The following is a 57671-nucleotide window of genomic DNA, read 5'->3' as shown; positions in this document are numbered from 1 at the left end:
AATGTTTCAATCCCTTTTGTTACCTCACTAACGACAACTCCACCGATAATAACGGAAAGTAATAATACGATGCTAATAACAATTAAATTGATTTTTGTGCCTAATTTGAATTTTAACTTAGTGATTTTCCTCATTTGTATACTCCCTTTGAAGTTTTCTTTGTCTCTTACATAACAGACTGTATTTCCTCACTATAAAGCAACTCTTTTTGTATATGCTTAATATCTCTAATTGTTGATATCATTTCACTGCTATCTATAATCGAAATAATTCGATCTCCTTTTAGCGCAACTCCTTCAATCCAGTAGTTCGCATTCATCATCTCCACTGGTTTTATCAAACTGTCTTCTATTTCTAGAATTTCATTTGTACTTTCAACCATCAAAGCTATTGTTGACCCTTGAGCCTCTAATAAAATATAACGTGGTTCTTCTTCTCCCTGGAGATGCTTCTGAAAGAGGAGAAAGTTACTATCAATGACAGGTATAACTTTTCCTCTTATACTAACGATACCCACCATGTAATCAGGAACTTGAGGTAGAGTCGTTACTTTACTGTTTCTCTCAATGGAAACCACTTTTTGAAGATCAATCCCATACTCAGCTCCCCGTGCCTTGAATATTATAAACGTCCTTTTCATATTTCTTCTCCTTTATAGCTGTAAAATAAGTAGTTCAGATTATTAGAGTAACTCAAAACTTAATCACTTATAAACGCTGGGGTCTCGAGATGTAATAGCCTTGTACTGCAGGGATTCCTAAGCGAGAAGCCGTTATTAAATCCTCCTCATTTTCGATCCCCTCAAGGACAATAACAACATTGTCCTCTGACTTTGTTAACAAAGAATGAATTGCTTTCTGCTTGTTTATGGAATGAGCAAGATCTCTTGAGCAAGAGCGATCTAATTTAACGAAATCAGGACTATATTTAAGAATTTTTTTTACAGAAACTGAAGAAAGTCTTAAATCATCCAGAGCGACCAGGAATTCCATTTTTCTTAATAGATTTATTCTCTCTACAAAAGTATCTGCATCCCAAATCATTGACTCTAATGGTTCTTCGTTAATTTCAAAAACAACCTTCCCACTTATCATGGGATAGTCTTGAACTAATCCCCTAATTAATGTAGGGAAATCAGGATGCACGAGCGTGGAAGGAAATATGTTGATAAAAAGATGGTATTTCTGATAATAGGATTCAGGATACTCCTTAATTGCATTGGTAATAGACGCTATGTCAAATTCATAAAGGACTCCTCGTTCTCTCCCAAAATGAAAGATTAAAACTGGATTTATTATAGGGCTAGTTCTAATCAAAGCCTCATAAGCAAATATTTCTTCCGTTTCAGTGTTCCATAAAGGTTGATACTCGTGGAAGAATAACCTCTGTCTCATAATACTAGATATATTCAATAAAGCTTCACCCATCTATTGACTCCTTTCAAATTATCTTCCTCCTTTGTAAGACCATATAAAAAACACTTACTTATCTAGAGTAAAATTCTAGAAAAGGAAGTGTTCTAGGTTCATGGCAGGAGCGCTACCAAAATCTAAAAGTTCCAAATTTCATAAGGTAGTAAAGTAAATTAGTAACAGGGCCTCTATCCTATATCCACTATATTACCTATAAAATTAACTATTTATGGTTAACAACTTCTAAATTATAGCAGTGAAAGCAAAAATTTCAATGGTTTTTCTCTTAAAAAAATAAAAAAAATTCATTAAGAGAGCTGATTTTTTTAAAAAATCACTATGTATAGTACAATATACCTAACAAAACTATATATACCGGGAGTTAACACTTGATATGAAAATTCAGATTCCGAGACACGACAATCTTGGTGAAAAGATTCGTAATAAGAGAAAAGAAAAAGGAATTACTTTAGGGGAGTTATCACAAGGCATCTGTTCAGTGGGAAAAATGAGCAATATTGAAAATGGACATATTCCTGTATCTGAAGATGATCTAAAATTAATCTGTGCTAAACTTCAGACCTCATTCAGCTATTTTTCCGACCCAAATATTGAAGATAAAATTCAAGAATTAGATTATCACAAGAAAAAAATAAATGATTTGATCACCCTTAAAGAATGGGAAGTCGCTTTAACCGAATTACAGAACTTCAAGAATAAAATAATCGATTACAACATTCCAAGCAGAGAGGTAGATTATCTATTTCTTAGGGGAGTTATTTATTTAGATCAAAAACTTTTATTACAGTCAGAAGAATGGTTCCATCAGGTAATTGAAGTAAAAGAAAATAATAATTACATCCTAAGGTTAAAATTACGCTCGCATAATGCTTTAGCAAAAATCCTGTTTTCAAATAAGAAAGTATCAGAAAGTAAATTTCATTTAGAAAGAGCTTTGGAGATATCAAAAGAAAGCCCTACTGTAACTAAAGAAGAACGAGATAATATCTTTTATAATCTTTCCATTTTATATCTTTATATAGGATCTTACACAAATGCAATGAAAAGTATTAACAGTATAAACCATTATATAATTTCACCAGTTGAAACTGAATATCTAAAGATTCTCATTGGATTCCTTGAGAATTCATCAAGCAGCGAGGTAAGAAAAGACCTCCATTTGCTTCGTGACAAATTACAAAGAATGAATGATAAGGAAGGTATGATTAGAAGCTGGGCTCTAACCATTTTCACTTTGATGACTGCTTATCCAAATCAAGAATTAGTTGTTAAAATCCAAGACCTTTTTTGGGCCGATATGGAATTATTAAGTGAGACCCGAGATCTTAAAGAAACAGGTATAGCTTTGTTGCAGCAAGCTATGTATGTGTCTATAAAAAAGAAGGTTGAACTTCCCTTTATTAAAAAAATTCTCCAAAAAACAAAACAATTACTTCCCGATACACATAATCAATTATTACATTCTAGAAATTATTATCTTGAGGGAAAATTAAATAAAGAGTTATTGGGTGATATTTCTACAGCTTTAATGTTATTCAAGATGTCCCTTCAAATGTTGGATGATAACTATAACGGATTATTTAAGGCCGATATTCTTTATGAAATATGTAAGGTAACACCGATTCAAAAAGAAGCAATAAATGCCTTAGAATTGTACCACGGCCATTTAGAAAGCCAATTTTTGTTTAGTCATTTTCATGATTTATCATTACCTCCTTTTAAACATTAATAGGTAGGTCGCCAAATTAATCGATTCCTATTAAAAAATTCCTGGCAGTAATAAAAATCAATGGCTTTTATTCTCATATTCTAATTTTTATGCAAATCTAACCTACTGTTAAACGTAATACATAAAGAAACCGATATTATAGTAGTCATAAAAATTAGGGAGATGAAGATTTTGTTTTTGGAAGACCTTACAGCAAAGATTAATAACTACATGGAAGATTTAGAGTATGCAACGGCCAGAATATTTATTGAAGAAAATATTCAATTACTTTCCGAAAATAAAAACATGCTTAATAATAATGCTAGAGAATTACTTAAATTCCTATTGGAAATGCAAAAAGAAGGAAGCAAACCGTTAACTAGAAAAGATATGGCCATTATAAATTCCATAAACTCCTTTGCTAATAAGTTTGATTTGAGAGGTTTAAAGTTGATGGTGAAGGAGAATGCTAGCTTGTTAATCAGGAAAGAAATCCCCTTATACCTTAGTGCCGATGCAAAGATTTTACTAGATGGCATGGGACCTATTCATAAAGAAGGGTAACCGTTCTTAAGACTTACTTTGCTCAATAAATTTCGACATTTATTGAGCAAATCACTATATTTATTAGTGAAATACAAACCGATAAAACCTCATTAAAACATAAAATACAGTCACTAATAATCTATTCATTATAAAAGAAACCAACTTATTCTTTGGCTAAGTCTAGTCTCTTCTCTAATTTAAAAGGCCACTTCAAATCACGATCATACGCAGTCTGAGTATTGTCTCCCTCTTTAAGATGGATTCTTTTCAACAGATAATACGTTCGAAAATCCTTCAAAAAGGATTTCTGTTTCATTTGGATTTTCTCCAGAAGTTCCTGACCAATATCTAAATGCTTTTTGTCGCATAAAATCTAAAGAAAACGTCTGATTTAGTGCAAGATGTTGTTGGTTAGCTTTAAAAATTTTTCCCGTTAAACTAAGTTTTAGCAAAACTTTTTCACACCCTTCAATATTTAATTCTTTCCACCAATATTCAAGGTGTCATTATTATCAGGAACAACCCATAAACCTCTGGTTCTTGATGGAAAGGAGGGGAAAAAATCATTTCTCACTTCTTCAAAAATTAACTCTCTAACTAATTTCATATAGTGACCTGATACAGCATCAGGGTGAGGGAAAGCATAATCAAAAAGTTTAAAAAAAGGATTTTTTTCTTTGCCTATAAAGTGTGTCTCACCAACTTTCCAAAATGGCGCATCATTCCATTGCACTCTCCTTTGTATATGATAAAAAACTTGATTTTCAACTAATTCCATTAACATCACACCTTGTTCTTTTTTATCCTAATTTTACCACATAACCCTAAAAAAGATTGAGCTTAAGTTTTTTGATGTATCTCTCTTACACAGACCCTAAAAAAGCCAGTTAAGTTAAAAACTTAACTGGCTTTCCACTGACCACATGCTTACTCCGCGCAACTTAATTAGGTGCACAAAAGAGTGCACGAATAAGTGCCAGACTTAATTTATTTAACTTAACTAAATTTACTTATATTGTTTACCACAGTCTAGAAACCCCTATAAATCAAAACTTATTTGATTTAAATTTAACTTATTTAACTCAGTTTAACTAATGGGTTTCCTCTGGCAGCGTTGAGGTCAGGGGTTCGAGCCCCCTATTCTCCACTTACTTAAAAAGCCGTCAAACCAATTGGTTTGACGGCTTTTTTCATTATTGATTATTCTTTTATAATAAACTAAAGTTTCATATGCTCTTAATTTACCTAGTTCCTCTTCTATAATTGAGTACAATCAACTCTGCACCAGCAAGCTTCGTTAATAAAGCTTCTTCTTCAATCACAAATTCATAGATACTAAAGTTACACAACACAACAAGCTTTTCATTCTCACTTCTTCGCAGCTGAGATGCAAAAATTTGGTCCTTAAATCTTAGATTGAAGTCACCTGTTGTGAGGACTTCTTATAACTGCCCGCCCATCTCCATAGAAATCCATGATAACTCGATATAAACTTACCCTTTTCAAGATATCCTTGTACTTTTGAATCCTTAATTTGGCCATTTTCTATTTTCAACTCTGTCTTAAAATAAACTCTTATAAAAATCCTTTCAGTCAGCTTTTGATTTTTAAAATAAGGACTAAAAAAATAGAACCTGTTCAATTTTAGATACAATCATATTTACCTAGTTCCATTTTGTTTATTAACAAAGGTGTTATACTTTAAAATTTTGTGCCTTTACACCAATGACTTCTAAATTCGCTAAATTAGAATGATCTCCTTCTTTCACTCCCCATTTGTTTAACAAAAACGGTTAATTCTTACTGGATCCATGTACTTAGTCGTAAGGCATAAGTATTAAAATTATAAACTTCCTACTAAATACACAAAACATCCTCTATTCGACCAATTAAGCCCACCGTTCATATTACCAGTTGAGTTGCTTTCCAATTTTTATTGTCTTTTAATCTCTCTTTTTTTCAGGAGTTTCTTTGGTATTTTGTATTTAAGCACACCTAGAAAAAAGGTAAAGCACTTTTGGGTCCTTTTTCCTTATTCACATTATATCGTTGACATTGATAATCATTATCAACTATTATTCATTGTAGTTGAAAAAGATTCTCAATTAAAATTGTAAGGAGGACCTTTTATGTCTTTCTCGTTTCCTGAAATTCGAACAGAAAAGAAGTACCAGAAATTTTTACCCCTCTCTCAAAAGAGAATCCTGCAAAAATTGATTCAAGCGGTGATTCGCGAAAAAGTATGTGAGTATGAGTGGAAGCCAAACGGGTTTACAGGAGGTACCTATATTCTCAAAGCTCCCCTCAATCGCACTATACAATTCGACGTAAAAAAGATCTACTATTTGGGACACATTGATATAGATGGACCAATTCTTCTTGCCGATAATCAAACTCATAGTGAATTGACTCATCCGGTACAGTTTCTTCAAGTGCTTTTCGAAACAGACATTACATCAAATTCAGTACAAACATTAATAAACGAACTGGATAACAGCGTGACCAATGATGCGATTGCCTTAACTGCAAAGGAATACAGGAGAGTGTCCGAAACCAGTACCTCTGAAACAAGGGCCTTTGATACCTTGATTAAAATGAAGAACAAGGATCCCCACTTTAGTCCATTGACTTATCTTGAACAATGGGCTACGGAAGGGCACACCATACATCCTTGTTCCAAAACAAGAATAGGCTTATCCCCGGAGGAGAATCAAAAATATTCTCCAGAGTGGGCTGCAGAAGTCCAGTTGGTACTGCTCGCAGTACATGAGAGCCATAGTACCTCCTCAAGTATGAGTGATGAGGAAATTAAGGATCTTTTACTTTCCGACTATCCATTTCTTTCAAAGGAAATGGACGAACTGGCCTCCTATGTCCTTATCCCGGTTCATCCCTGGCAGTATGAGCATATGATTAAAAAGTATTATCGGGAAGAGCTGGATAAAAAGCTTATCATCCCTTTACACTCCGTTATACCGGTTAAGCCTTTATTGTCTTTCCGGTCCCTGGCTCCAAGCCTTGGGAGGAAACTACATCATATTAAGACTGCAGTGAATATCCAGATGACCAGCGCCAAAAGGCTCGTCTCACCGGCATCTGTCAATAATGGGCCTGTCATTTCAAAGCTGCTGAAAGAGATTGAGAAAACGGATCCCCTTCTAAAAGAAAGGGTTGTTTTCCTTCCAGAGGTAGCCGGATGCCATTTTAGTTCCAGCCGGAAATTCCCCGGCATTGACCTCGAGAAGAATTTATCATGTATTATCCGCGAAAATCCTGAGGCTTACCTCGCTAAAGACGAGCTCGCTGTCCCGGCCGCTTCCTTAATCAACACATTACCGTTCTCATCGGGTACATTAATGAAAGACCTTATTTTAGGATATAGGGATAAAAATATGGTCTCCATTGAAAAGAGTGCAACCGAGTATTTGGAACTTTATGCAAAAACCGTTATACCATGTCTTGTGCAATTGGTAGTTCAATATGGAATCAGCCTAGAAGCACACCTTCAAAATGCCATTGTCGTTTTTAAAGAAGGGAAACCTTCTAAATTGATGATTCGAGATAACGGAGGTATTCGGATTCATAGAGGGAAATTTAGCCAATGGGTTGATTCAGTGAAACTTGATAATTCCACTAACCTTTTGACTGACAGACCAGAGGATCTCTATCAAATGTTCTCTCACGCTGTCCTTCATAATCACTTTGGGGAAATAATTCTCAATCTGACAAAGGAGTTTGGAATTAATGAGTCTATTTTATGGACCCAGGTAAAAGACGTATTAAGCAAGGCCATAAGTATTATCAGTAATCAAAATAATTGTACTGAACAAGCATCTGAGTTTGAAACATGGGTTCTTGGACCGCACACTTACCTTAAAGCTCTCTTGAAAATGAGGCTAAATCATTCGGTTACCGATAACATTTATGTTCCTGCACCAAATCCACTATTACCAGGGAAGAAGGGAGAAATAGAATGAGACGAAATCCATCATACAGCCAAAAGGCAGAATCATTTATAACCCAATGGTCAAAGGATGAATTAACTTGTATAACTGAGCTGCGAAGGAACAATTCTCCCCTGGCAGAGAGCTATCCATATTTTGCTAATCTTGGACGTCGTCATATATTGAATAAACTGGCTTCCGCACTGCTGCGGGAAGATGTGAAGAATCTTTATTCCCAGTCTGTAGAATTGAAGAGAATCGGCTCAGTCTACGTGACAAGTTTACTGAAGGTTTATAAAAAGTGGGAACCCTTCCTTCTTCAGCTGCAGACTTTATCTTTAAAAGAAGATTTAGTCTATCGAATGACAGCCTTTGATGATTATATACTTCTGTTCCCTATTAAAAAAGAGTACGCCTTTAACCGGCTGATTTTAGAGGGAGATATCCTCCTGATCGGCAAAGACTGGAACCGGACAGTCGAAACTGCTAGTGAATTGCTGAGGCTAATTGGCTTGAAGCAGAACAACAATGACCTAGGAAGGGAGCTGGACAACGGTACAGCCAATATTACAATGGCTTACGTACGCCATGACAGTTGGTCAAAAAAATTGAAAGACGAAGGGGAAGCACTTAAGGTTTCGACAATTCTTCAATATGCTTTAGCTAAAAAGGCAATGCAACCCGAGTGGAGCTCTTTGTTACTTTTTGAACAGCTTGCCTTAGAGGGGCATCATCTTCATCCGGGCACAAAAACTAAGACAGGCATGTCACCTTTGGATGTCGCTCGATATTCGCCAGAGTTTCATGAGGAGTTTCCAATTTGCTTTGCTGCAGTCCACAAGGATTATCTTCTCTCAACAGAAATAACACAAAATACAATCGAGAGACTATTTCCAATACAAAATAGGAAATGCAGAGAGATCCTAAGCGGAAAAGGTCTGAATCCTTCAAACTATCAGCTTCTTCCTGTTCATGAATGGCAATTCAAACATACACTGACCTCCATGTACGGGGCGGAAATCGAAAGAAAAATCATTGTTCCCCTTCCTTCTATAAAGGACATGGGAGCAGCTACCTCGTCATTTCGTACCCTGCTGCCTTCGACAAAAAATTGTTTTATAAAGCTTGCAGTAAACAGCCAAATGACATCAACTGTCCGTTCAATTTCTACAAATACAGCCATGAATTCCACCGCTTTCAGCTGTATGCTAAATGAAATCCTAAGAAGAGAACAACATCTGGACAACTTTTTACCGCTAAACGAGACGGCGGGCTTTGCTTTTACATCAAATGACAATGACCTGGCAAGAAATTTAACGGTAGTGATAAGAGAAAATAAAGAAAATGAACTTGCCCAAGATGAGATCCCTATTGTAGGCAGCTGTTTGTATAATAGCTCTCCGTTTACAAATAAGACCGTCCTTGAAGAAATTATCGAAGAGTATAATCAGCATCACCAGTTATCCAAAAAAGCCGGGGTCATCAGCTTTCTAAATGACTATTTGTCAATTACAGTTCCAGGATTTCTAACTTTAATGACTAAGTATGGTGTTGCTTTGGAGGGGCATCTCCAAAACAGCATTCCCGTTTTCAAACACGGAAAGCCGGTACGATTTTTTTTCCGCGACTGGGGTGGAGCGCGGATTTATATAAAACGGTTGGAATCCTGTGGCCTTGACCTGAAATTTCATCCGGGAAGCATGACGCTCACAGATGATCGTAACGAGATGTATGCGAAGGCACATTATACAATTTTCCAAAGTCATTTTGGGGAAATTATCCGCTTGCTGACAGAAATATCTGGCGTAAATGAAAGGGTATTCTGGCGCGAGGTAAAAAGAGCATGTGATGAGGTATTTTCTTCATTATCTTTTGAAGTTGAGGAATCCGTCAAAGAAGATCAAGCATATTTTTTTCAAGACAAAGTGAAGCATAAAGCACTGGCAAGCATGAGAATAACTAAAGCGGACAACTACATGTACAGTACGGTAGCAAATCCATTAGGGAAGAATAATCAATCATGATGCTTTTCGAAACGTTGCGAAGTGATTTCGCTTTAAAATCAAGTTCATATCGTCGGTTTTTATACGGAAGCTTCTTTGTCAGGACAGCCGATTGGATGGAACTTACCATTTTAAACTGGGTGGTTTATCAATGGACCTCTTCGGCTGTTGCTCTGGGAGCAGTAAATGCCTGCAGGTTGCTGCCTGTCTTTCTCTTTTCTGCGGCTGCTGGTTCTGCAGCTGACCGGTTCCAGCGCAGGAACTCACTATTTATTCTTTACGGCGCTTTATTCCTGATGACAGTATGGATGTCCTTTAACATCAAAGACCCATCTTCATTCGGTATGCTCACTTTTATTATCGTCTTAAAATCTATCCTGATGAGTTTTGAAGTTCCTATTAGAAATGCATACCTGTCAGATATTGTACCAGCATCTATGCTCGGAAGTGCCATTACACTTCAAACCACCTGCATAAATGTTGCTAGAATGATTGGACCAGCCTTAGCGGGAGTATTGCTTGCATCCTTTCCTCCCGCCTTGTTGCTTTTTTATGTATCGCTTGGTACATTGTTTGTTTTGCTTTCTCTATGGACCATTCCTCAGGACGAACAAAATGTTTATAAAGGTAACCAAACTCATAAATCAATAAGCGAAACCTGGCAATATTTAAAAAAGGAACCAGCCATCCCCTCTATCCTTTTGCTGGCAATTGCACCTATGATCTTTGGGTTCCCATATACAACTATGCTTCCCCTGCTATCAGAGGAACTTATGGACACAGGATCAGAGGGTTTTGGCTTACTACTCTCCGTTTCGTCTGCCGGTGCAATCATTTCGACAGTAGTCTTATCGTGGAGGCAGCCATATACCGGAGGCAAGTGGCTGATTCTCTCATCGCTTGGTTTCGGTGCTAGTTTAATTCTGTTTACAGCCTTCAGCCAAATCAAGGTCCTTGCTTTTATATTAATCTTCCTAGTGGGATTTTCCAGCCAATATTACCGTACTCTTAGCAGGATTATAGTTCAATTAAAAGTAGCCGAAGAACACCGTGGCAGGATCCTCAGCTTCGCTTTAATGGACAGAGGGTATATTCCTTTGGGCGCTATACTGATTGGATTCGTTGCCAATATTTTTGGCGCTTACAGTGCAGGACTTTTTATGGGAATAGGAACCATAGTAATAACACTAATTATTTCACAAAGCAACCGAAGAATGTGGAAGGAGTAAACTATGAATCTTGAAAGACTCAAAGAACATTTGGGCTGTATGGTTAAAAAAATTGATAACAAGCCAATCTGTTCCTACATATATGATTTACACAGTTTAAAAAAACATGCCCAAAGGATTGTGGACTCTCTTCCAGACTTTTGTTCCGTTTTTTACGCCGTCAAGGCGAATCCCGATGAAAGACTGATATCGGTATTGACGAACATAGTCGATGGTTTTGAAACTGCATCGGAGGGGGAGGTTAATAAAATCAAGAGACTATCAACCCTCCCAATCATTTTCGGAGGACCAGTTAAAAAAGACCAGGAAATTTCCTATTTAGCCGATGGAACTCTTCGAATGATGAATATCGAAAGTGAACATGATATGCACCGGATCAACCAGTTTGGCAGAGAAGCAGATAAAATACTGCCTGTTTTACTGCGTGTTAATTTGAAATATAACGTTAGCAGCAGTTCTCATAAAATGACAGGTGTCCCGACACAGTTTGGGATTGAAGAGAAAAGGATTCCTAAGATTCTGGGCCAGCTAGATCTTTTTCCATATTTAGATGTGAAAGGCTTCCATTTCCATGCAATGAGTAACAATCTTCTTGCTGATGAGCACCTTACTTTTGTTAAGATGTGCCTGGAAAATACTTTGAAATGGAAAAGATCATTTTCATTAGAATTGGAAACGGTAAATATTGGAGGCGGGATTGGTATCAATTATGATACGCCTTCAGAACCATTCGATTGGGATGTATTTAGTGAGGGAATTCATCAAATGAGAGAATCATTTCATGAAAATAAACTAAGGTTAATAATCGAACTCGGCCGTTATATGACTGCACATTGCGGGTTTTATGTGACAGAAGTAATGGATATAAAAAAGAATTACGGGGAATGGTTTGCTCTCGTTAGAGGCGGTACCCATCATTTGAGACTTCCCGCAGCATGGAAAATGAGCCATCCATTTTCAGTGTACCCAGTAGAGCATTGGAGGTATAAACAACTCCCAAGACCTAAAGTTAAAAACGAATTGATCACCATTGCCGGTGAGCTTTGTACCCCAAACGATCTTCTCGTCAGGAAAGAATTCCTTAAAGACCTTAAAGCAGGAGACCTTGTCATTTTCCATTTAGTCGGAGCTTATGGTTGGACCATCTCTCACCATGATTTTCTGTCGCATCCACGCCCGGAGTTTCATTATCTTTAATAAACGGACTTGCAGCATGATTAAAAGGATTACTCTTCGCTTTCTCAGTCCAAAAGATGCAATGCCAGTAGGACTTTTTCTACTGGTTTTTTTACTCTCCTAGTAAAAAAGTTGATTCTAGCTGTACTTCTCTCCATCGGCATTTGGATTCCTTGTTTGTTAATGATGCATTTTTCTTAATAAAGTAAGGAAAAATACTCATTGAGTCCTTCAGTCTTTTTAAGGCGAATTAAATCATTGCAAGTTTTGTCTAATTAGTCAAAGAACTTTAGGTTACAAGGATATAAGTATTTGCTTATATAGGAATTGAGGTGACAATTAAATGCCATTGCTAAATATGAGTAGTGCCAGCCTGTACTATACAGTAAAAGGAAGCGGAACTCCGATTGTTTTTATCCATCCTCCAGTATTGACTTCAGTCAACTTTCAATATCAATTAGAAGAACTCTCGAAAAATTTTCAGATAATTACCTTTGACATTAGAGGACACGGAAAAAGCCCTTACTCCCCAGAACCCATAACCTATCAACTGATTATCAAGGATATCATTTCACTATTGGACCACCTTAATATAAACAAAGCGTTTATATGCGGATATTCGACGGGCGGTTCTATTGTTTTAGAATTCATGCTGACGTTTCCTGAGAGAGCTTTGGGGGGAATTTCGATTGGGGCAATGCCCGATGTAAATGATGATTACTTGAGAAGGAAGATATCCTTAGCAATCAAGCTTTCAAGCAAAGGGGCTATAAACTTGTTAGCCTGGTCTATTTCATGGAGTAATTCAAATAATATAAAGCTGTTTAAATATATGTTTTCGGAAGCTAAAAAAGGGGATTACCGCAATATTGAGCAATATTATCGGTTTAGTCTAAAATACAATTGTGTCAATCAACTACATAAGATAACTTTGCCTATCTTATTGGTTTATGGCAAGAAGGATAAGCCTTTTCACTCTTATGCAAGGCAATTGCATGAAAAATTGCCTCAAAATGAATTGCATTTTATCGAGAATATTGACCACCGGATCCCGACTAAGGCTGCAAAAGAACTTAACCAGCTAATTTCTCAATTTGTAAACACAAAATGACAGGTATCCAAGGGTATCTGTCACCCTTCTTTAGTGTTCGCTTTCTTTATGGGCACTTTGAGTATAACAGGAACATTTCATAGTATCCCTACTCGAGTTGATTCGGAGGTTAAAGTCCCATACTCTCCACTATCTAAAAAAAGCTAAAATCAAATTTTAAGTCATTCATCAACTCTGAAGTTCGTTTACCGTAATGAATCTACACCCTTCTGTACTCAATGTCTCCAAGATTCCATCTAGTGTCTTAAACTCTTCGCCTGTCTGATCGTACATCGGATGCAGTAAAATAATGGAGCCCGGTTCTATATTGTTCTTGATGTAATTTATTTTGTCAGATGAATTGGCGTAATAGGAATCGGGTTCCAAATTCCAGGTGATCGTGTCGATATTTTGCTGGTCCAGGTAATAAGGGAGGGCGAGCAGTTTTTTACCATTAGGCGGCCGGAAGTCAATTTCACCGTTAAAGCCGGCTTTTACTATCAGTTTATTGGTTTTCTCGATTTCCTCTTCGATAAAGGAAGGGGATTTGAACACCATCCGGTTGTGGGAGTATGTGTGATTCCCGATTTGATGTCCTGCCCTGGCAATCATTTCTGCCGCTTCTGGATTTTTTTCGATTTCATTGCCAATCAGGAAGAATGTTGCCTTAGCATCGTACTTCTCTAGTATTGGCAAAATGTCTGCCACTTGTTGTGTCGGGCCATCATCAAAGGTTAAAGCGACTACTTTTTCGTCGGTAGTAACATGGGCTGTCAGTCCGCCGAACAATTGAAAAGTCCTCGAATTCATCAATGTATAAGCCCCTAGCAAAAGAATAGTTATAGTTCCAAAATAGATGATTCTTTTTTTCATAAGTTACCTCTTAATCAACTGATTTTTTCGCCATTCTGTTGTGTATTTCCCTGCTTTATATTCAAAGCTTCCCCTTAAACAATCCGATCCGCTTTATTTCTTCAAGATGAATCGCAGACAGGCCCTCAAGGATTTCCATTCCTTTATCGGTAACATCAACAAAGACACTCCGCCCGTCTTCCGGGTTTTTCCTGCGTGAGACCAGTCCTGACTTTTCACAGCGGTCAATCAGGCCAACGCATGAATGATGGGTGATTTGCATTCGTTCTGCCAGCTCGCTCGGTGTAGCATAATCTCTTTCCGGGTACCCTTTTATGGCTAGCATCAATTGATGCTGCTGGGCTGTGATCCCCATATTTTCTGCTGCTGTTTCACTGAATTTCTGAAACTTTCTCAATTGGTATCGAAACTCAGCAAGGTACTCATATACGTCTTTACTAAGCAAAAATTCCACCTTACTTTCTTATTGATAAATATATCTTAACACGATATAATTAAAATACAAAATATCGTAATACGATATTTATATTTAAATAAAGGGGTGCTTTTTATGGATTTTTTTTCATTATCTATCTCCACACTCTATTTCCGGAGTCATTATTTTTCTAGCCGGCAGTTTATTAACCATTTATTTGAACATTAAAGTTTATAAGCTTTAATACGGGATTAAATCTATATACAGGAATCGATCTTTTTTAGTAAAATAATCCTTTGTCACTTTTTCCTCGCCTAATCTATAGTTGATAGGGAATGCAAAGTTAGGTCCATCGAACACAAATGAATGGAATTCTCCATTCTCTCCGCAAATATCATGGTCTTTCGGATAATCCTTGATAAACTCCCTGTCATATACTTTGCCTGCATAGGATGGGGCCAGCGCTTCTAAATCAACACATGTAAGGACCGTTTTGAATCCAAAATCGATAAACTCCCGGCTTACTTCCTCCACTGGTAAACCCCAGAGCGGAAAAACAGGGGATAATCCCGATGCTGCAAACAATTTCTCCCGATATTCCCGAACATCCTGAAGATGTATGTCGCCAAAAGAGATATGGGTAACTCCGTCTTCTGTCATGCCAGCTATAGCTTTTCCCATTATTTGCTGATACTTTTCATCCGGACAGTCCTGCGGAAGCCAAACCTCTCGTAATTGAATTCCCAATGACTCAGATTGGAGCTTCAACAGCTCATAGCGAACTCCATGAATCGATACCCGGTCGAATCCTTCTGTCAGCGTCACGAGCAATGAATCAACCTCAAAATCAGGGTTGTTTTGTATTTTGTAGAGTGCCAGCGTAGAGTCCTTCCCGCCACTGAATGAGATTGCAATTTTCATTTTGGTCCTCCTATACTCTGATTCGCCTTTTTACGCTGATTGTATATGCAACAATTACCGCTTTTAATTAAAATACCTTCAACTTATTATACCTGATTACGCAGCTTGTGACATGTTGACCAAATGGTCACAAGAGTTCAAATTCCTACTCATATAATGAAGGATCCACTACTGCCGTATAGACTAAGTAAACCACCATACAGATGGCCATTGTGATGAATCCCCATCCGAGAATGATTTGATCAACTACTAAATAATTATTGCATAGCTGATCGTTTGCTTGAATATATAACCAGCCCATACCCAGAAAAGCCAATGTAAAAAATCCAATGGTATAATTTTTCCGGTTCTTGCTGAGTTTTTTCCAGGAATCTCTTAGAGGCACTCCCGCGAGGAATGGCAAACTGATAAACTTGAAAAATTCTATACTATTTACAGTCAAGGCTTCATCCATGGTGCGCGGCAGCATCCAATAACCCATTATGATGATAAAAAGAAAGATTCCAGGGATGCCATCTTGATTATATTTTGAAAAGAAATGAGGAAAGCGCTGCTGGAAAAAAAGCCCCATGAAAAAGCCGGCGATTACCAGCATCGGCATTTGCATATGCATGTGAATGATCATGACGGATTCCATTAAGTTTGCAACTGGAGGAAGCATTAAACCGATTAAAAGGACAAGCCCGATTAGAAACTGATTCATTGTTATTTCCCCCTGTCTGCTTTTAGAGTCTCTAACAACTTATCTGCTGCCTCATTTACCTTTGTAAAATCCATTACATCCACTAGTGCGCCTTGCCGGTCAACTAAATAAAACGCTGAATTATGAGCGAAGTTCCCATATCCATCTGGAATCACAATGACGCCAAACTTCTCCAGCAAGGTATCTAACTGATCCTGATCCGGTATCCTGGCCATTCTCCATGTCTCCCCATTACTTCCGAATAAATCCTTATACTTGTTTAAGGTAGCTGGATCATCTTTGCCCGGGTCAAAGCTTATGCTTAAAAAAACAATATCCTTGCCTATATATTCACTCGGAAGCAGATCATACACCTGCGACATATTTTCTTCTAATTTAATGCATATCGTAGTGCAGCCTGTATAAATAAAAGTGATAAAAACATACTTACCTTCAAATTCAGATATAGAATAGGTCCGACCCTCACTATCCTCAAAGGTTACTTGTGGAAACTGGGGCTGTTCCTCAACCAGCTTTGACACTCTTGCTGTCTCAGCTGTATAAGCAGTGAATCCGTCTGTTCCTGTATAAAATAAAAGCAGTCCAAACACCAGAACAACTATACAAGATACGGTCGTTTGCCGATTTTTGATCAAATTGATCACTTCCCATTTTTTCTTTGGTAAAAATCTCGATTTCACATATCGTGCTGATTTGAAAGAGATAGCCCTGAAACAGGAGCTATCTCTTCGATTACTTTAAAAAAGGTTTTTGCATGGAGATTGGTGTCCAGTTCCAGCGCCTAGCCAGTTTTCATCCTCGAATTTGCTCCTCGAGTATCTTGCGAGAAGCGGCAGCTTTAGCAGCTCGAGTCGTTTCGGTCCTGCCAATGAAGTCAAAGAACGACTTCAATGGCAGGCCCTCCAACGCTTGTCGGGGCTGACCAAGGCGCTTGCGCTTTTCTTTTTACCAAGTTTTAAAGGGCGGTGATCCTGGAGGAGCATTCATGATCATGTCTGCGATTGGCAAGACGTAAGCCATTGAAACAACCACCAGCATAAGTACAACCCAGATTCCCCAGCGCTCTGTCCAGTATGGAGTTTTCGCCGCTCCTGCTTCCTCTTCCGCAATTGGGAATTCGGTTACTCCCTTTGGTGCAAAGAACATGAGGTTGAACACCGCATAAACCTGGAGGATCACGCCAATCAGCAATAAGCTTGCTCCAATGCCTACAGCTGCCATATAAGGATTCCATCCAAGCGTTTCTGCAAAATTTCCATAGGTTGTGAATGAAGTTCTTCTTGGTGAACCGAAGAGACCTGCAGCATGCATGGAAATCGACATGATCACTATACCGATAGTCCAAATGACGGTTTGAATGACACCCAGTTTATTCATGGCAGGAGTCAATACACGTTTTGACAGGTACGGAACCAGCCAGTAACTGATGCCGAAGAAGGTCATGATGACAGACATACCAAGCGTTAAATGGAAGTGGCCTACCACCCACATCGTATTGTGTACAACCTGATCCAATTGGTTCGTGCTTTGCGCAATTCCGCCAGCTCCAGCGGGAATGAAAGCTACCATGGCGATAAACGGCGACAGGAATCGTACATCTCCCCATGGCATCTTTTTATACCAGCCAACTAAACCTTTTCCGCCTTTCGCTCTTGCTGTACGTTCAAAAACCCTGAACATCGCGTATGCGGTCATTAGAGAAGGAAACCCGATTGCAAGGCTCATGAATACGTGCATATATTTGATGGACTCTGAAATGCCCGGATCAATGATCTGATGGTGAAAACCGCCGGTTATGTTCATGATTACTAACGGGATGACAACCATACGTGTTAAAAGATCATTCCAGCGGTTTCCCCCGATTATTTTTGGTACGATTACATACCATGCTGATACAGCCGTCAGATACCAAATGTTAACGGCAGTATGGCCAAATGCCCAGAAAAGAGTACGCGCCAGCAATACATTTATGCCGTCAGTCCATCCAAGTGTCCAAGGAATGATCATGAAAAGGACTTCTACGGCAACAAAAGCTGTTGCGCCGACTAACAGGACAAAGACACCAGTTGCAAAGAAGGCGAGGATCGGGAGATGTTGTCCCTTGTGATTCCTTCTCCAGTTTGCGACCTGAGTAAACGCTCCCAGCGAAAGCATCCAGATGCCCAGAACAATGAATACCAAGCCAAAGTAAAACATTGGCGATGCAGCCATTGGCGGGTAGAAGGTGTACATGACGGAGGCTTCATTCTTTAAAATCGGAATGACGACCAAAACAAATCCGAAAATCTTCATCCAAAAACCGATCCATGCCATTTTTCTTACTTTAGGAAGCAATCCTCCAAGTGTGTGGGAGAGGCCGGCATAAAAATATCCTATTGTGAAAAATGCGGATAATACAACAACTAACAGAATTCCATGGGCCGTCAGCACCTGGTAATAGTTAAGCCATGGCGGCAGTTGCAGGACACCGGCACGATTGAGCCCTTGCAGCAAGCCCAAGAAACCGCCTAGCAGCAATGCGATAAATGCGATAGATAAGTATGATTTCGAGATTCTTGCATCTTCCTGGCTGATTCCTAATATCTGATTTGTTTTGTGATTAAATGAAGTTGTTTTTAATGCAGGTTGCACATTCTTTCCCCCCTTTTATTTTACGATGATTTTCGTGCTCATTGCCTGGTGCCCAGCACCGCAATATTCGTTGCATAACACCAAATATTCACCTGGTTCATCAAACTTTTGAGATATTTTTTGGATATGCCCCGGCATAACCATTGCGTTCAAATTCGTATTTGCCACCTGAAAACCATGGACAACATCTTTTGACGTTAAAGTGAAATGGACAGTTGATCCAGCAGGAACTTCGATTTCCATCGGTGTAAAACTAAATACCTGAAGGGTCATGACGACTTCAAACGCATTTTCACCAATTTGTTTGATTCCCGGCTCGTCAAACGGAGCTGTTTCATCAACCTTTTGGGGATCGATCGTTTCTTTATGGCTTGGGGGCCCCATTCCCAATGCCACTGCCTGGTACCCAGTAAAAATCATGAACCCCATGATCATGCCAAAACTTAAAAACAGCCAGATTTTTTCATCCAAATGCATCTTGTTCGCTCCCCCTTCTATACTCTTGCCATATAGAGTCCAAATAGAATAAAGTACGTAGCAAGAATCACTGCTCCTACTACTCCAACTGATATCCAGGTTCCTATCTTCGATTTGTCACCACTGGCAACCTCTCCGATTTCATCCTGAACTTCTGCCTGGGCCTTTCCGTCTGTTGCTTTCAACCAAATCCCCTCCTTTGATTTCTTACCTTCATCTTAATTGCGAATGATTATCAATGTAGTGAGTCAAATCACATATAAAACCCCTGGGAGTACTAGAATTTTATCTTTTTTTAGGAATGAATTCCGAATCTTAAGCAAACAAAAACCCTCGCTGCTTGTGACGAGGGTTTTTAAAAGTAAGTTGAAATTTCCCGAAAAAATTTTAGCTCGATTACTCCCCTTCATACGCTTCGAACTCCCTATGTAGTTCGAAATGAGTTTATTAGTTTTCAAAAGAGGGTAAACAATCATCTATCAAGAAAGCTAACTTCGGTTTTTCCATCATGGGATTTTTAAATTTCTCAGCACGTAAATAGTACAACAGGAGGATTTCATATGTTTAAGGATATTTTGACTTCAGAAGAACATAATTTAGTGAAAGAATTAAAATATAGGGTTATAGATGTGGCTAATAAAAACGAAAGAGAATCCATTCATGGCGAAATCAATGCCATTTTTGAACAGGCAAAAGCTCGTTTTCTATCCAATTTAAATAATTAGTCTTTATTAATTCTCCACTGACAAAGAGGCAGAAAAACCAATTGGTTTTTCTGCCTCTTGTCTTTATCAATCCTTTTCTTAACTGATGTTCCTGAATTTTCATTTCAATAATCCAGCTTCTCTTAAATACTCCCGTGCTGTCTCCTCAGCCGACTCCCCTTCTACATTCACCTGGTAATTCATTTTCCGCATTTCGTCATCAGTGATTTTACCGGCCAGTTTGTTGAGTGCCTTGACGATTTCGGGATATTTTTCTGCTGTTTCAGCTCGCATGAGAGGGGCTCCCTGATATGGAGGGAACAAGTTTTTATCATCTTCAAGTACAACTAGGTTGTATCGTTGGAGCTCACTGTCGGTTGAGTAGGCATCAACCAGATTTATCTCACCATTTTTGATCGCCCTGTACCTGAGTTTCGGTTCCATTGTGATCAGGCTTGGCAGGTTGAGTCCATAGAGTTTTTGGAGTCCTTTATATCCATCTTCCCTATCTGAAAATTCAAGTGTGAAGCCTGCTCTTAGCGAGGGTTCAATCACTTTTAAGTCAGAAATGGTTTTCAGGCCATTTTCTTCAGCCAGCTGTTCAGGAACCGCTAGAGCATAGGTATTGTTATAGTCCATTGGCTGAAGCATTTCCATACCAAACTCTTTTTTCATCCCTTCCCTTGCCTGCTGGTATACTTCTTCCCTGTTTGTGCTGCTGGCTGTTTCTTTTAAAAATTCCGAAATAGCCGTGCCGGTGAATTCAGGATAGATGTCAATATTGCCGTTTTCCAATGCTGCAAAAACAAATGAAGTCTTCCCCAGTCCAGGTTTCAACTGGACAGAATGGTCCGTTTCTTCTTCAATAAGAAGTTTATACATATTGATCAAGATCTCTGGTTCGGAACCCAGTTTTCCTCCAATGACAATCTCTTCTTCATTTTTTCCGCCTAAAAATGGAATGACCATTATGAAAAGGACTGCTAAGGATAAGGCACCAATGGTGATAAGGGATTTTTTAAAGGAAACCGTTTCAAACCTTCTAAGCACAAGGTCGAACAGGATGGCAAGCAAGGCAGCGGGTATTGCGCCAAGAACGATTAATGCCGTGTTATTCCTGTCGATTCCGAGAAGGATCAGGTCACCTAATCCGCCCGCTCCAATCAGCGCGGCAATCGTCGCAGTTCCTACAATCAAGACCATCGCTGTTCGAATTCCAGCCATAATGACCGGCATCGCCAATGGGAGTTCAACTTTAAGCAAACGGCGCTTGCTGTTCATTCCCATGCCCCGAGCGGCTTCAATTAATGATGGATCCACCTCATTTATTCCTGTATATGTATTCCTTAAAATCGGCAGCAGCGCGTATGCCACAAGGGCAATGATTGCAGGGACTTTGCCAATCCCGAATAAAGGAATCAACAACCCGAGCAGCGCAAGGGATGGGATTGTCTGGAGGATCGCAGTAATCCCAATGATTCCTTCTGAAATCCGCTTCCTTCTTGTCAGGAAAATTCCAAGAGGAATGGCGATTAAGACTGCAAAGAACAGCGCAATGAAAGAAATCTGGATATGCTCCAGCAGAGCACTTAAAAGCTCGTCTTTTCTATCTGTAAAAGTGGAAATCCAGCTATTCATTTAATCCCCTCCATCTGCCGGGATAAGATCCGGATCATTCCCTGTCTATCTATGGTGCCGATAATTTCTTCCATTTCTTTAACAGCTACCTGTTCATGTTCACTCAATAAGGCGAGGATTTCATTTATCGGCATACGGGAGGATATGACAGGTAGCTGGTCCATTTCTCCTTGATTTGCAGGCTTGACACCTTCACGAATATCCACGATTTCTGCCTGGGCCTGGTCAATCCCGACAAACTCTCGGACAAAGTCATTCGCAGGCTGTTGGAGCAGCTCTTCCGGAGTTCCGGTCTGGATAACTTCTCCATTCTTCATCAGGCAAATCCGTTCTCCGAGTTTAAGTGCTTCACTCATATCATGCGTCACAAATACGATGGTTTTCTTTATGTTCTTTTGCAGTTCGATAAGATCATCCTGAAGCTTCTCTCTGCTTAGGGGATCCAAGGCGCTGAATGGCTCGTCCATTAATATAATGGGCGGGTTTGCCGCAAGCGCCCGGGCGACGCCAATTCTTTGCTGCTGCCCTCCTGATAATTCATGAGGCAGTCTTTTCCGGTACGTTTTTGGATCGAGTCCAACCATATCCAGTAATTCATTTATTCGGTGATCGATTTTTTCATGCTCCCATCTTTTCATTTCCGGAACAACCGCAATATTTTCTTCAATCGTCATATGTGGAAATAAAGCAATCTGCTGAAGGACATATCCAATGTCCCAGCGAAGCTCGTGAATATCATAGTCACTGATTTTCTTATCCTTGATTTTAATGTATCCTTTTGTAAGAGGAATCAACCGATTGATCATTTTTAGAGTTGTCGTTTTTCCGGAGCCGCTCGGACCAATCAGGACAAGCAGTTCCCCTTCTTTGATATGTAAATTAAAATTCTTTACCGCAAAGGTTCCATCGTCATATTTTTTCGATACATCTTCAAAACTGATCACTTTTTCACCCCTATATCTCTCTTGATTTTCTTTGATATTGTTAGCACTTTGAGGATTTCTTATTTTTGGTTATGTATTAGAAAGGCTTTCACAGGAATACAAACTACATACTATCAAAAGTTCAGCCTTTTTGAAAAAAGAAGGGCTGCTGAGCAGGTACTTTGATAGGTGAAACATTAAATCCGTTATCCTAACCGGCTATATCACTTCTTTATGTGACCCGTTTCCTCATTGCTTCCCTTAACCGGGCACATATCTCTGCTTTATGTGACCCGTTTTCTCCTTGCTTCCCTTAACCGGGCACATATCTTTGCTTTATGTGACCCGTTTCCTCATTGCTTCCCTCAACCGGGCACATATCTCTGCTTTATGCGACCCGTTTTCTCATTGCTTCCCTTAACCGGGCACATATCTCTGCTTTATGTGACCCGTTTTCTCCTTACTTCCCTTAACCAGGAACATCCTTAATATGATTGATTTCCCCCCTTCCTTTACCCTGACCTAAGAAAAATATTCCAATAAAAAAACTGTAAAACCATTTGGCTTTACAGTTTTTTTGTAGTCCTTATTTTAAAATTTCATCAATCATGTTCAGTTCTGCTTCACTGAAATTAAGACGATTCAGCGCAGCGACGTTTTCTTCAATCTGGCTGACCTTGCTTGCACCGATGAGTGCTGAGGTGATTTTCTGTTCCCTGAGCACCCATGCAAGTGCCATCTGGGCAAGTGACTGGCCGCGTTCCTGCGCCACTTCATTTAGCTTTCTTACCTTTATCAGAACCTCTTCAGATACATCTCCTTCGTTCAGGAAGCTGTTTGGCTTCAAGGCCCTGGAATCTGCCGGAATTCCATTGATATACCTGTTGGTCAGCAATCCTTGTGCCAGCGGAACAAATGCGATTGATCCGACTCCTTCTTCTTGAAGCAAATCAGTGAGTCCATCTTCTACCCAGCGGTTGAGCATCGAATAGGCAGGCTGGTGGATCAGCAATGGAGTGCCCAGCTCTCTTAAAATTCCGATTGCCTGCTTCGTTTCTTCTACACCATAATTGGACAGCCCTACATACAACGCTTTTCCTTGCCTTACGACATGGTCAAGCGCCATCATTGTTTCCTCCAAAGGCGTTTCCGGATCTGGTCTGTGATGGTAAAAGATATCGACGTAATCAAGGCCCATCCTTTTCAGACTCTGGTCGAGACTGGACACGAGATATTTTCTTGAACCCCAGTCGCCGTAAGGCCCCTGCCACATTCCATAGCCAGCTTTTGTCGAAATCACCATCTCATCACGGTATCCTGAAAAATCCTTCCTGAGAATTGCACCAAAGTTTTCCTCTGCTGAACCAGGTGGCGGACCATAGTTATTCGCAAGATCAAAATGAGTAATGCCTAGATCAAAAGCTTTCCTAATTAACGAACGGCCATTCTCAAAGGAATCCTGTCCTCCGAAATTGTGCCATAAGCCCAGGGAAATGGCCGGTAATTTAAGGCCTGATTTGCCTAACCTGTTATATGTCATTGAATTATAGCGATTGCTGTCTGGTTGATAAGCCATTAATTGAAACCTCCATTAAGTAGTCTGTTTTTTTACCAACCCAACGGGTCAGCTTGCAGCTTTTGTTCCCAAATCTCCTTTATTTTTTCTGCTTTTTCAATAGAGATGCTTGTATCTGAAGCAGATAGATTTTCAATCAGCTGCTCGAGATTCTTGTTTCCAGGAATGACGGCAGAGACCTCCTGATAATAAAGAATATACCTTAAAGCCAACTGGACCAACGATTCTCCCGGCTCCAGCAATTCCCTAAGAACAGGCAGGAGCTCTGCTCTTTTCATAAGCTGTTCCCGGCCCCAACGACTCCGGATGTCAGTAAAAATACTGTTCTCATCATATTTGCCTGAAAGCCACCCAGAATCAAGCGGAACTTTTACAATCAGTCCCACTTTTTTTTCTGCTGCCTTTTTGAAGGCTTTTCTTGGCTCCTGGTGAAAAATGTTGAACATCACCTCAATAACCTGGCTTCCGGTATTTCGAATCAGCTCGTCCATTTCTCTCGCAGTGTCCACTGAAGCTCCATAAGCACGGATCTTGCCTTCCTGTTTGAGTGACTCCAATACTTCAAAATGATTTGTGCTTCCAGTCAGGATTTCAAACGGCGGATTATGAAGCAAAATGGAATCAAGATAATCCGTTTTAAGCCGGCGCAAGCTATTTTCAACCGAACTGCGGATTTTCTGCGAATCAAAATTCAGGGTGTTATCTGGATGATGACCGAACTTGCTATTAATCACGGCCTCACTCCTTCTTCCAATAAGAGCTTCCCCAAGCAATGACTCACTATTGCCTCCGCCATAATTAGGGGCGGTATCAAAGAAATTGCAGCCCTGATCAAGCGCTTCATGCACCAGCTTGATTGCATGATTGTCCTCCATACCTTCCCAGTCCCTGGCGTTCCCGAGCTGCCATGCACCAAAACCAACTTCCGGCACCTTTATCCCTGTGCTTCCAAGCTGCCTGTAATTCACCTTCTTGCCCTCCTCTCAAAAATCAACGATCACGCTGTTTGCACCCTGTCATCAACCAGGACCTTCTTCTCCCAGACTCGGCTCTTCCATCTAATATACATGATGATTCCTCTGAACCATTCATCAATGATAAAGGCAATCCAAATGCCAGAAAGGCCTAAACCCATTGTGATTCCTAAAAGGTAGGCGAGCGGAACACTGATCCCCCACATCGAGACAAGAGCCATCTTCACCGGGAATACCGCATCTCCGGCTGCCCGGAGAGAACTGATCACAACTATATTAAAGGTTCTCCCAGGTTCAAGGATCAGACACAAGAGCAGAACCTTGCTTCCCTCCCTGATGATTTCCTTGTTATCGGTAAAGACCCCAAGTATAGGTTCTCTGATTGCAACGATTACCACGGTAATCGCCATTGTGATGATGATACTTAGTTTCAAGCTTTTTAATAGTTGATGGTAGGCCTTATCAAACTCTCTTGCCCCTACTTTGTATCCAATCAGTATTTGCGTGCCCTGGCCTATCGCGATGCCGAATAGCATCATAAATGACATGATGTTAAAGGTGTATACCCTTGTTGTCAGTGCCACAGCCCCAAGCAATCCTATAATGACGGTAATTGCCATCTGGCTGGTGTTATAAACAACATTTTCGCCAGCGGAAGGAACACCTATCTTCAAAATCTTTTTGATAAAAGATTTATTGAAGTTCAGATAGTCTTCTAAAGCAATTCTCATAGGGAGCCTGCGGTATAGAAATCGGAATATTAGAATCACTGCGATTGCACGAGATATGGCTGTCGAAATAGCCACACCCTGAACCCCCAATTCCGGGACGCCGAATAGTCCGTAAATAAATAAACTGTTACCTGCTAGGTGGATGATATTCATGACGACCGAAATCAACATTGCCTCTTTTGTTAATCCATTTGCCCGCAGTATAGCTGATGCCGTAACAAGGAGCGCCTGGGTAAAAAGTGTTCCGCCAACAATCGTTAAATACTGTTGAGCAAGACGGTGTATTTCGGGCGTCAGATTGAACAATTGTAAAAATAAATCGTTGAAAGCAACAACAATGATACTGACCAGCACTCCAAATATGAGATTCAGAGAGAGTGAGAGACCTGAAATCTTTCTTGCATCAACCTGGAGTCCAGCTCCAAGGTTTTGTGATACCAAAACTGCAGTTCCTGTGGCAACAAAACCAAATACGAGGATCATGAAAAATACGAGCTGATTGGCCACCCCTACAGCCGCAACAGCTTCGTCCGAAATATGGGACAGCATGAAAGTATCTGTGCTGCCCATTAACATATGCAAAAATAATTCTATAAATATAGGCCAGGTTAGAGCTAATAAGCCAATCTGTTTAGGCAGACTGTTGATTTTCTGTATAGTCATATTGCATTTCCACCTTTTAAAGTTCACTATGATGGTCAGTATTACGCTGGCCTTGTCATATTCAAAAGCAAGTTCAAACTTATTTTCTAAAATGGAAGAAAAAGAGGCAGAATGTAATTGCTGTTCTGCCCCCTTGAGAACTTAGTTTTTTGTGATGCTTACATTGTCCAGATAGACATTCGTTGCGGCATTACCGTCTAAAATATTGCCAAGCTCGAAAACGATCTTTCCATCAGCATAGGTTTCTTCAGTCATAACAAAAGTGACGCTGTGATGGGCCATTTCTGTCGTTAAATCAACTGTGTGTGTTGGCATATAGGCTATGAACCAAGGGTCGTATGACAGCTCTTTCCCTATATTGACATTCATTTTTCTTGGTACTTCCGCTCTTGCATCAAACGTTACTGTATATCTGCTGCCATTTTCAAATAGCAGCCCCTTTTGAAAGACCTGCGGGGCATATGATTGAGCGCCGACCTGTGAAATCGCAACCTTCAGTTGTTCATTTTCAATGGTCATCTCTCCACCTGCATATCCGCTCCATTGATCGCCCCACCATGCTGACCAGCTTTCAGTTCCATCCGAAAATGTTCCGTTGTCAATGCCAGGTGTGGAAACAGGCTCTTGCTCGGACGGAGCGTCTTTGACCTTTAACACCACGTTATCGATAAATACGTCATGTGCGCCGATTGGAGACGAAGCGTTTTTGCCAAGAAGCAGCTTCAAGGATACGATTTCATCGGCAGGCATAGTGAATTCATACGTGAATTGCTGCATTTCGGTATTAAGTGGTAACACTTGACTGAAAAATCTAGTGTAAGCAGCGTTTTCAACCGTAACCTCAGCCTTTCTCTCCTTTGTAGAACGAGCGGCAAAGCTAAGCTCATAGACTACTCCCTTAGCAAGGCTTAAATTCGGCTGTTCAAAAAGGACGCTCCATGGTTCATTGCCTTCATGGCCGATTGCCACTTTTGCTTCGCTGTTTTCCACAGAAATACTTGCTCCAGCATCAAAATGAATGTAACTCGTCCATGGAGAGATGCCGTCCGAGAAATCACCATTCTTCAATGGGTACAAGTCAATGTTCCCGTAATCCGGAATGTTTGAGGTCTTAAGCAAAACTACATCATCCAAGTAGACATCTCCAGTTCCCGATCCAAGATTAAAGACAATTTGTGCCTCCGAATCAGAAATTTCTTCTCCCATTGTAAAATCGAGAGTCTTCTCTTCCATACTGGAGGTAAGCTCGAATGTTTGCATTCCTGAATAATCCACAGAACCATCCTTATTCAAAATGCCCACCTGAATCGTTCTCGCTTCGTCAGCTCTTGCCTTAAATGTCGCTTTATAGTCATTTCCATTAATAAGATAAAGTCCTTGTTGGTTCAACTGGACAGCTGCAGGTTCAGTACCTCCATCTTCAATCGCTACATGGAGCTCTCTAGAGTTTTCAGAAACAGATGCCTTTGCAGCTGCCTCTCCGACAGAAAAATACCAGAACATTAAGCGGTCCATTCCACCCTGGTCAAACGTTCCGTTATATACATGATTTCCATCAGGTAGCGGCTGTTTTGGTTCATTTTCGTCTACTGGTGTCCCCGTGATATCCTCGACTCTCACATTGCCGATCCATACTGGGTTTGTTCCGTTCCCGCCAAGATTAAATTCAAGCCTGGCTCCGATATCCGTTCCATTCAGCATATCAAAAGTAAATTCATAGGTTTGCAGATCGCTCGTCAGGTTGAAAGACTCTTCATTTGAATATTTCACCCAACCTCGGTCAGCGCCCGCACCGACCTTTACCATCATGCTTCTGTCTGCTGTCGACTTTGCATCAAAGCTGACTTTGTATTTTCCGCCATTGCCAAGCGAGATGTTCTGAATCATTTGCAGGGAATAAAGCGCCGACCCCGGATTTAAAATTTCCGTTTTGGCAAAATTGGTGCCATCCAGGTTTTCAACTGAAAGGCTGCCAGCTCCGCCAAAATCCGGTAAGTGGACAAAATTCCAATACGTTGAATTCAGCTCATCACCAGGCATACTCACATCAGTAATTGCTTCCTCAAAATTCTGGTCATAAACTAAATTCCCGTCTTCCAACGGCTGTTTCGCATCTGCAGGCAATTCGACAGGCTCAGCAGACGGTTCTACCGGCTCACGGTAATCGCGTTTTTTCAGATCATATACCCTTACATAATCTATTTCCATCTGACTCGGAAATTTCGTCGTCTCGTCAACTTCCCCGTCAAACCAGCCGCCAACTGCGAGGTTCATAATTAAATAGAATTCCTGATCGAAAGGTGCTGGATAGGAAAAATTCGCAGCATTATCCTTTCCCTTTGAATACCATTTATTCTGAGTTTGATAGAGTTCTCCATCGACATACCAGCGCAGCTCGCCAGGCTCCCACTCGAGGGCGTATGTATGCCACTTGTCGATCCCTCTGTTTTCAGGAAGCTCGAATTCCTTGCCGGTATACTTGTTATTCGGCCAGCCTTCGCCATAGTGGATCGTTCCTGCCACTTTATGCGGACTGCTTCCCCATGCCTCCATAATATCGATCTCACCAGAGGCTGCCCAGGACCCATATTTGTCTTCCTCAGGAAGCATCCAAATCGCCGGCCAAAGCCCTTTGCCTGTCGGCAGCTTCGCCTTGATTTCGTATCTGCCGTATTTTTTGCTGAACAGGCCCTTGGTCTTTAACTTTGCAGAAGTATAATCATAGGTGCCGAATTGGTCAGTAACCTGCTCTTTTTTTGCTTTTATCACAAGCTTGCCATCATCGATGAAGGCGTTTTCACTAGAATCCGTATAATACTCTTTTTCATTATTCCCCCATCCATTGGTGATTCCATTGCCATCCTCGTCCACAATCCAGTTCCCAATATCATAGGTCCATTTGCTGCGGTCGATTTCCGGGCCGCTGAACTCATCTGACCAGACAAGCGACCACTCTGATTTGTTCTGTTTGTTTTTCGTTTCATCATTTCCAAGTTTATCTTTTGGAGCCGCAATACTTGCTGCAGGCAAAATCATCATGGCACTCAGCAAAAGAGCCAATGTCTTCTTCATACCAATTCCTCCTTCATTATTTTACAAGCGTTAAGATCGGTTCCTAAAATAAATCCACCTCCTTATCATGTAGATCACTTAGCGTAAAGCACATTTTGTCATGACAAGGAGGTGGGCAGGCCTTAACTTTCTATAATGAATGTTGTAATCGAATGACCAGGCAGCTCGGCTTTGGCAGTCTTGCCTTCGACCAATAGTGAGAATGGCTCTGTGGTGTCTGTATCATTCATGACGACCGCGACAATTGAGCCATCTTCATTTTTAAATGATACTGCTTTTAATGTTTCATGATTTAATTCATGCCCGATTCTAACTGCATCCGGCTTAATGAACTTGCTGAAGTGTCCAATATAATAAAAGGAACTGTTATAGTGAACCTCTCCGGTTTTAGTATCGACGATGACCGGTGCATCGCAATAATTGCCTACATGGTTCGGCCCGCCCTGTTCGTTCAGGACGATATTCCAGTCAATCCAGCCTTCAAGCCAGTTGTTGATATCTCCCATAATGTTCCTTGCGTAACGTTCTCCAGTATGCCATGCACCCAGCTGTACTCCGCCTTCAATGCATCCTTCTGTGAAAATAAGGTGCTTATCAGGAAAGTCTTCATGAATCTTGCTCAAATTCTCGAATTCCTCTGATACATACCAATGGAGACCTGTGCCCCAAATATATTTTGCAGCCTCGGAATCTGATAAAATCGTTTTTGCCCGCTCATAGGCGATATCCCTGTTATGATCCCATATGATGATTTCTTTATCTTCCAGGCCTTCCTGTTCCATTACAGGCCCTAAATGATTTTTAACGAAATCGCGTTCTTCTTCTGCACTATATCTGCAGGAGTCCCACACTTGAGTTGCCTCCGGTTCATTTTGAACGGTGATGCCCCAGATTGGGATTCCTTCTGACTCCATTGCCTTGATGTATTTCGTATAGTACAAAGCCCAAGTATCATAAAATTCAGGCCTCAGCTTCCCGCCGTTGTTCATTTCATTATTCGTCTTCATCCAGGCTGGAGGGCTCCAGGGAGAAGAAAGGATCGTTAATCCTTCCCCCCTGGCCTCTACAGCATCCTTAATGAGCGGCAGTACGTATTTCTGTTCGCGCTCTATCGAAAACGTTTTGAGTTCGACGTCATTTTCCTCGACATAGGTATAATTCTCAAGGGCGAAATCACAGCTGTGGATATGGGTCCTGCCAAGGCTGTAACCGAGACCTGTCTCCTTGTTAAAATAGCTGTCGATTATTTTTGCGCGTTCTTCCCCGGGGATTTGCGCCAATGTGTACGCAGCTGCTTCTGTAAAAGCTCCCCCAAATCCCATGAAGCTTTGATATTTCTTTTCTGGATCAAGCTTCATCACGAGATCTTGGCCAGGCTCATCTGTAAAAGAAATATTACCCTTGTCCGCAAAGCGTTCCCCTGTATTCTTAGCTGTCTGAATCATTTTTAATTCCATGCGTCAGCACCTCAGTTCTATTAATCTAGATAAACATCTATCTTTGTTACTTTTCCTTCCCTAACAGCTTTTGCATATGATTCCTGCAGCTGCTCGCTATGAATCTCAACCTCCTCACCATTCATATGGAGGACATATTTTACTGTCTTGGCACCATCGTCTCCGAAAGTATCTCTCTTTGATGGATTATGATAGGTTACCTGAATTTTGCCCAGCATTGTAAATTGCACCTTGCCCTCTGAATCGAAAAGCCATGAAGGAAGAATCGGCCCAAGCTTCAATGTCAACCCTTCTTCATTTACGTCGAAAAGCTTTTTCCCCATCATCATCAACTGCCAGATGCTTAAGAACTCTGCCGTTGTTCCACTCAGCCTCGCAACAAATCCTTGTCCATGGAGGCTTGAATCAGGGTTCACGCTGCTCGCAATAAAGGATGAATTTTCAAGGACGCTTCTTCCGTACACTTCCGCATCCATGAATGGAGGCATCGCATAGTTGATATCTTCATAGAACTCTTCATACAATCCGGACTTCAGGACACTGAGCAGATACTTGAATTCCATATGCATGAAGATGGATTCGCGCTCAAGCCATCCAGGAGTGAATGCCCTCGCCCGGCCGATATCAAAGGTTTGGTCTTCAAGAGACCCAGAAGTTTTGTACATTTTCAGCTTACTGTCGTAAATTTCCGAGTTCCTTACATGCTGATATGTCAACCTTGCTGTTTGCTGGTCTGCAGTCTTCAGGGCCCTTGCAGGACCTTCAAGGAAATGCGGCAGAACAGACACTTCAAAGCTATTGACCTTAACTAAAGGCAAGCCCTTTTTATTCTGTTTTTCATTTCCGCTATCATCCACAATTTTTTCCCAGTCAACAGCTTCGAAGGAAAAATAGGTTGGGATAAGCCCATTGCCAAGATCTGTCGCTTTTTCGATTCCTGCTTTTGTTTTATGAAGCATTTGCTTTGCATAAGCAGTAAGCTTTTGCAACTCGATATTCTTTTCCATACCTTCAAAACCGTTTTTCACTAACTCGCGATATTTTTCTCGCGCCGCTGCTGTTTGATCCCAGTAGCTGTAATCATTCAGCTTGCCATTTTCAAATTGATTCAGGAATTCTATAACCGTCTCAGTCAAATCGGCTACTTCTGCGGGCAGGCTAATCTCCAGCTCGCCAGCCTCTCCAGAAGTGATGACAAATTCGAGCAGGCGTTTCAGCTCCAATGTCTCACTCATGGCTGAACCGAAAATTCCTGGCAGGCCATTCATGGAATCATTCCAGCCTGGCTTATTGGCTTCCATTTCCACACCCATACCATAAGGATCCAATGTGGAAAATTTCAGCAATGCCAGCGAGAACAGTTTGCTGTAAAGATTGGATGTAAAGAACTCACCGTCAGGCTTCCTCACCCAATTTGACTCTTTCTGATGTCCAAATTCAGTAATGGCATCGTATTGGCGGACCTTGCCATTTGCCAGGACATATTTTTCAGAACGCGGGTTCACAAATACTGGGCTAAGGAAGTATTTGTAGCCATAATCATCAAACAAAAGCTGCGCTTTATTTTCCGGATAAACCTTCAAATAGTTTTCAACCAGGTCAAGATTGTACGTCCAGTGGTCCATCCAGTAGCCTTCTCCAAACTCAGCTTCAATGTTCTGGGCGCTCCTTGAAAGGACTTTTTTCAGGAAATCCGGAAGTGACAAGGCAAGCTGAATGTCGCTATCCGATATCGTTTGAAGTAAATCGCCTGGTGTATAGGTTCCGCTCAGCTTCTTCTTAATGAATTCAGCATCCTTTTGCAGAGGAACCAGCTCATCCAGCCATCCCCAATCAGACTGATCTTTTAGTTCAAAGCTTGCTCCTTTTACAACGAGCGGATTATAGCCATCCGCCTGAATCAGGCTCATGAACAGCTTGATATTGTAGTCTCCCGTCTCAGGATGGAAAAAGACATCATTCCTCCGGTTCTGGTTCACATCCCGGAAGTTTCCGTTCCCCTGCGAGAAAAATTCAGGCGCAAGCGAGAAAAAGTTATAATCCCGCTCTAAATCCCCGTGCTTGCGGGAAAAAACATAATAAGTAAATGCCGAATCATCACTCTCCAATTCAATCGGTAAACCGCCGCGCAGCACATTGTCAAGGTAGCTTTGGTTTACATAAGCATCGAATAGCGGTGAAGCTGTCTTCGTTTCAACATCCTTCGTTATCTCTGTAACAAGACTTTGCGCTTCTTCGTATATTCTTTGCATATATCCGGCAGTTCGAATGTCAGCTGCTTTTTTATTGATAATTTCGAAGTCCTTGACATGACCGATTAGTGTATGGAAGCTCAGCTTTCCACCCTGTTCAAGCACTCTGCCCATACCGGAGAAACCGGAAGGAACCTTATTTGAGGTTACCGGCTCAGCTGCTATTAACTCATCAATAGACGATTTTCCAAACTCATCAGGATAAGACAGTGAACTGTTGGAACCAAAAATCAGTTCCGCGTCCACGATTGGCTTAATCAGCTGACCTTCATCATCAAAGCTTAAATAAAAGTGTCCCTTGGATACCTCTTCTACTTCCGCTGAATCATTCGTAGATGAGCGGACTCGATAGTATGGGATACTATTTTCAAGATTGAATACATCCATCCAGCTTTTCAGCGTATTCCCTACTGCTTTATAGGCAGCGTCATCAATTCCGTAGGGGATGATCGCGGGAAGCCCATCTATAATCTCAAGTGCTATCGGTGCCTCAGAAAGATTTTCGACTTCCACCTTTCTTGCCAGAGCGCCAAAGTTCTCATTCGGAAGCGTGAAATACGTTACTACTGTTTTCACGCCATATTGATGGTTGATTTCTTCGAGCTTCATCTCATTTTCTTTTATATACATCGTTCTCTTTCGGTCTTTCTTGCTTCCATATGAAGAAAACGGCTCAAATACGGTATTTCCATTCAGCTTGATGAATGTGCGGAATCCATTTGTTCCTACTCGCTGGTACGCCTGGTTTGCCGGGAAAAATTCAGTTATAGCATGATTTTTATCCTGCACACCGAAGCTGACAATTCCCTGTCCGCGGTTGACGTAGAACGCCCAGATCGGTATACCGTATAACCCTGCCAGGCCAGGGAGAAAGCTTGAGAATGTTTTTGCCTGGTCGAATTCCTGTATTACAAGATATTGATTATCATCAAAGCTGTATCTTTCCATTATTGATCACTCCGAAGTCATTGGATTTAGATTGAACGGTTCCTGATAATTTCTGCATAACGGTAACCGCTATCTTTAAGGATTCTTTCCTGAGTTTCAAAATCAACATAAGTGATTCCAAAACGTTTGTCGTAGCCAAATGCCCATTCGAAATTATCGAGCAATGACCATAGATAATATCCAGCGATATTCATGCCCTCTTCATTAAGCTCGGCCACGGCCCGAATATGTTTTTCAACATAGTCCTGTCTGTCAGAATCATGGACACGATGGTCCTCCAAAACATGATCATCGAACGCTGAGCCATTTTCGGTTATATAGATTGGCAGATTCGTATATTCCTTGCGCAAGCGATGGATCAGCTCTTTAAATTCTGCCGGCGATATATCCCATCCCATTCCGGTCTTCGGATAATCTGAATAGGCACTCTTGAACAGGAAGTCCGATGCTGCATTGAATTCTACAAGACTGCGATTATAATAGTTGATTCCAAAGAAATCACATTCTGCAGAAATCTTCTCCAGATCTCCTTCATGGATAAAATCAAAAGAATGAACATATTTGGAGAACAGGTTCATCATGTCCACAGGATAATGTCCCTTCAGCACAGGATCCAGGAACCATCTGTTCGTGTAGCCATCCGAATTATTGGCAGCCAGCTGATCATTTGCAGAATTGCTTGCACCGTACATCGGTGACAGATTCAGCGTGATTCCGATCGGAGTTGCGGAAGCAAATTTCCCTTTAAGCAAGGAAACCGCCTCACCATGGGACAAAAGCATATGGTGAACAGCTTTCAGCGCCTCTTCCATATTGGTATGGCCTGGCGCATGGACTCCCTGATGGTAACCGAGGAAACCTGCACACCATGGCTCATTATGGGTAATCCACATCTCGACATGTTCATCAAGTTCCTCAAAGCATTTCTCTGCATACTCGATAAACCAATTCACGGATTCTCTGTTTGTCCAGCCGCCGTTTTCATGGGCCCACATTGGCAAATCCCAGTGGTAAAGAGTCACCGCAGGCTTTATTCCGTTTTCGATCAGGCGTGTGATAAGCTTTTTATAAAAATTCATCCCTGCTTCGTTATACTTACCTTGCTCAGGGAAAATCCTTGGCCAGGCAATCGAAAAGCGATAGGAATCCACTCCAAGTGTCTTTAAAATTTCAACATCCTTCTCATATAAGTGGTAATGGTCACAGGCGATATCCCCGTTATCCATATTGAAGACTTTGCCGGGAGTGCGTGAAAATGTATCCCAAATGGAAAGGCTCCTGCCGTCTTCTTTATACGCCCCTTCAATCTGATAGGAAGATGTAGCCGTTCCAAAAATAAAATCTCTTGAAAATCTAGTCATCTATTTCTCACCTCAACTGTTATTGGTCTTCTCTTTTGTAAACTTTGATGTAATCCACTGTCATCCGCTGAGGAAACTGGGTTGTTTCATCAGGATATCCAGGCCATTTTCCCCCGACAGCAAGATTCAGCTGGAGGTAAAATTCACGGTCAAATGGTGCAAAGCCAGGCTGCTGTTCCTCTGAATCCGGAGCCTTGCTGAACCATTCAGTCTGCCTGGCATACAGGACATCATCTACATACCATCTGAATTCGCCTGGTTCCCAATCAAGGGTGAAGACATGAAAATCATCAGAGAATTTTTTACTGTCGGGAAGCGTATAATTTTCACCTGTATATGTGTGAGGCATGCCGTAATGTAGCGTTCCATAAACCGTACCAGGCTGATGGCCGATCAGCTCCATGATGTCAATCTCCCCGCAGGCAGGCCAGCCTGTATACTGTTCCATGTCTTCCGGCATCATCCAGATTGCAGGCCAGATCCCCTGTCCTTCCGGCAATTTTGCCCGAATTGAAAATCTTCCGTATGTCCAGGCTGCCTTGCCTCTGGTCGTCAATTTGGCGGATGTATAATCCATCCCGTTGTACTCTTCATTCCTGGCCTCAAGAATGAGCAGGCCATTTTCGATTCGCGCGTTTTCATTCCGTCTTGTATAGTACTGGGATTCTTCATTCCCGAACCCAGTGCCGGCCTCAACAAAATTCCAGTTGTTTTCATCTATTTCAGAAAGACTAAAGTTCTCTTTCCAAACTAACTTCCACTCTGCTTCCGCTTTTGAAAGCGTCATCATTTCTTTGTGCAATTTCCCATGTTTTTTTGACTCCACCTAAATTTCCCCCTTCTGAAAAAACTGAATGCTTTGAACAAAACATATCTCAATTCCTATTCTACCTTTGACAGCCAGGCTTCTTGAGATAGAGAATTTTGTTTAGGGTGTCAATATTTTAGAAGAGCGGAATTCCCTGTGAAAATGCTTCCAAAAACTCCTAAAAACGCATGAATTTTATAGAGATGTCTTGCGGGGGGATGTTAAAGATGGATGAAAAAGGAATATGGGGATACTTCGGACAATATGGAGACGGTCCGGCGGGTTTTTGTCCGAACTTGGGGCGACTTCGGACAAAACGGAGACGGTCCGGCGGGTTTTTGTCCGAACTTGGGGTAACTTCAGACAAAATGTACCCGCTCCAATGATTTTTTGTCCGAACTTGGGGTCACTTCAGACAATATGTACCCGCTCCGATGATTTTTTGTCCGAACTTGGAATCACTTCGGACAAAACGAAGCTGCTCCGGCGGATTTTTGTCCGAACTTGAGGTCACTTCAGACAAAATGGAGACGGTCCGGCGGATTTTTGTCCGAACTTGGAGTCACTTCAGACAAAATGGAGACGGTCCGGCGGGTTTTTGTCCGAACTTGGAGTCACTTCAGACAAAATGTACCCGCTCCGATGTTTTTTTGTCCGAACTTGGGGCGACTTCAGACAAAATGTACCCGCTTCGATGATTTTTTGTCCGAACTTGGGATCACTTCAGACAAAATGGAGATGGTCCGGCGGGTTTTTGTCCGAACTTGGGGTAACTTCAGACAAAATGAAGACGTTCCGGCGGGTTTTTGTCCGAACTTGGAGTCACTTCAGACAATATGTACCCGCTCCGATGATTTTTTGTCCGAACTTGGTATCACTTCGGACAAAACGTAGCTGCTCCGGCGGGTTTTTGTCCGAACATGGAGTCACTTCAGACAAAATGGAGGCGGTCCGGCGGGCTTTTGTCCGAACTTGGGGTGACTTCGGACAAAATATACCCGCTCCGATGTTTTTTTGTCCGAACTTGGGATCACTTCGGACAAAACGAAGCTGCTCCGGCGGGCTTTTGTCCGAACTTGGGGTAACTTCAGACAAAATGTACCCGCTCCGATGTTTTTTTGTCCGAACTTGGGGTGACTTCAGACAAAATGGAGATGGTCCGGCGGGTTTTTGTCCGAACTTGGTATCACTTCGGACAAAATGTACCCGCTCCGATGTTTTTTGTCCGAACTTGGAGTCACTTCAGACAAAATGGAGGTGGTCCGGCGGGTTTTTGTCCGAACTTGGTATCACTTCGGACAAAATGTACCCGCTCCGATGTTTTTTGTCCGAACTTGGAGTCACTTCAGACAAAATGGAGGCGGTCCGGCGGGCTTTTGTCCGAACTTGGGGTGACTTCGGACAAAATGGAGACGGTCCGGCGGTTTTTTGTCCGAACTTGGGATCACTTCGGACAAAACGAAGCTGCTCCGGCGGAATTTTGTCCGAACTTGGAGTCACTTCAGACAAAATGGAGACGGTCCGGCGGGTTTTTGTCCGAACATGGTATCACTTCGGACAAAATGTACCCGCTCCGATGGGTTTTTGTCCGAACTTGGAGTCACTTCAGACAAAATGGAGGTGGTCCGGCGGGTTTTTGTCCGAACTTGGGGTCACTTCAGACAAAATGTACCCGCTCCGATGATTTTTTGTCCGAACTTGGTATCACTTCAGACAAAACGAAGCTGCGCCGGCGGGTTTTTTCGTACGAACTTGGAGTAACTTCGGACAATATGTACCCGCTCCGATGTTTTTTTGTCCGAACTTAGTATCACTTCAGACAATATGTACCCTCTCCGATGATCTTTTATCCGAACACGGGGCAGCTTCAGCAAATGGAGTCACATACGAGATAAAAAAATACCCAATCAGAAATTTTGACAGTACTTTTGCAATCTCCGTCTTGAAATTTCAGCAATAACTTTAAAAACTGAAAAAGAGAGCCAATTCAGCTCTCTTCATCCATTCATTTCCCGGTATTCTTTTGGTGATATACCTTCGACTTCCCGGAACACTCTCGCAAACTGTTTAGGGTTCTTGTAGCCGACCATCTCACTGATTTCCAGTATTTTAAAATCAGTCTCCTTCAACAGCCGCTTTGCACTTTCTACTCTGACCATTTTCAGATAGTCAACGAAGTTTTGTCCAATATACTCCTTGAACATGTGGCTGAAATAGGAGTAATTCAATGAAATGTAATTGGCAACTACGGCTAAATTCAAATCCTTATGGTAATTTTCTCTTATATACGCAATTGCCCGGTCCATGTACTTTTGCTCTGAATACACTGCTTTTACCTGTTTATTGTATTCATGGATTCTCATCAGCAAATCCTCAAGGGCATGGAAGTATTCATGGAAGTTGTCAAAGTTATAAATATTGTCTATCTTATTTAAGAGCTCGAACGTTACAAGAGATTCTTCCCCCAACCTCTTGAAAAAGCTTTTGAAAATCGTCTCATTGATTTCCTCGTTAAGGTTTTCAAGATAATCGATGCTGCTGTGGGCAATGACATCAAAATCCATAATCTGTCTAAGGTTATCTTTAATTTCCTTTTCACGGTCAGTCCCCAGCATATTGGAAATTTTATTGATCAGGTCTGCCGGAAGGGAGGCTACTTCTGGTTTCTCTTTAACATTCTCATATAAAATGATTTGACGACGCGGATAAAGGAAATGATACTTGATCGCTGTGGCTGCCTGACCATAGGTTTTTTTAAACTCTCTTATATCCTTTGACTTTTCGCTAATTCCAATGGTAAAAATCGAATGCCTGTCCCTGCCAAGCTGTTCTTTCAGAATGGAGAATTTCTCAAAGTCTGCTGAAATGATCGTCACCCGGCCGTCTTTATCAAGGAATGGTATACTGTCGCTGCTGGAATAGAGCAGCTGATTAATCTTATTAAGAAAGTCCTCTCCATCTATATCTCCATCCACCTGGATGATTCCCACGTAGTATCCATCCGGATAAGATTCTATTTTCATTTTCTTATAAAGATCTTCTACAACTTCCTGTTGAATATTAGGATTAAGCAAAATGTAATTCAGTTGGCTGGCACGATAGTCATCCATGTGCTGGTAGGTCATTTTCTGGCTATTTTCCAGTTCTTCTATGATGGTATTCAAAGTTTTGAATAGCTCTGTGCGGTTTACCGGCTTCAATAAGTAATCTTTTACCTTATGTTTGATTGCTTCCTTGGCATACGTGAAATCATCGTATCCGCTGAGGATCACAATCGATGTTTTTATTTCTTCTTGCTGTTGGAGCTCTCTGATTAATTGAATACCATCCATCCTTGGCATTTTAATATCAGTGATCACGATATCCGGTTTATTTTCCAATATACCTTCAAGGGCTTCCTGTCCATCTGAAGCGATGAATGTTTCAAAAGCTGGAAATTCTCGCTTGATCATCGCCTGTATACCCAACCGGATATTTTTCTCATCATCTGCTATAAGAACTTTATACACTTTGGCTGCCTCCTTTCATGATTTTACTAGGCATTTTTACCGTCACCATTGTGAATTTGCCTTTCTCACTTGTAACAAACACTCCATACTCCGTCCCGTAGTAAAGCTGGATTCTCTCATTCACATTTTGAATACCTATGCCATTTCCACCTTTAGAACCAGAATTTTGATTTTCCGCCCCTGTTTGAATAGATAAGTTGAGCGACTCACACTCTTCTTTTGTCATCCCCACACCATTATCTTTTATCTCAATGATGATATGGTCCACTGCACATCTCGCATTCACCTGCAGGATGCCTTCATTTTTCTGGTCGTTAGGAATGATTCCATGTTTGATTGCATTCTCAACGATCGGCTGCAGCGACATTTTCAGAACTTCCTGGTCATACAGTTCATGGGGGACGTCAATATTTAAGGTTAGCAAGCCATCCAAACGCAAATTCATAATCTCCACATAGTTCTTTATATAATTCAACTCTTCATCAAGTACTACAAAGTCATTCTTCCATTTAAGATTGTAGCGCATCATTTCACCAAGGGAGGTCACGGCATCAGAAATAGGATACTGTCCTTCTATTTCTGCCATCATCTTGATGTTTTCCAATGTGTTGTAAAGGAAGTGAGAATCAATTTGGGTTTTCAACGCCTTTAATTCTGTTTCTTTTGCTGTTGCCTGCTTGTTAACAGCTTCGGCGATCAATCCATTCATTTTACCAAGGAGACTTTTAAAATGAAATGCCAGCTCCGAAATCTCATCTTGTCCATCAATTTCAACATCAACAGAAAAGTCGCCTTGTTCTACCCGCTTCATTGAATCTTTCAATTTGTACATTTTTTTCAGGAGCAATAAAACCAGGACATAGGTGACAAAAGAAAGAATAATAACAAGAAAGATAATTCCGCTAAAAATGACATTCCTCGTCTTGGCCGTTTCCGCATATAGGCTTTCAAGCGAAATAACATTCAGCAAATAGGCATCCAAATCATCAATATAGGCAGTGATGACAAGATAAGGTGTTTCATTGTTTTCGAATTGAAAACTGCCTGTGCCTTCGTGTTTTGATTTGTTGAATTTAAGTTTTAGCTCTTCAGTGTCAATGCCCTCATCTTCAAAATAGGTGTGATGGAAATTCCTGATCATGTTGTTATCCTTATCAATGACGACATAGACCGAATCAGGGTCCTGCACCGTTCCGAACATCTTTGGGAAAAAGTTTTTAAGGAACATATTGATTTCAATGATGCCTAAATGTTCATCCTTTGGGTAATCCAATTCCCGCAGCAATGAGATTTTCGCTGTGTTTTGCGAAGGCAGTCTTTCAAGGACATCATCTGTCTGCTGGTCAAACCACCAAACTTCCATTCCTTTCCTGTTGATGACCTCTTCTCTCCATGGCTTGTCCATGATTCGATCCTCTTTAAAGAGAATCGGCCACATCTCGGTTATATATGGGTTGGTGGTATACAGGCGGATATTTTCAATCGCAGGGTTATTGGCCTGCAGCCTGGTTACATTCGACAGCTCATTCATTCTAAAATTAATCAACTGATCAATATTTGCTTCGTTCCTGTTTTTCACAAAGTCAATGAATTCTATGTCCGAAACGACCATTTGGGCCGTTCGTCTCATTGATTCAATATTGTTTTTTATATGGATTTTCTCGATTTCAAGAGCATTTTCACTTTTAATCCTGATTTCATTGATCGCTCTGTCATACACATTACTGGAATAAATAGAAATGAAAATGATAATAGGAATAATGATAATAATGATATATAAGGCAATCAGCTTTTGCTGCAGGGAAAGTTGATTTAACCACGATGCAGCTTTGTTAATTGTTTTTTGAAAATCCATATTTTCACATCCATTTTATCCGCATAAAAAAATTATAAATTATATTCAATATTAATATTGTGGTAAAGTGTTTCAATTTGATGAAATTATGTTGTGTAATCCATCGCAGTTATTCTTGCCTGTATGCAAAAAGAGGAATAGACTGCCCCCTCAAGAAATTTAATTCAAGAAGGAACAGTCTTTCCATCAGTTATTTATTTTGCTGCATCAAGTTTCTCTTTGTTCTTTTCATAAATTCCTTGCTGATACTTTTCAACTTTTTCATAGCCGAAAGAATCACGTTTCTTCAGGAATCCTTCAAAGATTTTATCGAACTCTTTATCGGATTTAGCTAAAAGCAGCTTAGGAAGAGTTTTGCCCCATTCTTGTGCGATCTTGCTTGCTGCTACACCTTCAGCTGAAGTTCCAGTCGGGCTGATGCCGTCAAATTCCGCATAGCTGACTGTCTTACCTTTTGTCCAGTCTTCCATTTGCTTAAATGGTTCAGAAGCAGGCGGTGCCCATGCAAGGCTCATATTTGTATCCATCAGCATCCAATATTTGAATGATGCGCCATATTGCTGGTCAAATGCTGCACGGTCTTTGTTCAAAAGATCCAGTACTTCTGGCTTGAATTCAGGCTTACCGTTTACCATATCATACGTTTCGCCTTCTTTACCCATGTAAAGGTCCATTTGTCCTTCTTCACTGATCATGTAAGTCAGGAATTGAATCGCTCTTTCCTTGTCTTTAACATCTTTAGAGATCAAAGTGACTGTCCAGCCTGAGATGCTGTCACCTGCTAATGCAGGGTCGTCTCCATTTGAGTTCGCTGGTCCGTCAACTGCGATATACACTGAATTAGGATCTTTTGCATACAATGCGTGCTGTTGTGCTGCCAGGTCACTGCGCTGGTATAGCATTGCGAAGTATCTTCCCTGTGAAATCTTTTCTTCCATTTGCGGGCGCTTATCGATAAAGATATCCTTTGCAAGAAGACCTTTGTCATTTGCTTCTCTGAAAGTCTTTAACCATGCAAGATACTCAGGATCCTGGCTGCGGTCATAGACCTTACCGTCTTTTTCCATTGGGATATTAAGGAAGTTTTGCAGATAACCTTCAAGAGAAGTATTACCTACATCAGTAAACTCATTCAAACCGAACGGAATCAATGGTGCACCGTTCACTTCTGGGAATTTTTCTTTAGCAGCTTCAAGAGCCTTCAAGAATCCTTCAGGCGTGCTCATATCCGGGCTGCCAATTGCCTCGTACATATCTTTTCTAACAAGGAAAGTCTGGTTAGAAGGCTTAAGGTCTTTATATTTGTCAAAATCCTTTGGCGAAGAAGAAGCATTCGGGTAGCCATACGTGTTGCCATCTTCTTGCTTATACCATTCGATTTTTGCTCCGTCTGCTACTTTATAAAAATATGGATCATATTGATCTGCAAGTTCATTCAACGGAAGGACTAGCTCGCCTTCGATCATCTTCTTAACTGCATCTTCCCACCAGCCAATTGTGATGAAATCTGGAAGTTTGCCAGAAGCGATCATCGTGTTCATTTTTTCCGCTTCGTTTCCTGCTGGTGAAATGAAGTTAACTGACACACCAGTTTTATCGGTTACATATTTGGAAACAGCATCGTCGCCCCATTTATGTGCGAACCAGGAAAAGTTAACATACCAATCAAAAGTAATTGGTTCCTTATTGGATTGCCAGCCGGGAGCATCAGCACTTGCCTTTGGTTTATCTGCTTCCTTTTCATCGGAAGCGTTTTCATTTGTCTTGCTGGAGCAGCCTGAAAATAGTGCTAAAACCAATGACAGAACAAGCAATAGTGAAAAGCCTTTGGAAAAGAATTTTCTCCTCATTTTTTGACCCTCTCTCTTTTGTGTTATTTTGGGCCACATTACTAAATGTACACTGCTTTGAAAAAGCGGGAAAGGCTTTTTTCCTAAGTACCAGCCTTTCCCAAGATCAGAAGGGGGTATCCTTCATGTATAAAGCAGGACATATCAATAATGAAGCCTGGATTATTTAAATTTCTTCTATGAAGAAAAATTTAAATCGAAGTTTAGTAGATCAACCTTTTACAGATCCAATCAGCATTCCTTTAACAAAGTACTTTTGCAGGAATGGATACACTAGCATGATTGGAAGTGTTGTTACAACCATCGTTGCCAGTTTGATAGACTGGGATGTTACCGTCTTCGTGGCAATCGATCCTGCTGCATTCGTCATCATTTGGTTCGAGCTTGACTCAGCAACTACTTTGTATAAATAAGTCTGGATCGGCTGCAGGTCTGGATTATTCACAAAGATGACTCCGGCAAAGTAGTCGTTCCACTGGTATACTCCCTGGAACAATGCAATGGTTGCAATAACCGGCATTGAAAGCGGGATGATTACTTTGATAAAAATCATAAAGTCATTTGCGCCGTCAATTTTTGCTGCTTCCTCTAGAGACGTTGGCAGCTCCCTGAAGAATGATACAAAAATGATCAAGTGGAAGAAGTTAAACATTGTCGGAATGATATATACAAGGAAGTTATCAAACAATCCAAGATCCCTGATCAACAGGAAGTAAGGAATCAATCCGCCGCTGAAAAACATTGTGATGACACCGACCAGCATGTAGAAGTTCCTGCCGTAAAGGTCACGTCTTGAAATGGCATAAGCAACCATTGCGGTGAAAAACACATGTGTGATAGTCCCGATAACCGTTTTGGCAATTGTCACGCCAAATGATGTGACAATACCCGGAGTTTCAAAAACAGCCTTGTAGTTTTCAAAAGTAAACTCTCGCGGCCACCAGTAAATCCCGCCTCTCATGGCGTCCACACCATCATTCAATGAATTGACGAGTACATACCAGATAGGGTAAATAGTAATGGCACAGATAAAGAGCATGATCAGAATGTTAATGTTGTCAAAGATGTATTCGCTTGTTGTTCGCCGGTTCCGTTTAAAAAGCTTAAACACAACCTCACCCCCTTAGAATAAAGATGTTCCATTCAGTTTCTTCACAATCTTGTTAGCAGACAGGAGCAGGATAAAGGCAATGATCGCTTTTAATAAACCGACTGCTGTTGCGTAAGAGTAGCGGGCATTCTGAAGTCCCATTTGGTAAACGTAAATGTCAATTACATTACTGGCGCTTTCATTCAATGAGTTACGCAAAATCAAGATTTGGTCGAAGTTTGAATTCAAGACACCGCTTACAGCAAGGATGAAAAGAATTGTGATTGTCGGGCGAATCGATGGCAATGTAACATGCCACATCTTTTGGAAACGATTTGCTCCATCAATCGTTGATGACTCATATAATTCAGGTGATACACCAGCGATTGCCGCTAGATAAATGATTGCTGACCATCCGAGCTCTTTCCATATATCCGAAAGAATGACGATTGCCCAGAAGTTATCAGGTGAAGCAAGGAAATTCGTACGTTCACTGATCAACCCTAAACCTAGCAGGATATCATTTAAGACACCGATATCTGCCAGCCAAGTTGTCAAAATCCCGCCAAGTACAACCCATGAAATGAAGTGCGGCAAGTAAGAGATCGTTTGAACCGCTTTCTTTAACTTCATTGATGTAAGTTCATTAAGCAAAAGAGCAAAAATGATTGGAAGCGGGAACCCGATAATTAATTTGATCAAGCTGATTCCCAGTGTATTTTTCAGGACAATCCAGAAGTTCTCATCCTGCAGGAATTCCTTAAACTGCATCAATCCTACCCATGGTGCTTCTGAGATCGTTTTGATAATGCTGTATTCCTTGAATGCGATGATCAACCCATACATCGGGATATAGTTGAAGATGAACATCCACACTACACCGAGAAGCGCCATCGTCTGCAAATACTTTTGAGAAATGATTGTCTTTTTGATTTTTTTGTATTTTTCTTTTTTTGTAGGCTCTACCATTATGGTGTCACTGACTTGTTGTTCGACTGGCTGTTGAATCTTGACTTCCATTTCTTCACCACCTTAGTTGCTTTGTCTTTCTTGTACCTTAATCATAAAAAAAAGGGCTTACATTTATAAGCCATGGAATTTTGCTTATGGTACCAATTTTTTAGTTTTAGGTTTATTGAGTAAAATATTGATACCATCGTGTTGGTATCGTTTACAAAGGAGGCAGGATTTTGACACTGTGGCCATCTGCCTATATCATCCTCAAACCTAAAGGATGGATTTTCATAACCAAAAAGGATAATCTAATCGTAGAGTTTTTTAAATCGATGCTAATGGAAAGGAATATATTATGATTGCAAAAACAGAAGAAGATTTTAACGGATTAAAAGAAATAGGCAGGATTGTGGGCTTGATTCGGGAAGAATTGGTGCAGAAGACAGTGCCTGGGATTACCACAAAGGAACTCGATGAAATGGCAGGCATATTGTTTGAACAGCAAGGGGCAATATCTGCACCGAAGGGAGAATACAATTTCCCTGGCTATACTTGCATCAGTGTTAATGAAGAGGTGGCCCATGGCATTCCGGGGAGCCGCGTTATCAAAGAAGGGGATATTGTGAATATCGATGTTTCCGGTTCAAAAAATGGATATTTCGCTGATACTGGCATCTCATTTGTTGTTGGCGAAGGTGACCCTATTTTAACAAAAATATGCCAAACAGCCGTTGAGGCCTTTGAAGCAGGTCTGAAAAAAGCGAAACCAGGTTCGAAGAAAAGCGGACTGGGAAAGGCAGTAATCGCGACTGCGAGAAAAAATGGCCTGACTGTGATCAAAAATTTGACCGGTCACGGGATTGGCCGAACAATCCATGAGGCACCCGATCACATCTACAACTATCATGAGCCATGGGATGACGAGCTTTTAAAAGAAGGAATGGTCATCGCTTTTGAGCCCTTCATTTCAACTCGTGAGGAAGAAGTCTTCCAAAATGAAAACGATGAATGGACATATGTAACAGAAAACAGCTTTGTAGCACAATGTGAGCATACGATCATCCTTACGAAAAATGGGCCGATTGTGATTACTTTATAGGTAAAAAACGGCTAGCAGGCAGGAACTCTTATAAGTGTCTGGACTATACTAGTGCCTATTTGCTTCGCCTTTATTCCAGTATGGTTGATGCTACTATTTAATGGGCACTGGCTAAGCGTCACATTACCATTAAACCCTTGGCTGCAACGGTTTTTTATTTTTCATATACTGAATAATGTTCTATTTAGTAAGATAACCTGAAAAAGCCGCGGCTAATTAAATCCTTTAGCCACGGCTTTTCTCTATCTCACTTTGTTATCGCTATCTGTTGTACATGAAAAATTGAAAAACGAATTAAGATTTGCCTGTTCCAGCCCTAAGCTTTCAGTCATGAAAATTCGTTCCGTCTGTGACTGCTTCCACGATGCCTGCACGGACAGTAAAGTCTCCGAAGTGCTCACCTGTGAACCGCTCCTTCGCATAACGTGCTAAAAGTATCTGTAATTCAGCTAATATTTCCTCTTCACCTATATTTTCACGGTACATTTTGCTTAGCCTGCTGCCGTCAAAGGCTGCGCCGAGATACATATTGTATTTGCCGGGCGCTTTGCCGATAAAGGCAATCTCTCCAAGGGTATGGCGTGCACAGCCGTTCGGGCATCCGGTCATCCGGATGGTAATCTCTTCATCCCTCAGTCCGTTTTGATCGACAATCTCATCGATTTTATCAATGAGGCGAGGCAAGTAGCGCTCTGCTTCGGCCATCGCCAGGCCACATGTCGGAAGGGCAACACATGCCATTGAATTCCTTCGCAGTGCCGAAACATACTTGCCATCTGTAAGGCCGAATTGTTCGATCAGATGTTCAATTTCTTTCTTTTTCCGGCCGGATATATTGGCGATGATCAGGTTCTGGTTAGGCGTCAACCGAAATTCACCTGAGTGCACCTTGGCAATTTCACGCAAACCGGTTTTAAGTTGGTAACCCTCATAATCAGCTACCCGTCCGCCTTCAACAAACAAGGTAAAATGCCAGTTCCCTTGAACTCCTTCCACCCAGCCATAACGGTCGCCATTATTGTCGAATTTATATGATTTGGCTTCCTCCAGGGAAAATTCCAGCCGATTCTCGAGTTCAGCCTTGACTGTTTCCAGGCCGAGTCGGTCCACCGTATATTTAAAGCGGGCGTTTTTTCGTTCCGAACGATTTCCATAGTCGCGCTGGATTGTAATGACCTTTTCTGCCACTGAATATATTTGTTCGGGTCTGCAGAAGCCGATGACTTTGCCGAGTTGAGGATATGTTGCTTTATCCCCGTGCGTCATGCCCATGCCTCCGCCGATTGTTACATTGAAGCCTGTCAGCTTGCCTTCTTCCACGATTGCAATAAATCCAAGATCTTGTGAAAAAACATCAACGTCATTGGAAGGAGGAACCGCCATTCCAATTTTGAACTTACGAGGCAGGTAAGTAGGTCCGTACATCGGTTCAACTTCTTCCGTATCCGGTGTAAAGGCCACCTTTTCCCCGTCGAGCCACAATTCATGGTACGCAGTGGTTTTCGGCAGCAAATCATCGCTCAGCCGTTTTGACCATTCATATATCTCGGCATGGATTTCGGACTGATAAGGGTTCGAGTTGCACATGACATTCCTGTTTACGTCACCGCATGCAGCAATCGTATCCAATAGGGATGCATGGATTTCCTGGACTGTTCTTTTCATATTCCATTTTAAAATCCCGTGCATCTGGAAAGTCTGCCTTGTAGTTAATTTTAATGTGCCGTTCCCGTATTTCTCGGAAAGATCATCTAATGTAAGCCATTGTTCAGGTGTTGCAACACCGCCAGGCAGCCGGACCCGCAGCATGAACTGGTAAGCAGGCTCCAGCTTCTGCTTTTGGCGCTCATTGCGAAAATCCCTGTCGTCCTGCAGATAGCTGCCATGGAACTTCATCAGGCGGTTGTCATCCTCGTTAATCCCTGCACTAATCGGTTCAAGCATCGATTCCGCAAGCGTTCCCCGCAGATAATTGCTTTCTTCCTTAATTCGCTCAACATCACTTGGCGGGCCGGAAGGGGCTTTTAAGGTTTGCTTTTCCATGTTGTACTTCTCCTTTCTTGGCAAAGATCAATAAACATCTCTTTGATATCGTTTTTGCTGCTGCATGCCAGCCAGATAGGCTTCTGCTTGCTCAAGCGACATGCCGCCCTCTGTTTCGATTATTTTTATAAGAGCCTTCTGGACATCATGGGCCATGTTTTTCTCATCGCCGCAAATGTAAACCACCGCTCCTTCTTCAAGCCATTTAAACAGCTCATTGCTGTTTTCAAGCATACGGTGCTGGACATATACCTTTTCAGCTGAATCTCGAGAAAACGCCACATCCATCTTCGTCAGGACTCCCTCTTTCATCCACCTTTGCCATTCGGTCTGATAAAGGAAATCAGTCACGAAATGCTGGTCACCGAAGAAGAGCCATGATTTCCCCGGAAATCCCGATTCCTCCCGCTCTTGCATGAAGGCGCGAAACGGAGCTACTCCCGTCCCCGGACCAACCATGATAATTGGTGTTTCAGGATTGTCCGGCATCTTGAAATTGTCATTTTGCTGAATGAAAACGGATAAAGTATCTCCAAGGTTAATTCGCTCCGCGCATAAAGTGGAACAGACACCTTTCCTTTCCCGTTCATGTGCCTCATACCTGACTGTACCGATTGTCAGATGCACTTCATCTGGATTCGCAGCAAGGCTGCTCGCAATTGAATAAAGGCGGGGTGGAATTTTCCGCAACACTGACACAAATTCCCCGGCAGAATTTCCCCAGACACCAAAATCACTGACCAAATTGAGCAGGTCCCGGCCATATAAATAGGAGTTCAGTTTCTCTTTATTGTCTGGCGCTGCGAGGTCATGCAATTCCTGGTTCGCGGACAGCTTTGCTGCTTTTTCCAACAGCGGCTTGGTCAAAACCGTTATTTCAAAATACACGGTTAATGCCTCTTTTAAAGTAAGAGGTCCTCTTTGATTATTTACTGTCACCTTTATTTCAGGATCCCAAGGCAAAGTGTCAAGAATTTCACCGACAAGCGCTGGATCGTTTTCCGGATAGATTCCGAGGCTGTCACCAGGCTTGTATGTAAGACCTGAGTCCTCAAGCGATAACTCAATATGGCGTGTTTCTTTATTAGAGCCCCGTCCATTCAAATTAATATTTTCCAGTACTTCGGCTTTGAACGGGTTTGTCCGAGAGTATGCAGATTCGGCCGCTTCTGCCGCAGCACCAGCTTGCGGGCGGGGATTTTCGCCTCCCAATTCATTCAAAGAATTTAGAATCCCTTCAATCCACTCTGCTGCCGGCTCATCAAAATCAACGTCGCAGTCAACTCGCGGGTATATTCGGGTTGCCCCCAATTCTTCCAGCCTGATATCAAATTCTTTCCCTGTCTGGCAAAAGAATTCATACGAACTGTCACCCAGGGAGAGTACCGAATAGTTGACTCCCTCAAGCTTGGGTGCACGCCTTCCATTGAGAAATTCGTGGAAAGACAGGGCATTATCAGGAGGATCGCCTTCCCCATGGGTACTGACTAAAATAAGCAGGTTTTCAATCTTCTTTAAATTATTCGTTTTAAAATCGCTCATCGAAGAAACCACAGCTTTAAAACCGTTTCCTTCAAGCGTTTTGCCTGCCCTTTTTGCAAGAGACTGTGCATTGCCAGTCTGCGACCCATAAAGAATCGTCACTTCCCTGGAACGAGCAGGCGCTGCCGCTGCCGGATTTGCTTGGCCTTCCATGGCCCCGTCTGCGGCGGCAAATTGTACGGCTGCGAAATATCCGCTCAGCCATAGCTTTTGTGCTTCTGACAATGTCGGCAAAAGCTTGTTTAGCAGTTCGGTCTGCTCCTGATTGAACGGGCTGTTTGTAACCTTAAGCTGCAAAAAAATCACCTCGGAAAATTTCAAATGGTAGCGTGTTGTCATAATGCGTGATCAGAGCCTCTTGAAAAAGGAAATCTCATCCACGAACCTAAAAGGGTTCCCTCTTGAATGAAATGCTGTTTGTTCCCCAGACACACGATGTTCAATCGAACGCCCGGGCAATGACTATATCTTCAATAATCTGGTGGCTGCTTAAGGGAGACGTATGTATAATTTCCTGCCCCTGCCTTGTAAGCCGTGAAACCTTTTGATTTATTTCTGCCATAAGAAGTCCAGAGAATAATAGATAAGGTACGACGATCACTCTGCTTCCGGCTTTCTGGGTAATAGCTTCCAGCCCCTCATCCAAAGTCGGTTTAGCGGCCGCTAGATAGCATACTGCCGCATGGCCAATACCAAGCCGTGCCTTAAGTCCTTCAGCAATAGACGCAAAGTCAGCAAGGATTGCCGGATCACTGCTTCCCCTTCCGACTATCAATAATCGATCCGTCGGGTCCACTCCGTCCGCTATAGCAGATACCAGCTCAGCAACTCCGTCAAGGATGCTCCCATGTACGCCAAATGGATCCTTCACAGCTATGTTGATTTGCGGATATTTTTCCTGTAAGGAACCCAGCACCATAGGGATATCCTTTTTGATATGCCCTGCTGCCAGCAGGAAAAGAGGAACAACTGTGATTTCGGTCGCTCCTCTTTCCACACAGCGGGCAAAGCCTTCGGCAATCAACGGATCTGTGAGTTCCAGGAAGCTTATTTCCTGGATGGGAACATCAATACGGTCCATGACTCTCTGTACAAAAGCTTTTGCTTCGCTTTCCCCCTTTTTGGAACGGGTGCCATGCCCAATATAAAGAATAGCCTTCATGGATATGTCCTCCTTTATGTGCTTACCCGTGGACAACCGGCAGATTGGGGGCAATTTCTTCCTGAAACCAGTTCAATTTATCGTGGAGGCGTACAACCTCCCCGATTACGATCATGCTTGGGTTTGAAATCTCTGAATCTCTCACCTTTTCTTCAATTGTCTCAAGAGTTCCAACGACGGTTTTCTGGTCACTTAATGTACCCCAATGAACAAGTGCAATTGGAGTTTGCGTGGATTTGCCGAACTCGATTAATTGCTTCACTATGGTGGAAAGATGGGACACGCCCATATAGACACAAATAGTATCAACTGCCTTTGCCAGATGGGACCATTGGTGTTCAGCAGGGACGTCACCGGCCTGGTGTCCGGTAATGAAGGCGAAGCTTTTGCTCAAGGTTCGATGTGTGACTGGAATTCCTGCATAGGCTGATGCTGCAATGCCGGATGTTATCCCCGGCACAACCTCAAATTGGACATCGTTCTTCCGGCATTCCTCGGCTTCTTCCCCGCCGCGTCCGAATACAAAAGGATCCCCGCCTTTCAGCCGGACAACCTGAAGTCCTTTTTTGGCATATTTCACGAGGAAGTGGTTAATGGTTTCCTGTTTCATAGTGTGATAGTTTGGCAATTTCCCGCAAAAAACCAGTTTGGCGTCTCCTTTTGCATGCTCCAATAATTCGGGATTGACAAGCCGGTCATAGAGGATGACATCGGCTTTTTGCAGACATCTCAATCCTTTTACCGTTATCAAATCGGGATCACCGGGACCTGCACCTACTAAGTAAACCTTGCCATCCATAGCTTCACATCCTTTCTACTGCTGTAGCTTTATTATGTTTCTCGATTGGAGGTATCCAAGTATTTCAGTGACGGCTTCATCCACAGACAGAAGGTCAGAGCGAATCGTGATTTCCGGATTTGCCGGTTCTTCATAGGGGGAATTGATGCCTGTGAAATCCCTTATCTCACCTCGACGTGCTTTCGCATAAAGCTGCTTGGGATCACGCCGTTCACATTCCTCCAGAGGACAGCTGACGAAAACCTCAATAAACTCTCCTTCTTCAAACAGCGCGCGAACCTGACCGCGGTCGGCCTGGAACGGCGAAATAAACGCCGTAGTCACAATAGCACCGCCATCAACAAACAATTTGGCAACCTCGCCAATCCGCCTGATGTTTTCAGTCCGGTCATGGTCGGTAAAGCCCAGGTCACGATTAAGACCGTGGCGGATATTATCACCGTCAAGGACATATTCAGTAAAACCCCTGCGGTACAATTCACCTGAAACGGCATTGGCAATAGAAGATTTTCCGGAGCCGGACAGCCCGGTAAACCACAATACACAGCTTCCATGCCCGTTTTTGGCACGCCGGTCTTGTTTGGTTACGGTTGCTTCGTGCCATGTAATATTTGTTGCCTTCGTCATTGTGAAACCTCCTTATACATGGCTTTTCTCCTTCATCCCTTCAATCAGCACTTCCACTACCTCTTTCCGGCTGAAAGTAGATGGCGGCAATGTCCCGGAGCGCAGCAATTCCCTGACTTTCGTGCCTGAAAGAATCACGCGGTCTTCCTTGCTGTGAGGGCATGTTTTATCAGAAGCCATCCCTTCGCATTTATTGCAGTAAAAGCTATGTTCAAAGAATAAAGGCTTTATGCCAAGCTCTTCTTCCTTGAATTCATTGAAAATAAGCTGAGCATCATAGGTTCCGTAGTAATTCCCTACGCCGGCATGGTCACGTCCGACGATGAAGTGTGTGCAGCCGAAATTTTTGCGGGCGATGGCATGAAAAATTGCTTCTCTCGGTCCTGCATAGCGCATTGCCGCTGGATACACACCAAGGTGCACACGGTTATCAGGATAATAGTTCTCCAGTAAAACCCTGTAGCTTTTCAGCCGGATATCGGCAGGGATATCATCTGACTTCGTTTCGCCGACAAGCGGATTGACGAAAAGGCCATCGACTGTTTCCAGAGCCGCCTTCTGAATGTATTCATGCGCCCGGTGAATCGGATTTCTCGTCTGAAATCCAACGACTGTCCTCCAGCCCTTTTCTTCAAACAAGGACCTTGTTTCCTTCGGCTCAAGCCAAACATCTCCAAATACGCCCTTTTCTGGCTTCCTTACAAGTGTGACTTTTCCTGCAACATAGACGGGCCCTCTTTCATAAAGCCTTTTCACTCCCGGATGGGCGAGCTCCTGTGTCTTATAAACCTCGAGTGCCTCTCTGTTCAGATCTGGCTCAAACCATTCAGAGACATTAATGACACCGTAAACCTCTTGGTCAAAAACCAGCTTGATTTCTTCTCCGGAAACAAGAGTGTCTGCAGTTTCCCTTGAAACAGGAAGTGTCACTGGAATCGACCAGACGGTGCCATCTGACAGGCGCATTCTGTCAACAACAGACTGGTAATCGTCCTTCCCAAGGAACCCTGTCAGCGGGCTGAACAGCCCCACACCGATCAATTCCAGGTCACTTAAGGCAATAGCATCAATTTCAAGTTCCTTTTTAATATGTGTCAGCTGATAGGATGGGTCAAAAGCCTGAACCAGCTTCCCCCCATGCGGTTTTGGCAAAAATGACAAGTTAATCAAACCTTTCTTCACTTTATTTTTACTGTTTCCTGTTGTACCTTTAGCTGCGAATTATTTCCCTTCATCAGGAAGAGCACCCCAAAAAGGGAAATGGCAACCCCTGCCATGGCGATGATCGGATAAACATTTTGTTCAATCATTAATTGAATGAGCGTATAAGTAAGGATCATTGACAGGACCGGTGAGACTATCCAAATCGTGAGCATCCGGACGACAATATCCTTTTTTAAGACCTTCAGGCCATCCTTGGCATAACCAATTCCAATGATGGAAGAAGTGGTGATTTGTGTAAGCGGGACTGGGATCCCGAGTAATGATGCAAGGACCACAATCGTTGCACCTGTGCCAGAAATAATGCATCCCTCTTCCAGCCTGAGCTTCGTGATTTTCTTCCCGTTTGTCTCCACGACACGCCGTCCGAAAAGAACAACCCCAAAAGCTACAAACAAACCGCCCCAGAAAATCCCGTCCCCGGATGATAAAATGCCCGCGCCCACCAGCGGGCCAACTGCATTTGCCACATTGTTCATTCCTGCCGAAAAGGCTTCAAACAGGCCCATTACTACCACCATGACTGACAGAATTGGAATTGCCCTACGCGACTCCACCCAGTTTTTGACGCGTTTGTTTTTTAAAAAACTGGAAGCAAAAATCGCTAAAACAAAGGCAATGATGGGTGTCAGGAGCCAAAAAGACATGATCCAGAGAAGTTTGCCAACGAATACGGATTGGTAAACAAGTCCTGCACCAACCACAGATCCGACAGCCACTTCACTTGTTGAAAGAGGAATGCCAAAAATGTTTGCCAAAAACAAGGACAAAGCGGCTGAGGCGACAACAATCAAGGCAATTTGAACGGTGAATGTGCTCTCCGGGACAATCCCGCTGCCCATCGTTTTGACTACTTCACCTCCTCCAAGCCAGGCTCCAAGAAAGACAGCGATACTGCACAGCAGCAAGCCCAATCCTTTTTTGACGACCCCTGAACCGTATGAAATCCCCATTGAAGCTGCCGCCCCGCTGCCCCCTATGTTCATAGCAAAAAATAAACCCAGAAGAATGGCAATGTTAGTAAGCATTGGAAAGGCCTCCTTTAGCGGGCATGCAGCCCGCATTCCGTCTTGCCGCTTCCAGACCAGCGGCCAGCTCGTGAGTCACCATCAGCAGTGACAGGCTTTGTACAAGGAAGGCAGCCAATGCTTGGATATTGTTGATCATGCAGGGCATTATAAGGCAGCCCCTTTTCGCGGATGTAATTCCAGACATCATCCCAGCTCCAATGAATCAATGGACAGATTTTGATATTTCGGAATTTCTCATCCTTGTTGACAAAATCCGTGTTTGCTCTTGTGGGAGATTGCTCCCTGCGCAGTCCAGATATCCACGCTTTTTTCGCTGTCAGAGTTTTCTGCAGCGGAATCACCTTGCGGATATTACAGCACTCGTTTGGATCTCTCAGCCACAGTGCTGACCCATATTGCGCACCCTGCTCTTCAAGACTCATTTCAGGTTCTTTTTTCTCAATCCTTAGAGACGGAAAGCGGGCTTGTATTTCGTCAATGACCTGATAGGTCTCCGGAAAGTGCAGTCCGGTATCCAAAAAGACAATATGTGCATCCGGCTTAATCTGCTGGATGAGATCGATTAACACAATCGCTTCTGCACCGAAGCTGGACGCATATACAATCTCTTCCTCCGGGTATGTCCTGTACGCCCAATCCAGGACAGAAAAGGCTCCTTTGGTCTCATCATCATGAGTAAAATCCCCGGAAACTTCCTTCCAGTTTTGATAAGTTACTGCAGCAGACATAACTCCATCCTCCCATTCTTATAAAAAAAAGGCAGTCTCCCATCAAGAATGATGGAGACCGCCTCTAGTTTTTCTAGTCAGCGTTTCTTATCAGCGTTTCTTATTTGATTGGAGACGAACCTTTTCATTTTTCTCAATTTGGACTATCCTGCCATCCTGGACAACCAATGTGATGGATCCGAACTTTAAAGTTTTCAGCATATTTTCCAGAACTTTATAGAGTTCTTCCGTCTCCTCTGTTTTCAAGCGGCTTCGCCTCCCTAAATTATTGTCTACCCAGGAATGCTTTGCTGTTTGTGCAGCTTAAAATGATTTCTTTTCAATGCAGAAAACGTTAAACGGAATTGGTTTGTGTTGGGTAGTGGTTCGCGTTGGAATAAATCCTACCATACCAGTAGGATTAATGCAATTTATTTTTTTGAAATTTATAAATTCTTTCTTTAGTACTATTTTAGTTACTTAAAAGGGTGAATATTAATATATAACTGTAGGCTGCCAACTATTTTTTGACAGCGTTCCGTTATATTTTGTTTGCTTAATAGCATTAACAAAATGATTCTTCCCTTTCAGCACTTCCGTATAAATCTTGCTTTTTCCCATATACGGGCTAATCATTCGTTGTGACAATACGGCAAAAATGCAACACTGTATTCGGCTTGATCAATTTTCCCTGCGAAGAACATAATTTTCCTTCGCTGAACAATTTCAACTTCAAGGATAATGATTGGACTGACACCTGTTACTACAGCTTTCTCCATAATAAAAGTAAAGCAACTTATAATATGCCATTTTTCGGCCTCTTGCTACGACGTAAAATTCCAGTCTAAAACGAACCGGACTTTAATAGAATCCTAGCCCGAATTCCTGTCTGGATTTCAGATAGCTTTGGCACTCTTTCCCCAATGAACTTCCCCTTAATTTCTAAATGCTTCTATTTTCCCATTTTTGGATTTTAAAAAAAATTCCTAAGAAAATGATTGACACACACTCTTTGCAGCATTAGAGTAGTAAACAAGATTTAAAACCGAATATTGTTACTTCTTATCAAGAGAGGTTGAGGGACTGGCCCTATGACACCTCGGCAGCGGACTCCTTTGGAGGACTGTGCCAAATCCAGCAAGCATGAGCTTGACAGATAAGAAGAGGCCGACTTTTCACTTGATGTCCTCTTCTTTCTGAAGGGGACTTTTTGTTTTTCAAAGGCTCTTTTCTCAAACTTTGTTGCTATTGACTACAAAAAAGGATTGAATTGCCTATTTTTCTTCCCAAAGTTGACTCTTTGTGAGAAAAGAGCAGGCAAACTTTATACCGAACAGCAAAATGACATTCTTAATTACGTTAAAATCGGCTTTAGGATTTTAACAACAATCTTTACGAAAACAGCTTTTTCAAAAGATCCCCACCTACAAATCCATATCGATACTTTCTTATCAAGAGAGGCGGAGGGACTGGCCCTATGAAGCCTCGGCAGCGGACTCACATTGAGGACTGTGCCAAATCCAGCAAGCATGAGCTTGGGAGATAAGAAGAGATATTGTCCAGCAATCGTTGCGGCATGCCCTCTTCCTGTTTCCAGGAAGAGGGCTTTTTTTATAATCCACAAAGGAGGAAGACTGATGATCACATTTGAGCAAGTGGAAAAAGTGTATGAAAGCCGCGGGAACAAGGTAGCGGCACTGAATGGAATTGATCTGGAAATCAAAGAAGGAGAGATATTCGGAGTCATTGGTTTTAGCGGTGCAGGAAAAAGCTCGCTGATCCGCTGTGTAAATTTACTGGAACGGCCCACATCAGGCAGGGTGATTGTGGATGGCTGCGACATGACTTCCCTTTCAGTAAAAGAAGTCAGGGAGATAAAAAAGAATATCGGCATGGTATTCCAGCATTTCAATCTGTTAAACTCGA

At 41.9% G+C, this 57671-nt stretch carries 47 protein-coding genes and 2 riboswitches (2 of these 49 cut by a window edge); of the genes, 10 read left to right on the top strand and 37 right to left on the bottom strand.

The features are described from left to right. The 3 genes from J7E37_RS22540 to J7E37_RS18940 form a co-directional block, all read right to left on the bottom strand. Positions 1-134 carry the 5' portion of a cache domain-containing protein gene (locus J7E37_RS22540; protein WP_353050044.1) on the bottom strand. 445 nt of this gene lie to the left of the window's left edge, so 134 of the gene's 579 nt are visible here — the first part of the coding sequence; its start codon is at positions 132-134; the stop codon falls past the left edge of the window. A gap of 32 nt (positions 135-166) precedes the next feature. Next, on the bottom strand, positions 167-640 hold the full coding sequence (locus tag J7E37_RS18945; RefSeq protein ID WP_215026339.1) for a chemotaxis protein CheW: 474 nt from the start codon (positions 638-640) through the stop codon (positions 167-169). Positions 641-707: 67 nt separating this feature from the next. Then, entirely contained in the window at positions 708-1427 is a 720-nt protein-coding gene (locus J7E37_RS18940) for an EAL domain-containing protein (RefSeq protein WP_215026337.1), read from the bottom strand. A 379-nt stretch (positions 1428-1806) separates the two neighbouring features. On the opposite strand from J7E37_RS18940, the gene J7E37_RS18935 reads away from it, so the two are divergent. Then, on the top strand, positions 1807-3162 hold the full coding sequence (locus J7E37_RS18935; RefSeq protein WP_215026335.1) for a helix-turn-helix transcriptional regulator: 1356 nt from the start codon (positions 1807-1809) through the stop codon (positions 3160-3162). A 171-nt stretch (positions 3163-3333) separates the two neighbouring features. Further along, entirely contained in the window at positions 3334-3705 is a 372-nt protein-coding gene (locus J7E37_RS18930; protein ID WP_215026333.1) for a hypothetical protein, read from the top strand. 233 nt (positions 3706-3938) lie between these two features. Here the strand turns inward: J7E37_RS18930 and J7E37_RS18925 are convergent, their stop codons facing one another. Both J7E37_RS18925 and J7E37_RS18920 read right to left on the bottom strand, forming a co-directional pair. Beyond that, positions 3939-4139, bottom strand: coding sequence for a hypothetical protein (locus tag J7E37_RS18925; protein WP_215026331.1), 201 nt, complete (start codon positions 4137-4139; stop codon positions 3939-3941). A gap of 23 nt (positions 4140-4162) precedes the next feature. Continuing rightward, positions 4163-4465: a DUF2441 domain-containing protein gene (locus tag J7E37_RS18920; protein ID WP_215026328.1), complete on the bottom strand. Its 303-nt coding sequence runs from the start codon at positions 4463-4465 to the stop codon at positions 4163-4165. A 1351-nt stretch (positions 4466-5816) separates the two neighbouring features. Between J7E37_RS18920 and J7E37_RS18915 the strand changes: the two genes are divergently transcribed. The 5 genes from J7E37_RS18915 to J7E37_RS18895 all read left to right on the top strand — a co-directional run bounded on the left by J7E37_RS18915 (position 5817) and on the right by J7E37_RS18895 (position 13150). Further along, complete coding sequence (locus J7E37_RS18915) at positions 5817-7664, top strand: IucA/IucC family protein (RefSeq protein WP_215026325.1); 1848 nt, start codon at positions 5817-5819, stop codon at positions 7662-7664. Continuing rightward, a complete protein-coding gene (locus tag J7E37_RS18910; protein WP_215026322.1) occupies positions 7661-9655 on the top strand; it encodes an IucA/IucC family protein in 1995 nt (664 codons plus the stop codon). The genes J7E37_RS18915 and J7E37_RS18910 overlap by 4 nt, the downstream gene beginning before the upstream one ends. After that, positions 9652-10863: an MFS transporter gene (locus J7E37_RS18905; RefSeq protein ID WP_214781899.1), complete on the top strand. Its 1212-nt coding sequence runs from the start codon at positions 9652-9654 to the stop codon at positions 10861-10863. The genes J7E37_RS18910 and J7E37_RS18905 overlap by 4 nt, the downstream gene beginning before the upstream one ends. A gap of 3 nt (positions 10864-10866) precedes the next feature. Further along, entirely contained in the window at positions 10867-12060 is a 1194-nt protein-coding gene (locus tag J7E37_RS18900; RefSeq protein WP_215026320.1) for a type III PLP-dependent enzyme, read from the top strand. Positions 12061-12382: 322 nt separating this feature from the next. Further along, positions 12383-13150 (top strand): alpha/beta fold hydrolase, encoded by a 768-nt coding sequence (locus tag J7E37_RS18895; protein WP_214781903.1) that lies wholly within the window; start codon positions 12383-12385, stop codon positions 13148-13150. A 168-nt stretch (positions 13151-13318) separates the two neighbouring features. On the opposite strand, the gene J7E37_RS18890 is transcribed toward J7E37_RS18895, so the two are convergent. The 8 genes from J7E37_RS18890 to J7E37_RS18855 form a co-directional block, all read right to left on the bottom strand. Next, positions 13319-14002 carry a polysaccharide deacetylase family protein gene (locus J7E37_RS18890; RefSeq protein WP_215026318.1) on the bottom strand — a complete coding sequence of 228 codons (684 nt, stop codon included), beginning with the start codon at positions 14000-14002 and terminating at the stop codon, positions 13319-13321. A 61-nt stretch (positions 14003-14063) separates the two neighbouring features. Continuing rightward, on the bottom strand, positions 14064-14456 hold the full coding sequence (locus J7E37_RS18885) for a MarR family winged helix-turn-helix transcriptional regulator (protein ID WP_215026315.1): 393 nt from the start codon (positions 14454-14456) through the stop codon (positions 14064-14066). Positions 14457-14657: 201 nt separating this feature from the next. Continuing rightward, positions 14658-15338, bottom strand: a complete 681-nt coding sequence (locus J7E37_RS18880; RefSeq protein WP_215026312.1) for an adenine nucleotide alpha hydrolase — start codon at positions 15336-15338, stop codon at positions 14658-14660. A gap of 145 nt (positions 15339-15483) precedes the next feature. Beyond that, positions 15484-16041, bottom strand: coding sequence for a hypothetical protein (locus J7E37_RS18875; protein WP_215026309.1), 558 nt, complete (start codon positions 16039-16041; stop codon positions 15484-15486). Positions 16042-16043: 2 nt separating this feature from the next. Continuing rightward, complete coding sequence (locus tag J7E37_RS18870; protein WP_215026306.1) at positions 16044-16676, bottom strand: SCO family protein; 633 nt, start codon at positions 16674-16676, stop codon at positions 16044-16046. A 310-nt stretch (positions 16677-16986) separates the two neighbouring features. Next, a complete protein-coding gene (locus J7E37_RS18865) occupies positions 16987-18672 on the bottom strand; it encodes a cbb3-type cytochrome c oxidase subunit I (RefSeq protein ID WP_215026303.1) in 1686 nt (561 codons plus the stop codon). Between the two features lie 15 nt (positions 18673-18687). After that, positions 18688-19149, bottom strand: a complete 462-nt coding sequence (locus J7E37_RS18860; protein ID WP_214781915.1) for a cytochrome c oxidase subunit II — start codon at positions 19147-19149, stop codon at positions 18688-18690. A gap of 17 nt (positions 19150-19166) precedes the next feature. Then, on the bottom strand, positions 19167-19334 hold the full coding sequence (locus J7E37_RS18855) for a hypothetical protein (protein ID WP_214781916.1): 168 nt from the start codon (positions 19332-19334) through the stop codon (positions 19167-19169). A gap of 375 nt (positions 19335-19709) precedes the next feature. On the opposite strand from J7E37_RS18855, the gene J7E37_RS18850 reads away from it, so the two are divergent. Then, positions 19710-19874: a hypothetical protein gene (locus J7E37_RS18850; protein ID WP_214781917.1), complete on the top strand. Its 165-nt coding sequence runs from the start codon at positions 19710-19712 to the stop codon at positions 19872-19874. Between the two features lie 99 nt (positions 19875-19973). Here J7E37_RS18850 and opuFB read toward each other — a convergent pair whose 3' ends face one another. From opuFB to J7E37_RS18775, 15 genes are all read right to left on the bottom strand, one after another. Beyond that, entirely contained in the window at positions 19974-21491 is a 1518-nt protein-coding gene (gene opuFB / locus J7E37_RS18845; RefSeq protein WP_214781918.1) for an ABC transporter permease/substrate-binding protein, read from the bottom strand. Beyond that, positions 21488-22435 carry an ABC transporter ATP-binding protein gene (locus J7E37_RS18840; protein WP_215026300.1) on the bottom strand — a complete coding sequence of 316 codons (948 nt, stop codon included), beginning with the start codon at positions 22433-22435 and terminating at the stop codon, positions 21488-21490. Before J7E37_RS18840 ends, opuFB begins: the two co-directional genes overlap by 4 nt. A gap of 565 nt (positions 22436-23000) precedes the next feature. Continuing rightward, on the bottom strand, positions 23001-23990 hold the full coding sequence (gene mgrA / locus J7E37_RS18835; RefSeq protein WP_214781921.1) for an L-glyceraldehyde 3-phosphate reductase: 990 nt from the start codon (positions 23988-23990) through the stop codon (positions 23001-23003). Between the two features lie 32 nt (positions 23991-24022). Continuing rightward, positions 24023-24958, bottom strand: coding sequence for an aldo/keto reductase (locus J7E37_RS18830; protein ID WP_214781923.1), 936 nt, complete (start codon positions 24956-24958; stop codon positions 24023-24025). A 29-nt stretch (positions 24959-24987) separates the two neighbouring features. Continuing rightward, positions 24988-26358, bottom strand: a complete 1371-nt coding sequence (locus tag J7E37_RS18825) for an MATE family efflux transporter (RefSeq protein WP_215026297.1) — start codon at positions 26356-26358, stop codon at positions 24988-24990. A gap of 141 nt (positions 26359-26499) precedes the next feature. Continuing rightward, positions 26500-29430: a carbohydrate binding domain-containing protein gene (locus tag J7E37_RS18820; RefSeq protein WP_215026294.1), complete on the bottom strand. Its 2931-nt coding sequence runs from the start codon at positions 29428-29430 to the stop codon at positions 26500-26502. A 122-nt stretch (positions 29431-29552) separates the two neighbouring features. After that, positions 29553-30887 carry a glycoside hydrolase family 30 protein gene (locus J7E37_RS18815; protein ID WP_215026291.1) on the bottom strand — a complete coding sequence of 445 codons (1335 nt, stop codon included), beginning with the start codon at positions 30885-30887 and terminating at the stop codon, positions 29553-29555. Between the two features lie 20 nt (positions 30888-30907). Continuing rightward, a complete protein-coding gene (locus J7E37_RS18810; RefSeq protein WP_215026288.1) occupies positions 30908-34087 on the bottom strand; it encodes a cellobiose phosphorylase in 3180 nt (1059 codons plus the stop codon). Between the two features lie 26 nt (positions 34088-34113). Further along, the gene (locus tag J7E37_RS18805; protein WP_215026286.1) at positions 34114-35448 is read right to left on the bottom strand and encodes a GH1 family beta-glucosidase; all 1335 of its coding nucleotides are present in this window, start codon (positions 35446-35448) and stop codon (positions 34114-34116) included. 19 nt (positions 35449-35467) lie between these two features. Next, positions 35468-36274, bottom strand: a complete 807-nt coding sequence (locus J7E37_RS18800) for a glycoside hydrolase family 16 protein (protein WP_353050043.1) — start codon at positions 36272-36274, stop codon at positions 35468-35470. 1979 nt (positions 36275-38253) lie between these two features. Continuing rightward, a complete protein-coding gene (locus tag J7E37_RS22535) occupies positions 38254-39765 on the bottom strand; it encodes a response regulator (RefSeq protein ID WP_215026283.1) in 1512 nt (503 codons plus the stop codon). Next, positions 39758-41620: a sensor histidine kinase gene (locus tag J7E37_RS18790; RefSeq protein WP_215026280.1), complete on the bottom strand. Its 1863-nt coding sequence runs from the start codon at positions 41618-41620 to the stop codon at positions 39758-39760. Before J7E37_RS18790 ends, J7E37_RS22535 begins: the two co-directional genes overlap by 8 nt. A gap of 194 nt (positions 41621-41814) precedes the next feature. Next, complete coding sequence (locus tag J7E37_RS18785; protein WP_214781936.1) at positions 41815-43470, bottom strand: type 2 periplasmic-binding domain-containing protein; 1656 nt, start codon at positions 43468-43470, stop codon at positions 41815-41817. A gap of 211 nt (positions 43471-43681) precedes the next feature. Next, positions 43682-44509, bottom strand: coding sequence for a carbohydrate ABC transporter permease (locus J7E37_RS18780; protein WP_214782060.1), 828 nt, complete (start codon positions 44507-44509; stop codon positions 43682-43684). 84 nt (positions 44510-44593) lie between these two features. Further along, entirely contained in the window at positions 44594-45529 is a 936-nt protein-coding gene (locus J7E37_RS18775) for an ABC transporter permease (RefSeq protein WP_225650232.1), read from the bottom strand. A 340-nt stretch (positions 45530-45869) separates the two neighbouring features. Here J7E37_RS18775 and map point away from each other — a divergent pair, with 340 nt between their 5' ends. Next, a complete protein-coding gene (map, locus tag J7E37_RS18770) occupies positions 45870-46613 on the top strand; it encodes a type I methionyl aminopeptidase (protein WP_215026277.1) in 744 nt (247 codons plus the stop codon). Positions 46614-46937: 324 nt separating this feature from the next. On the opposite strand, the gene cysI is transcribed toward map, so the two are convergent. The 9 genes from cysI to J7E37_RS18725 form a co-directional block, all read right to left on the bottom strand. Beyond that, positions 46938-48656, bottom strand: a complete 1719-nt coding sequence (cysI, locus tag J7E37_RS18765; RefSeq protein WP_215026273.1) for an assimilatory sulfite reductase (NADPH) hemoprotein subunit — start codon at positions 48654-48656, stop codon at positions 46938-46940. A gap of 27 nt (positions 48657-48683) precedes the next feature. Further along, positions 48684-50495 carry an assimilatory sulfite reductase (NADPH) flavoprotein subunit gene (locus J7E37_RS18760; protein WP_215026270.1) on the bottom strand — a complete coding sequence of 604 codons (1812 nt, stop codon included), beginning with the start codon at positions 50493-50495 and terminating at the stop codon, positions 48684-48686. Between the two features lie 142 nt (positions 50496-50637). Beyond that, positions 50638-51360 carry a sirohydrochlorin chelatase gene (locus J7E37_RS18755; protein WP_215026267.1) on the bottom strand — a complete coding sequence of 241 codons (723 nt, stop codon included), beginning with the start codon at positions 51358-51360 and terminating at the stop codon, positions 50638-50640. Between the two features lie 22 nt (positions 51361-51382). Next, positions 51383-52159 carry a uroporphyrinogen-III C-methyltransferase gene (gene cobA, locus J7E37_RS18750; RefSeq protein WP_215026264.1) on the bottom strand — a complete coding sequence of 259 codons (777 nt, stop codon included), beginning with the start codon at positions 52157-52159 and terminating at the stop codon, positions 51383-51385. Between the two features lie 15 nt (positions 52160-52174). Then, positions 52175-52786 carry an adenylyl-sulfate kinase gene (gene cysC, locus J7E37_RS18745; RefSeq protein ID WP_215026261.1) on the bottom strand — a complete coding sequence of 204 codons (612 nt, stop codon included), beginning with the start codon at positions 52784-52786 and terminating at the stop codon, positions 52175-52177. Positions 52787-52798: 12 nt separating this feature from the next. Next, a complete protein-coding gene (gene sat, locus J7E37_RS18740; protein ID WP_215026258.1) occupies positions 52799-53947 on the bottom strand; it encodes a sulfate adenylyltransferase in 1149 nt (382 codons plus the stop codon). Positions 53948-53964: 17 nt separating this feature from the next. Then, positions 53965-55035, bottom strand: coding sequence for a sulfate permease (locus tag J7E37_RS18735; RefSeq protein WP_215026255.1), 1071 nt, complete (start codon positions 55033-55035; stop codon positions 53965-53967). Between the two features lie 14 nt (positions 55036-55049). After that, entirely contained in the window at positions 55050-55766 is a 717-nt protein-coding gene (locus tag J7E37_RS18730) for a phosphoadenylyl-sulfate reductase (RefSeq protein ID WP_214781950.1), read from the bottom strand. Between the two features lie 90 nt (positions 55767-55856). Then, positions 55857-55967: a YezD family protein gene (locus J7E37_RS18725; RefSeq protein WP_214782070.1), complete on the bottom strand. Its 111-nt coding sequence runs from the start codon at positions 55965-55967 to the stop codon at positions 55857-55859. A gap of 837 nt (positions 55968-56804) precedes the next feature. Then, positions 56805-56908, top strand: a riboswitch (SAM riboswitch). A 282-nt stretch (positions 56909-57190) separates the two neighbouring features. After that, positions 57191-57294, top strand: a riboswitch (SAM riboswitch). A gap of 88 nt (positions 57295-57382) precedes the next feature. On the opposite strand from J7E37_RS18725, the gene J7E37_RS18720 reads away from it, so the two are divergent. After that, on the top strand, positions 57383-57671 hold the beginning of the coding sequence (locus tag J7E37_RS18720) for a methionine ABC transporter ATP-binding protein (protein WP_215026252.1). The gene runs 743 nt beyond the window's last position; 289 of the gene's 1032 nt are visible here — the first part of the coding sequence; it begins with the start codon at positions 57383-57385; its stop codon lies beyond the right edge, outside the window.

The organism is Bacillus sp. ISL-39 (genome assembly GCF_018613295.1).
Taxonomy (GTDB): Bacteria; Bacillota; Bacilli; order Bacillales; family Cytobacillaceae; genus Mesobacillus.
This window is presented reverse-complemented; position numbering and strand designations above follow the sequence as displayed.

Coding starts and splice junctions, on each gene's coding strand:
- J7E37_RS18945 (WP_215026339.1), bottom strand. CDS start 640: ATGAAAAGGACGTTTATAATATTCAAGGCACGGGGAGCTGAGTATGGG.
- J7E37_RS18940 (WP_215026337.1), bottom strand. CDS start 1,427: ATGGGTGAAGCTTTATTGAATATATCTAGTATTATGAGACAGAGGTTA.
- J7E37_RS18935 (WP_215026335.1), top strand. CDS start 1,807: ATGAAAATTCAGATTCCGAGACACGACAATCTTGGTGAAAAGATTCGT.
- J7E37_RS18920 (WP_215026328.1), bottom strand. CDS start 4,465: ATGGAATTAGTTGAAAATCAAGTTTTTTATCATATACAAAGGAGAGTG.
- J7E37_RS18915 (WP_215026325.1), top strand. CDS start 5,817: ATGTCTTTCTCGTTTCCTGAAATTCGAACAGAAAAGAAGTACCAGAAA.
- J7E37_RS18910 (WP_215026322.1), top strand. CDS start 7,661: ATGAGACGAAATCCATCATACAGCCAAAAGGCAGAATCATTTATAACC.
- J7E37_RS18905 (WP_214781899.1), top strand. CDS start 9,652: ATGATGCTTTTCGAAACGTTGCGAAGTGATTTCGCTTTAAAATCAAGT.
- J7E37_RS18900 (WP_215026320.1), top strand. CDS start 10,867: ATGAATCTTGAAAGACTCAAAGAACATTTGGGCTGTATGGTTAAAAAA.
- J7E37_RS18895 (WP_214781903.1), top strand. CDS start 12,383: ATGCCATTGCTAAATATGAGTAGTGCCAGCCTGTACTATACAGTAAAA.
- J7E37_RS18890 (WP_215026318.1), bottom strand. CDS start 14,002: ATGAAAAAAAGAATCATCTATTTTGGAACTATAACTATTCTTTTGCTA.
- J7E37_RS18880 (WP_215026312.1), bottom strand. CDS start 15,338: ATGAAAATTGCAATCTCATTCAGTGGCGGGAAGGACTCTACGCTGGCA.
- J7E37_RS18875 (WP_215026309.1), bottom strand. CDS start 16,041: ATGAATCAGTTTCTAATCGGGCTTGTCCTTTTAATCGGTTTAATGCTT.
- J7E37_RS18860 (WP_214781915.1), bottom strand. CDS start 19,149: ATGCATTTGGATGAAAAAATCTGGCTGTTTTTAAGTTTTGGCATGATC.
- J7E37_RS18850 (WP_214781917.1), top strand. CDS start 19,710: ATGTTTAAGGATATTTTGACTTCAGAAGAACATAATTTAGTGAAAGAA.
- opuFB (WP_214781918.1), bottom strand. CDS start 21,491: ATGAATAGCTGGATTTCCACTTTTACAGATAGAAAAGACGAGCTTTTA.
- mgrA (WP_214781921.1), bottom strand. CDS start 23,990: ATGGCTTATCAACCAGACAGCAATCGCTATAATTCAATGACATATAAC.
- J7E37_RS18825 (WP_215026297.1), bottom strand. CDS start 26,358: ATGACTATACAGAAAATCAACAGTCTGCCTAAACAGATTGGCTTATTA.
- J7E37_RS18820 (WP_215026294.1), bottom strand. CDS start 29,430: ATGAAGAAGACATTGGCTCTTTTGCTGAGTGCCATGATGATTTTGCCT.
- J7E37_RS18815 (WP_215026291.1), bottom strand. CDS start 30,887: ATGGAATTAAAAATGATTCAGACAGCTAAGAATACAGGGGAACGCTTT.
- J7E37_RS18810 (WP_215026288.1), bottom strand. CDS start 34,087: ATGGAAAGATACAGCTTTGATGATAATCAATATCTTGTAATACAGGAA.
- J7E37_RS18805 (WP_215026286.1), bottom strand. CDS start 35,448: ATGACTAGATTTTCAAGAGATTTTATTTTTGGAACGGCTACATCTTCC.
- J7E37_RS18790 (WP_215026280.1), bottom strand. CDS start 41,620: ATGGATTTTCAAAAAACAATTAACAAAGCTGCATCGTGGTTAAATCAA.
- J7E37_RS18785 (WP_214781936.1), bottom strand. CDS start 43,470: ATGAGGAGAAAATTCTTTTCCAAAGGCTTTTCACTATTGCTTGTTCTG.
- J7E37_RS18780 (WP_214782060.1), bottom strand. CDS start 44,509: ATGCTCTTTATCTGTGCCATTACTATTTACCCTATCTGGTATGTACTC.
- J7E37_RS18775 (WP_225650232.1), bottom strand. CDS start 45,529: ATGGTAGAGCCTACAAAAAAAGAAAAATACAAAAAAATCAAAAAGACA.
- map (WP_215026277.1), top strand. CDS start 45,870: ATGATTGCAAAAACAGAAGAAGATTTTAACGGATTAAAAGAAATAGGC.
- cysI (WP_215026273.1), bottom strand. CDS start 48,656: ATGGAAAAGCAAACCTTAAAAGCCCCTTCCGGCCCGCCAAGTGATGTT.
- J7E37_RS18755 (WP_215026267.1), bottom strand. CDS start 51,360: ATGAAGGCTATTCTTTATATTGGGCATGGCACCCGTTCCAAAAAGGGG.
- cobA (WP_215026264.1), bottom strand. CDS start 52,159: ATGGATGGCAAGGTTTACTTAGTAGGTGCAGGTCCCGGTGATCCCGAT.
- cysC (WP_215026261.1), bottom strand. CDS start 52,786: ATGACGAAGGCAACAAATATTACATGGCACGAAGCAACCGTAACCAAA.
- J7E37_RS18735 (WP_215026255.1), bottom strand. CDS start 55,035: ATGCTTACTAACATTGCCATTCTTCTGGGTTTATTTTTTGCTATGAAC.
- J7E37_RS18730 (WP_214781950.1), bottom strand. CDS start 55,766: ATGTCTGCTGCAGTAACTTATCAAAACTGGAAGGAAGTTTCCGGGGAT.
- J7E37_RS18725 (WP_214782070.1), bottom strand. CDS start 55,967: ATGCTGAAAACTTTAAAGTTCGGATCCATCACATTGGTTGTCCAGGAT.